General features: G+C 73.7%; 46 protein-coding genes (2 of these 46 running past the window's edge). 26 read left to right on the forward strand and 20 right to left on the reverse strand.

The features are described 5' to 3' along the window. The 4 genes in view from B9L22_RS02470 to B9L22_RS02485 are tightly spaced (at most 8 nt apart) and all read left to right on the forward strand, a layout consistent with a single transcriptional unit that may run on beyond the window. On the forward strand, positions 1-633 hold the 3' portion of the coding sequence (locus tag B9L22_RS02470; protein ID WP_232422954.1) for a carbohydrate ABC transporter permease. Its footprint begins 288 nt before the window's first position; only the last 633 of its 921 coding nucleotides appear in the window; its start codon lies off the left edge, out of view; it ends in the stop codon at positions 631-633. An 8-nt stretch (positions 634-641) separates the two neighbouring features. After that, positions 642-1,700 (forward strand): NAD(P)-dependent oxidoreductase, encoded by a 1,059-nt coding sequence (locus B9L22_RS02475; RefSeq protein WP_086149081.1) that lies wholly within the window; start codon positions 642-644, stop codon positions 1,698-1,700. Beyond that, positions 1,700-2,887: a dihydrodipicolinate synthase family protein gene (locus B9L22_RS02480; RefSeq protein ID WP_198947183.1), complete on the forward strand. Its 1,188-nt coding sequence runs from the start codon at positions 1,700-1,702 to the stop codon at positions 2,885-2,887. The genes B9L22_RS02475 and B9L22_RS02480 overlap by 1 nt, the downstream gene beginning before the upstream one ends. Continuing rightward, entirely contained in the window at positions 2,884-3,948 is a 1,065-nt protein-coding gene (locus tag B9L22_RS02485; RefSeq protein WP_086149082.1) for a hydroxyacid dehydrogenase, read from the forward strand. The genes B9L22_RS02480 and B9L22_RS02485 overlap by 4 nt, the downstream gene beginning before the upstream one ends. Positions 3,949-4,027: 79 nt before the next feature. On the opposite strand, the gene B9L22_RS02490 is transcribed toward B9L22_RS02485, so the two are convergent. Next, complete coding sequence (locus B9L22_RS02490; protein WP_086149083.1) at positions 4,028-5,026, reverse strand: DMT family transporter; 999 nt, start codon at positions 5,024-5,026, stop codon at positions 4,028-4,030. Between the two features lie 82 nt (positions 5,027-5,108). Here B9L22_RS02490 and B9L22_RS02495 point away from each other — a divergent pair, with 82 nt between their 5' ends. Then, positions 5,109-6,020, forward strand: a complete 912-nt coding sequence (locus tag B9L22_RS02495) for a LysR family transcriptional regulator (protein WP_086149084.1) — start codon at positions 5,109-5,111, stop codon at positions 6,018-6,020. Between the two features lie 16 nt (positions 6,021-6,036). Here the strand turns inward: B9L22_RS02495 and B9L22_RS02500 are convergent, their stop codons facing one another. Then, positions 6,037-6,423 (reverse strand): nuclear transport factor 2 family protein, encoded by a 387-nt coding sequence (locus B9L22_RS02500; protein WP_086149085.1) that lies wholly within the window; start codon positions 6,421-6,423, stop codon positions 6,037-6,039. A gap of 350 nt (positions 6,424-6,773) precedes the next feature. Here B9L22_RS02500 and B9L22_RS02505 point away from each other — a divergent pair, with 350 nt between their 5' ends. Next, the gene (locus B9L22_RS02505; protein WP_086149625.1) at positions 6,774-7,235 is read left to right on the forward strand and encodes a tRNA (cytidine(34)-2'-O)-methyltransferase; all 462 of its coding nucleotides are present in this window, start codon (positions 6,774-6,776) and stop codon (positions 7,233-7,235) included. Positions 7,236-7,356: 121 nt separating this feature from the next. Then, positions 7,357-7,689: a hypothetical protein gene (locus B9L22_RS02510; RefSeq protein WP_021483154.1), complete on the forward strand. Its 333-nt coding sequence runs from the start codon at positions 7,357-7,359 to the stop codon at positions 7,687-7,689. Between the two features lie 85 nt (positions 7,690-7,774). Here the strand turns inward: B9L22_RS02510 and B9L22_RS02515 are convergent, their stop codons facing one another. Both B9L22_RS02515 and xylA read right to left on the reverse strand, forming a co-directional pair. Then, positions 7,775-9,370, reverse strand: coding sequence for a xylulokinase (locus tag B9L22_RS02515; protein WP_233139610.1), 1,596 nt, complete (start codon positions 9,368-9,370; stop codon positions 7,775-7,777). A 1-nt stretch (position 9,371) separates the two neighbouring features. Next, positions 9,372-10,553 (reverse strand): xylose isomerase, encoded by a 1,182-nt coding sequence (gene xylA, locus B9L22_RS02520; RefSeq protein ID WP_021483358.1) that lies wholly within the window; start codon positions 10,551-10,553, stop codon positions 9,372-9,374. A 101-nt stretch (positions 10,554-10,654) separates the two neighbouring features. On the opposite strand from xylA, the gene B9L22_RS02525 reads away from it, so the two are divergent. Then, complete coding sequence (locus B9L22_RS02525; protein WP_086149086.1) at positions 10,655-11,884, forward strand: ROK family transcriptional regulator; 1,230 nt, start codon at positions 10,655-10,657, stop codon at positions 11,882-11,884. Positions 11,885-12,515: 631 nt separating this feature from the next. Here B9L22_RS02525 and B9L22_RS02530 read toward each other — a convergent pair. Further along, the gene (locus B9L22_RS02530) at positions 12,516-16,151 is read right to left on the reverse strand and encodes a hypothetical protein (protein WP_086149087.1); all 3,636 of its coding nucleotides are present in this window, start codon (positions 16,149-16,151) and stop codon (positions 12,516-12,518) included. A gap of 503 nt (positions 16,152-16,654) precedes the next feature. Then, positions 16,655-17,722 (reverse strand): LacI family DNA-binding transcriptional regulator, encoded by a 1,068-nt coding sequence (locus tag B9L22_RS02535; protein ID WP_369824783.1) that lies wholly within the window; start codon positions 17,720-17,722, stop codon positions 16,655-16,657. 174 nt (positions 17,723-17,896) lie between these two features. Here B9L22_RS02535 and B9L22_RS02540 point away from each other — a divergent pair, with 174 nt between their 5' ends. From B9L22_RS02540 to B9L22_RS02570, 7 genes are all read left to right on the forward strand, one after another. Further along, on the forward strand, positions 17,897-18,835 hold the full coding sequence (locus B9L22_RS02540; protein ID WP_031315702.1) for a carbohydrate ABC transporter permease: 939 nt from the start codon (positions 17,897-17,899) through the stop codon (positions 18,833-18,835). Between the two features lie 2 nt (positions 18,836-18,837). Further along, positions 18,838-19,794, forward strand: a complete 957-nt coding sequence (locus B9L22_RS02545; protein WP_086149088.1) for a carbohydrate ABC transporter permease — start codon at positions 18,838-18,840, stop codon at positions 19,792-19,794. Between the two features lie 84 nt (positions 19,795-19,878). Continuing rightward, positions 19,879-21,219: a sugar ABC transporter substrate-binding protein gene (locus tag B9L22_RS02550; protein ID WP_021481965.1), complete on the forward strand. Its 1,341-nt coding sequence runs from the start codon at positions 19,879-19,881 to the stop codon at positions 21,217-21,219. 140 nt (positions 21,220-21,359) lie between these two features. Then, positions 21,360-23,504, forward strand: coding sequence for a beta-galactosidase (locus tag B9L22_RS02555; protein ID WP_086149089.1), 2,145 nt, complete (start codon positions 21,360-21,362; stop codon positions 23,502-23,504). A 172-nt stretch (positions 23,505-23,676) separates the two neighbouring features. After that, positions 23,677-27,276 carry an Ig-like domain-containing protein gene (locus tag B9L22_RS02560; RefSeq protein ID WP_086149090.1) on the forward strand — a complete coding sequence of 1,200 codons (3,600 nt, stop codon included), beginning with the start codon at positions 23,677-23,679 and terminating at the stop codon, positions 27,274-27,276. Positions 27,277-27,503: 227 nt separating this feature from the next. Next, complete coding sequence (locus tag B9L22_RS02565; protein WP_228485224.1) at positions 27,504-27,839, forward strand: STAS domain-containing protein; 336 nt, start codon at positions 27,504-27,506, stop codon at positions 27,837-27,839. Beyond that, positions 27,836-28,309 (forward strand): ATP-binding protein, encoded by a 474-nt coding sequence (locus B9L22_RS02570; protein ID WP_086149091.1) that lies wholly within the window; start codon positions 27,836-27,838, stop codon positions 28,307-28,309. Before B9L22_RS02565 ends, B9L22_RS02570 begins: the two co-directional genes overlap by 4 nt. 68 nt (positions 28,310-28,377) lie before the next feature. Here the strand turns inward: B9L22_RS02570 and B9L22_RS02575 are convergent, their stop codons facing one another. After that, positions 28,378-30,663, reverse strand: a complete 2,286-nt coding sequence (locus B9L22_RS02575) for a SpoIIE family protein phosphatase (RefSeq protein WP_233139621.1) — start codon at positions 30,661-30,663, stop codon at positions 28,378-28,380. Between the two features lie 249 nt (positions 30,664-30,912). On the opposite strand from B9L22_RS02575, the gene B9L22_RS02580 reads away from it, so the two are divergent. Further along, on the forward strand, positions 30,913-31,710 hold the full coding sequence (locus B9L22_RS02580) for an ABC transporter ATP-binding protein (protein WP_086149093.1): 798 nt from the start codon (positions 30,913-30,915) through the stop codon (positions 31,708-31,710). Between the two features lie 65 nt (positions 31,711-31,775). On the opposite strand, the gene mgrA is transcribed toward B9L22_RS02580, so the two are convergent. The 3 genes from mgrA to B9L22_RS02595 all read right to left on the reverse strand — a co-directional run bounded on the left by mgrA (position 31,776) and on the right by B9L22_RS02595 (position 35,903). Then, complete coding sequence (gene mgrA / locus B9L22_RS02585; protein WP_086149094.1) at positions 31,776-32,825, reverse strand: L-glyceraldehyde 3-phosphate reductase; 1,050 nt, start codon at positions 32,823-32,825, stop codon at positions 31,776-31,778. A 104-nt stretch (positions 32,826-32,929) separates the two neighbouring features. Next, entirely contained in the window at positions 32,930-34,732 is a 1,803-nt protein-coding gene (locus B9L22_RS02590; protein ID WP_086149095.1) for an alkyl sulfatase dimerization domain-containing protein, read from the reverse strand. A 145-nt stretch (positions 34,733-34,877) separates the two neighbouring features. Then, positions 34,878-35,903, reverse strand: a complete 1,026-nt coding sequence (locus tag B9L22_RS02595; protein ID WP_031315156.1) for a beta-ketoacyl-ACP synthase III — start codon at positions 35,901-35,903, stop codon at positions 34,878-34,880. Positions 35,904-36,027: 124 nt separating this feature from the next. Here B9L22_RS02595 and B9L22_RS02600 point away from each other — a divergent pair, with 124 nt between their 5' ends. After that, positions 36,028-36,444 (forward strand): PPOX class F420-dependent oxidoreductase, encoded by a 417-nt coding sequence (locus B9L22_RS02600; RefSeq protein WP_086149096.1) that lies wholly within the window; start codon positions 36,028-36,030, stop codon positions 36,442-36,444. A gap of 26 nt (positions 36,445-36,470) precedes the next feature. On the opposite strand, the gene B9L22_RS02605 is transcribed toward B9L22_RS02600, so the two are convergent. From B9L22_RS02605 to B9L22_RS02640, 8 genes are all read right to left on the reverse strand, one after another. Further along, positions 36,471-37,586: a mannonate dehydratase gene (locus B9L22_RS02605; RefSeq protein WP_233139795.1), complete on the reverse strand. Its 1,116-nt coding sequence runs from the start codon at positions 37,584-37,586 to the stop codon at positions 36,471-36,473. Positions 37,587-37,588: 2 nt separating this feature from the next. Continuing rightward, positions 37,589-39,073 (reverse strand): mannitol dehydrogenase family protein, encoded by a 1,485-nt coding sequence (locus B9L22_RS02610; RefSeq protein ID WP_086149098.1) that lies wholly within the window; start codon positions 39,071-39,073, stop codon positions 37,589-37,591. After that, positions 39,070-40,131 (reverse strand): Gfo/Idh/MocA family protein, encoded by a 1,062-nt coding sequence (locus B9L22_RS02615; RefSeq protein ID WP_086149099.1) that lies wholly within the window; start codon positions 40,129-40,131, stop codon positions 39,070-39,072. Before B9L22_RS02615 ends, B9L22_RS02610 begins: the two co-directional genes overlap by 4 nt. An 8-nt stretch (positions 40,132-40,139) precedes the next feature. Next, entirely contained in the window at positions 40,140-40,958 is an 819-nt protein-coding gene (locus tag B9L22_RS02620; RefSeq protein WP_233139624.1) for an ABC transporter ATP-binding protein, read from the reverse strand. Next, the gene (locus B9L22_RS02625; RefSeq protein WP_233139627.1) at positions 40,955-41,959 is read right to left on the reverse strand and encodes an ABC transporter substrate-binding protein; all 1,005 of its coding nucleotides are present in this window, start codon (positions 41,957-41,959) and stop codon (positions 40,955-40,957) included. The genes B9L22_RS02620 and B9L22_RS02625 overlap by 4 nt, the downstream gene beginning before the upstream one ends. Before the next feature lie 110 nt (positions 41,960-42,069). Next, entirely contained in the window at positions 42,070-42,963 is an 894-nt protein-coding gene (locus B9L22_RS02630; protein ID WP_086149629.1) for an ABC transporter permease, read from the reverse strand. Between the two features lie 62 nt (positions 42,964-43,025). Then, positions 43,026-43,853 (reverse strand): sugar phosphate isomerase/epimerase, encoded by an 828-nt coding sequence (locus B9L22_RS02635; protein ID WP_086149101.1) that lies wholly within the window; start codon positions 43,851-43,853, stop codon positions 43,026-43,028. Positions 43,854-44,208: 355 nt separating this feature from the next. Continuing rightward, complete coding sequence (locus B9L22_RS02640) at positions 44,209-44,508, reverse strand: hypothetical protein (RefSeq protein WP_143317025.1); 300 nt, start codon at positions 44,506-44,508, stop codon at positions 44,209-44,211. A 273-nt stretch (positions 44,509-44,781) separates the two neighbouring features. Between B9L22_RS02640 and B9L22_RS02645 the strand changes: the two genes are divergently transcribed. The 6 genes from B9L22_RS02645 to B9L22_RS02665 all read left to right on the forward strand — a co-directional run bounded on the left by B9L22_RS02645 (position 44,782) and on the right by B9L22_RS02665 (position 52,944). Further along, positions 44,782-45,786: a LacI family DNA-binding transcriptional regulator gene (locus B9L22_RS02645; protein WP_086149103.1), complete on the forward strand. Its 1,005-nt coding sequence runs from the start codon at positions 44,782-44,784 to the stop codon at positions 45,784-45,786. Positions 45,787-45,945: 159 nt separating this feature from the next. After that, positions 45,946-49,317, forward strand: coding sequence for a family 16 glycoside hydrolase (locus B9L22_RS02650; RefSeq protein WP_233139630.1), 3,372 nt, complete (start codon positions 45,946-45,948; stop codon positions 49,315-49,317). Between the two features lie 175 nt (positions 49,318-49,492). Continuing rightward, complete coding sequence (gene uxaC / locus B9L22_RS02655) at positions 49,493-51,001, forward strand: glucuronate isomerase (protein WP_086149104.1); 1,509 nt, start codon at positions 49,493-49,495, stop codon at positions 50,999-51,001. A gap of 80 nt (positions 51,002-51,081) precedes the next feature. Continuing rightward, positions 51,082-51,255: a hypothetical protein gene (locus tag B9L22_RS19890; RefSeq protein WP_021479881.1), complete on the forward strand. Its 174-nt coding sequence runs from the start codon at positions 51,082-51,084 to the stop codon at positions 51,253-51,255. Further along, positions 51,255-51,611: a YciI family protein gene (locus B9L22_RS02660; protein ID WP_086149105.1), complete on the forward strand. Its 357-nt coding sequence runs from the start codon at positions 51,255-51,257 to the stop codon at positions 51,609-51,611. The genes B9L22_RS19890 and B9L22_RS02660 overlap by 1 nt, the downstream gene beginning before the upstream one ends. Before the next feature lies 1 nt (position 51,612). Next, a complete protein-coding gene (locus B9L22_RS02665; RefSeq protein ID WP_086149106.1) occupies positions 51,613-52,944 on the forward strand; it encodes an RNA polymerase sigma factor in 1,332 nt (443 codons plus the stop codon). A 40-nt stretch (positions 52,945-52,984) separates the two neighbouring features. Here the strand turns inward: B9L22_RS02665 and B9L22_RS02670 are convergent, their stop codons facing one another. Next, positions 52,985-53,689 carry a FadR/GntR family transcriptional regulator gene (locus B9L22_RS02670; RefSeq protein WP_086149107.1) on the reverse strand — a complete coding sequence of 235 codons (705 nt, stop codon included), beginning with the start codon at positions 53,687-53,689 and terminating at the stop codon, positions 52,985-52,987. Positions 53,690-53,863: 174 nt separating this feature from the next. Between B9L22_RS02670 and B9L22_RS02675 the strand changes: the two genes are divergently transcribed. From B9L22_RS02675 to B9L22_RS02685, 3 genes are read left to right on the forward strand one after another with little or no spacing between them, the layout of a single operon-like run. Then, positions 53,864-54,658 (forward strand): (Fe-S)-binding protein, encoded by a 795-nt coding sequence (locus B9L22_RS02675; RefSeq protein WP_086149108.1) that lies wholly within the window; start codon positions 53,864-53,866, stop codon positions 54,656-54,658. After that, positions 54,655-56,265, forward strand: coding sequence for a LutB/LldF family L-lactate oxidation iron-sulfur protein (locus B9L22_RS02680; RefSeq protein WP_198947184.1), 1,611 nt, complete (start codon positions 54,655-54,657; stop codon positions 56,263-56,265). The genes B9L22_RS02675 and B9L22_RS02680 overlap by 4 nt, the downstream gene beginning before the upstream one ends. Beyond that, positions 56,262-56,948, forward strand: coding sequence for an LUD domain-containing protein (locus tag B9L22_RS02685; RefSeq protein WP_086149109.1), 687 nt, complete (start codon positions 56,262-56,264; stop codon positions 56,946-56,948). The genes B9L22_RS02680 and B9L22_RS02685 overlap by 4 nt, the downstream gene beginning before the upstream one ends. A 64-nt stretch (positions 56,949-57,012) precedes the next feature. Here B9L22_RS02685 and B9L22_RS02690 read toward each other — a convergent pair whose 3' ends face one another. Continuing rightward, on the reverse strand, positions 57,013-57,671 hold the 3' portion of the coding sequence (locus B9L22_RS02690; RefSeq protein ID WP_086149110.1) for an NUDIX hydrolase. The gene runs 7 nt beyond the window's last position; the window shows 659 of its 666 coding nt (coding positions 8-666); its start codon lies beyond the right edge, outside the window; it ends in the stop codon at positions 57,013-57,015.

The raw sequence follows: 57,671 nt of genomic DNA on the forward strand, positions 1-57,671 counted from the left end.
GGCAACATCGGCACCTGGCTCGTCAACACGCTCGTGTACTCCGTCGTCTCCGTCGTCGCGGTGCTGCTGCTCGCGTCGATGGCCGGCTACGCGTTCGCGAAGAAGAAGTTCCCCGGGCGCGAGGCGATGTTCTGGTCGTTCCTCGCGATGGTCATGGTCCCGTACCACGTGACGCTCATCCCGACGTTCATCCTCATCGCGCAGGCGGGCGGGCTCGACACGTACTGGGGCCTGATCCTGCCGACGCTCGCGAACGCGCAGGCCGTGTTCCTCATGCGGCAGTTCATCCTCGACCTGCCCGACGAGCTGTTCGAGGCCGCGAAGCTCGACGGCGCGTCGGAGTGGCGTATCTTCCTGCGCATCGTGCTGCCGCTGTGCAAGCCGATCCTCGCGACGCTCGGCACGTTCGTCTTCCTGTGGCACTGGAACGACTTCCTGTGGCCGCTCATCATCGGCCAGGGCACCGACCACTGGACGCTGACCGTCGGCATCGCCTCGCTCCAGCAGCAGGACGTGCCGCTCAACATGGTGCTCGCGGGCGCCACCATCTCGTTCGTTCCGATCTTCGCCTCGTACCTCGTGGCCCAGCGCTTCTTCGTCGAGGGCGTCACCTCGTCCGGCATCAAGGGATGACTCACCACATGACCACGCAGACCAGCACCACCGCTCTGAAGGCCCCGACGTCCGTCGCGGAGCTCGAGGAGCTGCTCACGACGCCGTCGCCCGCCCTCGTGGAGGACCTGGCCGCCCGCTCGGGCGACCTCGTCATCCTCGGCGCGGGCGGCAAGATGGGCCCGAGCCTCACCGTCCTCGCCCGCCGGGCGCTCGACGCGGCCGGGCGCACGGGCGACGCCGTGCACGCCGTCTCGCGGTGGTCCGACCCCGAGCAGGCCGACCGTCTGCGCGACGCCGGGGTGAACGTCGTCGCGGCCGACCTGCTCACGCCGGACGCGGACCTCGCCGCGCTGCCCGACGGCGCGGACGTCGTCTACATGGTGGGCGCCAAGTTCGGCACGTCGTCCGCGCCGTCGCTCGCGTGGGCCGCGAACGCGGCCCTCGTGCACGACGTCGCGCGCCGCTACGCCGACTCGACCATCGCGGCGTTCTCCACCGGGAACGTCTACCCGCTCGTGCCCGTCGAGTCGGGCGGGTGCTCCGAGGAGCACCCCGTCGGGCCGGTCGGCGAGTACGCGATGAGCTGCCTCGGGCGCGAGCGCGTGCTCCAGCACGCCGCGCTCTCGCGCGGCACGAAGGTCGTGACGATCCGCCTCAACTACGCCGTCGACCTGCGCTACGGCGTCCTGTTCGACGTCGCGTCGCCGATCCTCGCGGGCGAGCCCGTCGACCTCACCACCGGGCACGTCAACGTCGTGTGGCAGGGGTACGCGAACGAGGTCGCGCTGCGCTCGCTCGCGCTCGCGTCGTCGCCCGCGACGGCGATCAACCTCACCGGACCGGAGACGGCGTCGGTGCGGCGCCTCGCGGAGCTCCTCGGCCGCGGCCTCGACCGTGAGGTGTCGTTCACGGGCGAGCCCGCCCCGACGGCGCTGCTCAACGACGCGACGCGCTGCCACGAGCTGTTCGGCTACCCGCAGGTGCCGCTGCGCACGCTCGTGGACTGGCAGGCGCAGTGGCTCGCGGCCGGGCTGCCGACGAGCGGCAAGCCGACGAAGTTCGCCGTGCGCGACGGGGCGTTCTGATGACGGCCCCCACCACCCCCTCCGCGGCGTCGGCCACCCCGCGCCTCGCCGACGACGTCGCCGCGCTCCTGCGCGCGGGGACCGTCATCCCGGCCCAGCCCCTCGCGCTCGACGCGGACCGCCGCCTCGACGAGCGCCGCCAGCGCGCGCTCACGCGGTACTACCACGCGGCGGGCGCGGGCGGCGTGGCCGTCGGGGTCCACACGACGCAGTTCGAGATCCGCGAGCACGGGCTCCTGCGGCCCGTGCTCGAGCTCGCGGCCGAGGTGTCGCGCGCGACGGTCGCGGGCGACGCGCCCGCGGGCTCGCTGCACACCGGGCCCCGCCCGCTCGTCCAGGTCGCGGGCGCGGCCGGCGACGTGCGGCAGGCCGTCGCGGAGGCGGAGCTCGCGGCATCGCTGGGCTACGACGCGGTGCTGCTCGCGCCGCGCGTGCCCGGTCTCGCCGGCTCGCGCGAGGAGGTCGAGCGCGTGCTGCTCGACCGCGCCCGCGCCGTCGGCGAGGTGCTGCCCGTCATCGGGTTCTACCTCCAGGAGGCGATCGGCGGCCCGCGCCTGTCCGTCGGCTTCTGGCGCGAGTACGCGTCGATCGAGGCGGTCGTCGCGATCAAGGCCGCGCCGTTCCACCGCTACCGGACGATCGACGTGCTGCGCGGCGTCGCCGCGTCGGGTCGCGGCGACGAGATCGCGCTGTACACGGGCAACGACGACGCGATCGTCGCCGACCTCACGCAGCGCCTCGACGTCCCGGTGACCGACGCCGAGGGCCGCGCCTCGACCTTCACGGCGCGGTTCGTGGGCGGCCTGCTCGGGCAGTGGGCGGTCTGGACCCGGGGCGCGGTCGAGACGCTGGCCCTCGCGCACGCCGCGCACGGCATCGGTCCCGACGGCGGGGCCACCGTGCCCGACGCCGCCGCCCTCGCGACGCTCACCGCGCGCGCGGCCGGCCTCACCGACGCGAACGCGGCCGTCTTCGACGCGGCGCACGACTTCGCGGGCGTCATCGCGGGCGTGCACGAGGTGCTGCGCCGCCAGGGCCTGCTCGACGGCATCTGGTGCCTCGACCCGGACGAGACCCTCTCCCCCGGGCAGGCCGACGAGCTGACGCGCGTGACGGCGTCGTACCCGTGGCTCGCCGCCGCGGACGACGCGCTCGTCGCGGAGCACCTCGAGGACTGGCTGCGATGACCGGCGCGCCCGGCCCGGAGACCGTCGCTGGCCCCGGCCCGGGAACCGGGGCGGCCCGGGCGGTCGTCGCGGTCGCGCCATGGCTGCGCACCGAGCTGTTCGCCCCTGACGTGTGGGAGCGCCTGGCGGGCGCGGGACCGTTCGACGTCGTCGACGACCCGCGCGCGCTCGGCGCCGCGCTCGACCGGCTGAGCCCCGCGGCGCGCGACCGCGTCGACGCACTCGTCGTCTCCTGGGGCACGCCGCCCCTGGACGCGGACCTCCTGGACCGGCTCCCCGGCCTGCGGCTCGTCGCGCACACGGGCGCCTCCGTCAAGCCGTTCGTCACGCCCGCGCTGTGGGAGCGCGGGGTCCGCGTGACGCAGGCGGGCCAGGCGATGGCACGCCCGGTGGCCGAGGTCTCGGTGACGTTCGCGCTCGCGCTGCTCCACCAGGTCCCCGCGTTCCACAACGCCCTGCACGACGGCGTCCCGTGGGCCGACGCCGAGGCCGCACCCCCGCGGTACGAGATCGCGGGCACGCGCGTCGGCGTCGTCGGGGCGTCGCGCACCGGGCGCGCGGCGATCGCGATGCTGCGCGCGCTCGGCGCGGAGGTCGTGGTCGCCGACCCGACCCTCTCCCCCGCCGACACCGCCGCGCTCGGCGCGACCCTCGTCGGGCTCGACGAGCTGCTCGCGACGAGCCGCGTGACGATGCTGCACGCACCCGTGCTGCCCGAGACCCACCACCTGCTCGGCGCACGCGAGCTCGCGCTCCTGCCTGACCACGCGGGCCTCGTCAACACCGCGCGGTCGTGGCTCACGGACGAGGACGCGCTCGTCCGGGAGCTCGCGAGCGGGCGGATCAGCGCTGCGCTCGACGTCTACGACGCCGAGCCGCTGCCCGAGGACCACCCGCTGCGCCGTCTGCGGAACGTGCTCCTCACGCCGCACCACGCCGCCGCGACCGTGCAGGGCCGGCTCGCGCAGGGCGCGATCGTCGTCGACGAGCTCGAGCGCTTCCGCGCCGGGGAGCCGCTGGTCCACGAGGTGCGCGAGGCCGACCTCGACCGCATGGGCTGAGCCCGCGGCGGGCCGGGTCGGAGCGCGTCGCACCGGGCGGGATCGGTACGTCGGGCCGGGTCTTACCGGCCGGAGCGGGTCAGGCTCGCGCGGCCGGCACCGGGGGCACCGGGGCGACCCGCCGCCGCGGGAGCGTCGCGATCGCGACCCCGGCGAGGCACAGCGCGCCGCCCGCGAAGGTTACCGGCGCGGGCACCTCCGCGAGCACGAGCCAGGAGAGCACCACCACGAGCGGCGGCACGAGGTACGTCGTCGCCGCGGCACGGCCCGCGCTGAGGCGCGAGAGCGCGTAGCCCCACGTCGTGAACGCGACGGCCGTCGGGCCGAGCCCGAGCAGCACGACCGCCCACGTCGACGACGGCGGCGCCGCGGCGGCGTCGGCCGCGAGCGCCGGGGCGAACGGCAGGAGCGCGACCGTGCCCGCGAGGCACCCGACCCACGTCATCGTCAGGGCGTCGAGGTGCGCGAGGAGGCGCTTCTGCGACGTCGCACCCGCGGCGTAGAGGACGGCGGCGGTGAGCCCGAGCGCCACGCCGACGACGTCGCGCTCGCCCGACGACGTCGCGGCCGCGATGATCGCGACCCCGGCGAACGCCGAGGCCATGCCGACGAGCAGGCGACGCGGGAAGCCCTCGCCGAGCAGGACGCCGGCGAGCACCGCGACGAGGACGGGCGCGACGTTGACGAGGAGCGCCGTCGTGCCGGCGTCGAGGTGCTGCTCGGCCGCGTTGAGCGCGAGGTTGTAGAGGCTGAACCAGCCCACGCCCCACGCGAGGACGCCCGCGAGCACCCGGCCGCGGGGCAGCACGGGCCGGTGGCCGCTGCGCAGCCACCGCACGGCGACGACGGCGGTGAGCCCGAGGCTGCCCGCGAGCTGGCGACCCAGGGCGAGCGACCCGGGCGCGTAGTCGTGCCCGGCGGCGCGCACGCCGATGAACGCCGACGCCCACAGCACGACGGTCACCGCCACCGCGAGGACGACGGGCAGCCCGGCGCGACCCGCCGGCCCGCGGGCGGAGGGCAGGCCCGGCCGGGCGGAGCCGACGGGTGTCGTCGTCGAGGTCTCGGGTGCGGTCACGGGTCGATCGTCGCCCCACCGCACCGTTCAGCACCAGCACGTGTTCCTACCGTTCGATGCAGTACGGCTGTAGCGTGAGGGGATGCTGGACGTGCACCGTCTCCGGATCTTCCGCTCCGTCGTCGCGAGCGGCTCGGTCCAGGCCGCCGCCGCCAACCTCGGGTACACGCCGTCGGCGGTGAGCCAGCACGTGGCCGCGCTCCAGCGCGAGACCGGGCTCGCGCTCCTGGAGCGCGCCGGGCGGGGCGTCCGGCCGACGTCCGCCGGGCTCGAGCTCGCCGCGCAGGCCGACCGCGTGCTCGCCCGGCTCGGCGAGGTCGAGGCCGTCGTCGCGGACCTGCGCGCCGGGCGGACCGGGTCCCTGTCGCTCATGTACTTCGCCTCCGCGGGCTCCGCGTGGCTGCCGCGCGTCGTCCGACGGCTCACGACCGAGTTCCCCGGGGTCCGGCTCGACCTCGCCCTCGGCGAGGCGATCCCCGACGACCCCGACGCCCGCGCCGACGTGCAGGTCGCCGTCGCGTCGCCCGCCTTCGTCCCCGGCACCGGGTTCCGGGCGCACCACCTGCTCGACGACCCGTACGTCGCCGTCCTCCCCGCCGACCACCCGCTCGCGGGGCGGGCCGAGGTGGAGATCGCCGCGCTCGCGACGGAGCGCTGGGTCGACAACGACTTCGCGCGCGGGTGGTGCCGCCGCAACCTCGTCGAGGCGTGCACCGCGGCGGGGTTCAGCCCGCCGTTCCACGTCGAGGCCCACGACTACCCGACGGCGGTCGCGTTCGTCGGCGCGGGCATCGGCATCACGGTGCTGCCACGGCTCGGCGCCGTGCACCTGCCGCCCGGCCTCGTCGCGGTCCCGGTCGTGCGGCCCGCGCCCGTCCGGTCGGTCTACGCCGTCGTGCGCGACGCCGCCGCCTCGACGCCGCCCGCCCGGGCGGTGCTCGACGAGCTGCGCGCGGTCGCGCGCGCGGGCGCCGCCGTGCCGGTCGCGCGCTGAGGCCCGACGCCGCCCGTCACCCGGCGCTGTACGACCGGCCGGGCCAGTAGGCCCACTCCTCGAAGTGCTCGACGCGGCCGTCGGGGGCGAACCGCAGGACCCACAGGTCGCGGTACTCCTGCTCGCGCGGGGCGAGGTAGCGGACCTCGAGGCGCACGACGGCGTCCGGGCCGTCCACCGCGACGGGCTCCGCCGTCACCGTGAAGCGCGCGTCCTCGTCCACGCGCCAGAACCCCCGGATCGCGTCGTGGCCGTGCAGGGGCTCGTCGTCGTAGGGCGAGCGCAGGTACGTCGCGTCCGGGGTGAAGAGCCGTTCGACGGCGTCGGTGTCGCTCGCGCGCCACGCCTCCTCGTACGCGGCGACCCACGCCATGACCTCCTCGCGGCCGCGCTCCTCGGTCATCGGTGGCCCGCCACGGGGCGAGCAGGAACGTTCTGGTGCACGAGAACCTCCAGGGTGGTCGTCGTCGACCCGTCGACGCTACCGAGGTAGAGCCGAGGTCCGCGAGGTAGAGCCCCGGTCCGCCGAGGTAAAACCCTGGTCCGCCGAGGTAGAGCCCAGGTCCGCCCTGGCTGGCTACCACGCCTCTACCTCGGCGAGACCAGCCCTCTCCCTCGGCAGGGCGCGCCCTGTGCCGCGGGGCGCACCTCCCTCGCAGCGCTGCGAGAATCGGGGGCGTGAGCGAGACCCCCGACCCCCGCGCCGACTGGCGGCCGCACATCGCCGACCCGGCCGCCCGACCGCCGTCCACCCTGCCGCACGTGGTGTTCTTCGAGCCGCGCATCCCGGGGAACACGGGCAACGCGATCCGCCTCGCCGCGGTGACCGGGGCGCGTCTGCACCTCGTCGAGCCGCTCGGGTTCGACCTGGACGAGCCCAAGCTGCGCCGCGCCGGCCTGGACTACCACGACCTCGCGAGCGTCGAGGTGCACGCGGACCTGGACGCCGCGCTGGCGACCCTCCCGGGCCGGGTGTTCGCGTTCACGACCCGCGCGACGACGTCGTTCACCGACGTGACGTACCGGCCCGACGACGTCCTGCTGTTCGGCCCCGAGCCGACGGGCCTGCCCGACGCCGCGCTGGCCCACGAGCGGATCACGGACCAGCTGAAGATCCCCATGCTGCCCGGTCGCCGGTCGCTCAACCTCACCAACGCGGCGTCGATCGCCGTCTACGAGGCGTGGCGCCAGACGGGCTTCGCGGGCGGCACATAAGGGAAAGCACGTACCTGGCGAGGGTCAAATTTACGTAGCCCTCGAGTTGCTGACAGAGCAGCGCCACGGTGAACTGTGGCCGGGCTGATCGCGGCCCCCCACACCTGAGCAAAGGAGCTCTATGCGAACTCTCCGACTGCGCGCCCTGGCCGTCTCCGCCCTCGTCGCCGCTGCCGTCGCGATCGCACCCTCGGCGAGCGCGGCCCCCTACGACGGCGGCGTGTGCACGTTCGACGTGACCCGGACCGGGAACGTCTTCACCGTCAGCGCGGGCACGTGCGACTGGGTGCTGCTCGAGGTCTACGGCAACGCGTACGGGACGAACCTCAACCGGTCGGTCTCGACGACGTCGGTCGCGTCGGTGGAGATCGCCGGACCGGTCTGGGGCGTGACCGGCGCCGCCGCGGTGGGCCGCAAGGCTGGCGTGACGGGCCCCGTCGTGCGCGTGCTCTGACCGCTCCTGCCCACCGTCGTGGGCGCACGAAGGGCCCGACCCCCTCACGGGGGGCCGGGCCCTTCCCTGCTGTCGCGAGGTCGTGTCAGACCAGGTCGCGGACCGCCGCGTACTGCTCGCGGATCGCCGGGACCGGGTCAGCCTCGACCAGCGTGGCCGACGACGCGGCCCACGTGGGCGGGGCGACGTCCGCCCCGGAGCCGCCCGCCTCGTGCGCGGCGAGGACCCACGCCGCCTGGCGCGCGGCGCCGTCGGCGACGTACTCGCCGGGCTCGGGGACCGTGACGGGCAGGCCGAGGACCTGCGGCGCGATGCGCCGGACCGCCTCCGACTGCGCGCCGCCGCCGATGAGCTGCACGCGCTCGACCCGGACGCCGAGCGCCCGCAGCGCGTCGAGCCCGTCCGCGAGGCCGCACAGCATGCCCTCGACGTACGCGCGCGCGAGGTGCTCCGGCGTCGACGTGCCGAGCCGGATCCCGTGCAGCGTGCCCGACGCGTCGGGGCGGTTGGGCATGCGCTCGCCCTCCAGGTACGGCACGAGCACGAGCCCGTCCGCGCCGGGGGGCGCCTGGAGCGCGAGCCGCGACAGCCCCGCGTGGTCGACGCCGAGGACGGCGCGCGCGGCGTCGAGCACCCGGCTCGCGTTGAGCGTCACCGCGAGCAGCAGGTACCGGCCGGTCGCGTCGGAGAACCCGTTGACGAGGCCGGAGCCGTCCGCCGTGCGGTCGTCGGTCACGGCGGACACGACGCCCGACGTCCCGATCGACACCGCGACGTCGCCCGCGACCATGCCGAGGCCGAGCGCGGCACCGGCGTTGTCGCCCGCGCCGGGGCCGAGCAGCGTGCCGCCCTCGACCGCGCTCCCGGCGACCGAGGCGTGCGCGACGCCCGCCGTCGCCGACGGCCCGACGACGCGCGGCAGCACGACGTCGGTCCGTCCGAGCGCGAGCTCCAGCAGGTCGAGGCGGTACGCGCCCCGACCGTCGGGACCGTCGTCCCTCGTCGCGTCGTAGTAGCCGGTGCCCGACGCGTCGGACGCGTCGGTGACGAGCGCGTCGAGGTCCGGCCCGAGCGGCGCGGACTCGTCGCCCGCGGGGCCGTACCCCGCGATGCGCCACGTGAGCCAGTCGTGCGGCAGCGCGACGGCGGCGACGCGCGCCGCGTTCTCCGGCTCGGCGTCGCGCAGCCAGCGCAGCTTCGTCACCGTGAGCGACGCGACCGGCACGGACCCGATCGCGTCGGCCCATGCCTGGGCGCCCGCCTCGGTCGCGGACTCGACCCGGTCGTGGGCGTCGGGGACGCCCTCGGCGAGGCGGGCCTCGCCGAGCTCGCGGATCAGGTCGCGCGCGGCCGGGGCCGAGCGCGTGTCGTTCCACAGGAGCGCGTCGCGCACGACGTTCCCGTCCGCGTCGAGCGCGACGAGCCCGTGCTGCTGGCCGCCGACGGCGAGCGCCGCGACGTCGTCGAGCCCGCCCGCCGCGGACGCGGCCTCGCGGAACGCGTCCCACCACGCGTCGGGGTGGACCTCGGTGCCGTCGGGGTGCTTGGCCGAGCCCGTGCGCACGAGAGCGCCCGTCGCGGCGTCGCGCACGACGACCTTGCAGGACTGCGTGGACGTGTCGACGCCGGCGACGAGCACGCGCTCGCCGCCGGCGTCGGACGTCCTGGCGTCGGTGGCCACCTCAGCCGATGAGGTGCTCGAGCGCGAGCTGGTTGAGGCGCACGAAGCCGAAGTCGCGGTTCGCCGCGGCGTCGACGTCGAACTCCTCGTACGCGCCGCGGTCCGCGAGCAGGTCGGCCACGGACTCGCCCTCGCCCAGCGTGGGCTGGCCGAGCTCGAACACGCCCGAGTGCGCGAACGCCTCCTGGACGCGGCTGTCGGCGCGGTACGCCGCGGCCTTGCGCGCGAGCAGGCGGTAGGTCTCCATGTTGGCGCGCGCGGAGTCCCACACGCCCACCTCGTTCTCGGTGCGCGACGGCTTGTAGTCGAAGTGGCGCGGGCCCGTGTACGTGGGGCCGCCGTTCGGGAAGCCGTTCTCCAGCAGGTCGACCGTGAAGAACGCGGAGAGCAGGTCGCCGTGACCGAACACGAGGTCCTGGTCGAACTTGATCGAGCGCTGGCCGTTGAGGTCGATGTGGAAGAGCTTGCCCGCCCACAGCGCCTGCGCGAGGCCGTGCGTGTAGTTGAGGCCCGCCATCTGCTCGTGGCCCGTCTCCGGGTTGAGGCCCACGATGTCGCCGTTGTCGAGCTTCGCGATGAGGCCGAGCGCGTGGCCGATGGTCGGCAGGAAGATGTCGCCGCGGGGCTCGTTCGGCTTGGGCTCGAGCGCGATCTTGAGGTCGTAGCCCTTCTCCTTGATGTACGCCGCGGTGAGGTCGAGGCCCTCCGCGTAGCGCTCGTGCGCGGAGTGCAGGTCCTTGGCGCCGTCGTACTCGGTGCCCTCGCGGCCGCCCCACATGACGAACGTCTTGGCGCCGAGCTCGGCGGTGAGGTCGACGTTGCGCAGCACCTTGCGCAGCGCGTAGCGGCGCACGCCGCGGTCGTTCGACGTGAGGCCGCCGTCCTTGAAGACGGGGTGGCTGAACAGGTTGGTCGTCACCATCTCGATGACGAGGCCCGTGTCCTCGGCGGCCTGGCGCACCGCGTCGAGGCGCTTGGTGCGCTCGGCGTCGTCCGCGCCGAAGGGGACGACGTCGTCGTCGTGGAACGTGAAGCCCCACGCGCCGAGGTCGGCCAGACGACGCACCGACTCGGCCGGGTCGAGCGCCGGGCGGCTCGCGCTGCCGAACTGGTCCTGCGCGGTCCAGCCCACGGTCCACAGACCGAAGGAGAAGTTGATGTCCTGGGTGGTCTCGTCGGCCACGGTGGTCTCCTCGTCGAGAGGGCCGGAGCGACGTCGGTCGACCCCGGCCTATTTATGTCGTACGGCTGAACTTATCCGTCCGGGTCGGTAAGGTCAAGACCGTGAACCGCAGCGTCGCGACCCGGACGGGTCCCCCAGCAGCCCGCCAGGCCACGCTGCGCGAGCACAACCTCGCGCTGGTCGCGCGGGCCGTGTTCGAGGCGTCGCACCCCTGCTCGCGCGCCGACATCGCCGGCGCGAGCGGGCTCACGCGCGCCACCGTCTCGACGCTCGTCGACCGCCTCGTCGCCGCCGGCATCGTGGCCGAGCTGCCGCCCGCCACCCCCCAGCGCGCCGGGCGGCCCGCCGTGCCGCTGGCCCCCGCGCCGCGCACCCTCGTGGGCCTCGGGCTCGAGGTGAACGTCGACTACCTCGGCGGGCGCGTGCTCGACCTCACCGGCGCCGTCGTCGCCGAGCAGGTCGACCCCGACGACCTCCACGACAGCGACCCGACCGAGGTGCTCGCCCGCCTCGGCCGCATCGCGCACGACCTCCTCGCCCAGGTCCGCGCCGACGGCATGACGGTCGCCGGCGCGCGCCTCGCCCTGCCCGGCCTGGTCGACCCGCGCGCCGGCCGGCTCGAGGTCGCACCGAACCTCGGCTGGTCCCACCTCGACCCCGTCCGCCTTCTCGGGCTCGGCCCCGACGTCGCCGTCGAGATCGGGAACGAGGCCAAGCTCGCCGCGCTCGCCCAGGCGAGCCACGGCGTCGTGCCCGACGACGCGACCGGGCCCGCGCCCTCGACCTACCTGTACGTGTCGGGCGACGTGGGCATCGGGTCCGCGATCGTCGTCGACCGCCGCCTGTTCCACGGCCGCCACGGCTGGACGGGCGAGGTCGGGCACGTCGTCGTCGACCCGCACGGCCCCCGGTGCCGCTGCGGCGCGACGGGCTGCCTGGAGCAGTACGCGGGCAAGGACGCGCTCCTGCGCGGCGCAGGCCTGCCCGTCGACGCGCCGACCGGGGCGCTCGTCGCCGCCCTCGACGCCGGCCAGCCGGACGCGCTCGCCGCGGTCGAGCGCGCCGGGACCGCGCTCGGCAGCGCCCTCGCCGACTACGTCAACCTCGTCGACATCGACACCGTCCTGCTCGGCGGCATCTACCCCGCGCTCCTGCCCTACCTGCGCCCCGCCGCCGAGGCCGAGCTCCGGGCCCGCGTCCTCGCCGCCCCCTGGACCGACGTCGTGCTGCTGCCCGCGCCCGTCGGCGACCACGCCGCGCTCACGGGCGGCGCGCGCGAGGTCCTGCGCGGCGTCGTCGAGGACCCGAGCGCCTGGGTCGCCGAGGACTGACCTCCGCTGAGGGAGAACCGTGGTCGAGGCGAGAACTCGACGGCTCCGATCTCGCCAGAGTCAATGGCGCCGCTACTGGAACGGGCGACAGCGGTCGTGGAGGGCGCCGGACCGGCGATCATCGCCGCGCATCGGGCCTGGTGCGGCTATCGCGATGTGATGCTCCCGCACTCAGCCAAGCTCAGGCGACCAACGTCACCCCAGTCCGCCTTCGCTGCGCCCGACCGCGCGTGAGTAGGTCGGAGCATAGGGAAATCCGTGGACGGCTCGTCGGGCGAACCGGAACGAACACCGAGGTGGCGCCGACAGCAACCGCGGCTCCGACGAACTGGGCTTGAGCCGCGCAGCAAGTCGGCGCACTTCGCCGTCGCGCCCGCCCGACGCCTGTAACACAGTCGGCGCCGACTTCGACCTCGCGCTCGCCCGGCAGTGAGCAGCGGCGGACGGGCGACACCCACCCAGCGACTGGCCGCGACCCGCGCTTGTCTGCGCGGCGGGGATCTACACGGAGGCCAGGTACACCAACCGTGTTGGTCTGGTTCGTAAACGGCGGACCGACCACAGAACGCCTAGCCAGATCGCGGGCGCTGCGCCGCAGTGAGCAGTCCTTGGGCTATGCGCGCGGCTCCCGCTAGCTCGTTTCGACGTGTCGCCACACGTTCAGGTTCCCCTTCCCGTCTCTCCGGACCCGCGAGACGATTGTGGCGGCCTTCAGCCGGTTGGCAATCTGCGCGTGAACTTCGTCCTCCGGCAGCTGTACTTTGCCACCGTCGTGCTCGACCAGGTCTGCGTATACCCCGCCCAGAGCACGCAGATGAGGGACAAGCTCGCCCCCCGAGAGGTCAGTTCTGGCAAGGAGCCGGACCATCAGGGGCGGGGGGACCCTGCCTTGCAGAGTCGCGAGTTCCGTCTCGTCCAGCACCAAGTCATGGCTCAGGCTGTACTCAGCTAGCGCGACACATGCACTGCTGGACGCTCCGGCGAGGTACGAGCGCAGGTCGGTCACGACTGCGCACTTGATCGTGTCGTCGACCTCGTCGTGACGCATGAGCGCTTCGACGCGGTCGACCGTCACCACAGCCGGTGACATGAAGGTGCGGAACTCCTCGGAGGCCGCGACGGCGGAGGCGAAGGCGTCGGGGTCAGAGATCGCGGTGGGCGCGAAGGTTGCTGGCGCGTCGTCAACGAGGTCGTGATCGAGGAGCATCCTCACAATGCTTGTCTGCTCGTCCGGGATCTCACTTCCGGCGAGGCGCCGTGCGACCCGGGCTTCCGACACTAGGTCGACTCGCTGTGCCGGGTCGGGCATCGCTTCGGAGGCTCCCACAACAGCGACCACGACGGCCCTTGAGGTCTCGGATTCATCCCAGTCAACGATCGGGCCCTTCGTCTCCATCAGACTTACCAGCGGGGCGTCGACCGACCGGCTCAAGATGTACGCGTTCAGGTTCGCGATGCTCGGCACGAAGCGTCCGTGTGATGCCAGCGCCGACCAAGTGCTCGGTGGCGAGGCAGTCAGATCGACAAGCACGCACTCCGGGTTCGCCCGTGCCACGACGGCACCGATAAGTGCCTCGTCGAGGTTCGCGAGGTCGCCCAGGACGTCGGCAAACGTGGCGGGGTCCTCGACGGTCGGCTCGCTCCCTGTCGCATGCAGATAGTCACTGAGGCGGTCCAGGACGGTCGCGTGCACGACGCCATCATTTGCTGCGAGGCGATCGAGACTGAACGATGAGAGCCCTGTGACGCGGGCAAGGTTGGAGGCGGTCACTGGGTAAGCCCGCGCCTCTTTAATTGGCGCAAGTGCCTCTTCCCCGACCGGGTCGAGGTCAGCGAAGATGACGCCCGCACTCACCGCGAGCTCAGCCGCCCTGCGGTTTGAACTGGCACCACGGAAGGATGTCAGCTGAAGGTAGTTAGCTTCAATGAATGAGCGCACGCTTGAGCCGAGGTCGTAGGTGACCTCGTCGCTCCAGGAGCTGAGCGCCGCGTCGACCATGCCCCGAAGACGCGAGACGTCAACGCGGGTGTCCTCGACCAGGTAGGCGAGAATCGAAGACCACAACGGCGTGAGTTGCTCGACAAACTTCCCGGGCATGCTTCCGTACTCGACGTATGCAGACAGCATCCCGATCTCCTCCGCGCCCATCCTCGCGACGTTCGTGATGACGGTGCGTGCATGGTGCGGCGCCTTTGTGAGCAGGTGGTCGAGCAGGGTGACGTTGTAGGCGCCAACGTCCTCGAGCGCGTTCGGGCGGTCGTTCAAGACCGCGCCGACGTCAGCGTCGGTCAGCTCGTACAGCAGGTCTGAAACGCCCCTGTCGATGTTCCTCTGGATGAAGTTCATTGCGTTGAGGGAGACCTGCTCGGCGTAGAACGGGGCGATGTTCAGGCTGAAGTACTCGTCCAGGTAGCCGTGCTGCACGAGGTCGGCGGCGAGTTCGGACCCGAGGATGCGCCGCGTTGCGTCCGTGAACGTCTTCCCGGACGCGGTAGGCGTGCTCGGGGACCCGAAGAGCACCTTCCAGGTCGCGCGGGAAAGCATGGCTACGGTTCGCTCGAGGTTCGCGAGTTCACGCTCCATCTGTGGACGCGCCTGCGTGTCCCAGCTCTCTGCTGTCAGCGGCTCGTTCAGCAACACCGCCGCGAGCTGGGGTGTTAATGGCCACGACCCGTGGCGCGTCGCAACTGATGCGTTGCTGACTCCTCCGGCTACGTCGCGCCAGAATTCTGTCGACGTGAGGACTTCCTGCGGCACGGCCTGGTTGTACGGCGGCAATGTGACCTGCGCGCTGAGGTCGCCCATCACGATATGAAGCCGGCGGCCGAGCATCTCGCTGCGGTACGCCGCGGCGTCTTGGTTGGCGAGTGCGGCGCGCAGGTCCTGGACGCGCTGCGTCCGCTCCTTGACGTTGTGGGTGACGAGGTCTCGGCCGAGCTCATAGAGAACGTCCAGGTTGCTCGTGCCGAATCGGATCTTCTCGAAGTCCTGCAGATGCACGTTCTTGTAGACGACCACCGCAAGCAGCTTGTCCGCGTCCATTTCGGGGACCGGGTGAGGACCGGCGATGAGATGGTGGTGGAAGACCTTGAACTCGTTGCGGATGTTGGTCACGAGCCGCATGTCCGCGATGTGCCGGGCGACGATGTTCAGTAGGCGATCGCTGACGCCGAAGCCATCGGCGCGAAAGGCCTTTGTCATGATGTCCCGGGCGTTCTCCCGAGTGATGAACGGGACGACTGGGATGACGACGTCGAAGAACTTCGTCCGGTTGGCTCGCTGGACGTCCTGACTTGCAATGTCATGCGGCTTTGTCGCCGTATATCCGCTCTGCGACTTGGCGGCCCCGTCCGGATCGGCCGTCAGTTCCTTCAGGTCGTCCTCGAGTTTTTGGAACAGTGAGTCGCGCATCGCGTACACGAACCGGACCGGCTTGCGGCGGAGTTGCGGCGCGGAGTTCAACAGCGTGTTCAACGAGCGCAGCGCCTCGAAGATCCCCGTGTCGTTGAACCGGTCGATGTCCTCGAAGATGACGAGGTCGTACTCGGTGACCTCGAAGAAGTAGACGATCTCGTCGAGGTACTGATCGAAGTAACTCGCGGTCGGGGCCCGCGAGAGCGAGATGCTCGCTGGTCCTGCCGCCACCTGGTCTACCGACACGCGGCCACCCATCATCCGGCGCACTAGGTATGCGATGGCGCCGAAGAGCAGGAACGTGACTACGAACGCGAGCGTAGGGTTCGAGAACCCGTGCACGACGCTCGAGCCAATACTCCGCCCGAGCGTGACAGCCGCGGCTACGGCAGCGCCGACGAGCGCCGCCAGGAGCAGGCCGTCTCGCTTCCGTCCGCGAGAGGTCCGGTCGAAGCGGGAGCGTGGCGCCTTCGCAGGCGCGACAGTGTAGAGAATCTGCTTGACGATCTCTTTCTGGATCTGGTTCGTCAGATCCGCGGTGGTGTCAAGACCCATGCTCGACAGCGAGATGTTCAGCGACTTGTGCTTCTTGGCCGTTGTGATCTTTGTGAGCCTGGCGAGGACACCGTGTTCCTTCTGGGAGTAGGCCTCGGTTAGCCCGACGAGGATGCTGCTCTTCCCAGTGCCGTAGGCCCCGGTGAGTGCCACATTCCGGACGTCCGGCTCCGCGAGCGCAGCGTCGAGCAGGCCCAGGTAGATCTCGTGGTGCGCCGGCTCGTACGCCGGCGTCAGCAGGTTGAACTCAAACGGGAGCGGACGGGCGCCGTTCGAACTGCGTTCGCGCTTTGGCATGCTGCGATGCTAGGGCGTCGGCGACGTTCCCACCCGTGCGCCCACTCGTGAACACGTGGGCTCGATGCACGCCGGTTGGCCCGCCTTGGTGTCTAGTTTCCGTTCCCGGCGAGCAGCACCCGTTCAGCGCCAACGTCATTGCACCCAACACGCATCGGATGGGCAGGGAAACGACGACGTCAGAGCAGCCCAACGCGATCGGGTCGTCCGCCGCGGCGTGGGCGAACGGGCACCGCGGGCGGTCGCCCGCGTGAGCAGAGAGCAGGGCGAGACGACGCCGGGCTGGGTGGGTGGTGGTGCCGCGTCGTGGTCGGGCCTGGCGGGAGCCGCGAGGAACGAGCGGCGGATGGTAGACGCGGCACCACCACCCACCCCGACCACCCAGGCGACCACACGCCGTCGAGCACAACAACCCCGGTTCTACCTCGGCGGACCACGGTTCCACCCCGCGCGACCACCGTTGTACGTCGGCCGACCAGGGTTCTACCTCGGCGGACTGGGGTCTACCTCGGGGGCGGGGCGGTGCTCGCTCGCTCGACGAGGCGGGTCGGGACGAGGCGGGTGCCGGCCTCGTGGACGCCCTCGCGGACCTGCCGGAGCACCTGCTCGACGAGCCGGCGCCCGACCTCGGCGAAGTCCTGGTGGACGGTCGTGAGCGGGGGCAGGAACTCGCTGGACTCGGGCAGGTCGTCGAACCCGACGACGCTCACGTCCTGCGGGACCCGTCGGCCGGAGTCGTGCAGGGCCCGGACGAGACCCAGGGCCATCTGGTCGTTGGCGACGAACACGGCGGTGAGGTCGTCGCGGCGCGCGAGGCGCAGCCCGGCCTCGTACCCGGACGACGGCGACCAGTCGCCCCGCTCGATCGGCGGGACCTCGCGGCCCGCGTCCTCGAGCGTGGCCCGCCACGCGGAGGTGCGGCGCTCGGCCGCGAACGAGAGCGCGGGCCCGGCGAGGTGGTGCACGGTCCGGTGCCCGAGGTCGAGCAGGTGCTGCACGGCCTGGCGGGTGCCGTCTGCCTGGTCCGTGTCGACGACGGCGTAGCTCTCGCCCGCGTCGGAGTCGGCGACGACGACCTGGACGCCGGGCGGCAGGCTGACCTGCGCGACGTCGAGGAGGTGCACCTCCATGAGCAGGATGATCGCGTCGACCGCGAGCTCGCCGAGGCGCGTGAAGGCGCCGTGGACGCCGTCCTGGGTGGGCGCCGCGACGGGGATGACCGTGATGGCGTAGCCCTCGGCGGCGGCCGAGGTCGCGATGGCCTCGAGCGTGCGGACGTTGCCCGTGGTCGCGAGCGAGAAGAGGATGACGCCGATCGTGCGGAACGACCCGCTCTTCAGCGCGCGGGCCGCGCTGTTGGGCCGGTAGCCGAGCTCGGTCATCGCCTCGAGGACGCGCGAGCGCGTGCTCTCGACGACGCCCGGGTGCCCGTTGGAGACGCGGGAGACGGTCTGCGCGGAGACCCCGGCGACGCGCGCGACGTCGGCCATCGAGACGCGCCGTGCCGTGCGGACGGCAGCCCCCCCGGTGCGCGTCAGGGCGGAGGTCTCGTCGTCGAGCCCGTCGGTCATGGCGTCCTCGTCCTCGTGGTGTCGGCACAGTACCCGTGCCGGACCGGTGTCGTGGCCGGTCAGGACCCACAGTAGGCGATGTTTGCGCAAACACCGAACCTCGTGCCATGCTCATGTTTACGCAAACAACGGCGACGACGGACGTCGCCGTCCCCCGATGACGAGGACCACAGCATGACGACGACGTCCCCACCCGTGGCAGCGCTCCGGCCACCGGTCGGCGCTCCTTCGTCCCTCCCGGCGCGGCGCCGACGGCGCTCGTGGACCGGCTGGGGCTTCGTGGGGCCGTTCATGGCGGTCTTCGCGCTCGTGTTCCTCGCACCGATCGCGTACTCGATCTACCTCAGCCTGTTCCGCACCCAGATGGTGGGCGGCACGCAGTTCGTCGGGTTCGAGAACTACGCCCGCGCGTTCTCCGACCCGCAGTTCTGGTCGGGCGTGTCTCGCGTCGGGCTGTTCCTCGTGGTCCAGGTCCCGATCATGCTCGGCATCGCGCTGCTCGTCGCGCTCGCGATCGACTCCGGACGCCTGTACGGGCGGAACTTCTTCCGGATCTCGATCTTCCTCCCCTACGCCGTCCCGGCCGTCGTCGCGACGCTCATGTGGGGCTTCATGTACGGGACGCGCTTCGGCCTCGTCGCGAACATCAACGACGCGCTCGGCACGACGATCCCCAACCCGCTCTCCCCCGACTGGGTGCTGCTGTCGATCGGCAACATCGTGACCTGGGAGTTCGTGGGCTACAACATGCTCATCTTCTACTCGGCGCTGCGCGTCGTGCCGACCTCGCTCTACGAGGCCGCCGAGCTCGACGGCGCGTCCCAGTGGCAGGTCGTCCGGGCGATCAAGATCCCCGCGATCCGCGGCTCGCTCGTCATCGCGACGATCTTCTCGATCATCGGCTCGTTCCAGCTCTTCAACGAGCCGAGCATCCTGCAGAGCCTCGCGCCGAACGCGATCACGACGTACTTCACCCCGAACCTGTACGCGTACTCGCTGTCGTTCTCCGGCCAGCAGTACAACTACTCGGCGACCGTCGCCATCATCATGGGCGTCCTCACGATGATCGTGGCCTACGTCGTCCAGCTGCGCGGCATGCGCAAGGAGGCCTGACGATGACCGCCACGACCCCCTCGACCCCGGCGGTCCCCGCCACGTCCCGCACGACGACGAGCGCCACGACGCGCAAGCCCGTGCGCCTGCGCTCGCGCGCCCCGCACAGCGTCGCCCGCCCGCGCCGCAGCGTCCTGCTGACCGTCCTCACCGGGATCGTCCTGCTCTACGCGCTCGTGCCGCTGTTCTGGCTCGTCGTCAACGCGTCCAAGACGCAGTCGAGCCTGTTCTCCTCGTTCGGCCTGTGGTTCAGCGGCGACTTCGCGCTCTTCGACAACATCGCCCGGACGCTCACCTACGACGGCGGCATCTTCGGCCGCTGGTTCGCGAACACGCTGCTGTACGTGGTGGTCGGGGCCGGCGGTGCGACGTTCCTCGCGGTGCTCGGCGGCTACGCGCTCGCGAAGTTCGACTTCCCCGGCAAGCGCGGCGTGTTCGCGACGGTCATCGGCGCGGTCGCGGTGCCGGGCACGGCCCTGGCCGTCCCGACGTTCCTCATGTTCAGCCAGATGGGGCTGACGAACACCCCGTGGGCGGTCATCATCCCGTCGCTCATCTCGCCGTTCGGCCTCTACCTCATGTGGGTGTTCGCCGCCGAGTCGATCCCGACCGAGCTGCTCGAGGCCGCGCGCGTGGACGGGTCGAGCGAAGGGCGCACGTTCTTCCAGGTGTCGCTGCCGCTGCTCGCGCCCGGGATCGTCACCGTCCTGCTCTTCACGATGGTCGCGACGTGGAACAACTACTTCCTGCCGCTGATCATGCTCAAGGACCCCGACTGGTACCCGCTGACGCTCGGCCTCAACGCGTGGAACGCGCAGGCCGCGACCGCCGGCGGCGAGGCGATCTTCGACCTCGTGATCACCGGCTCGCTCCTCACGATCCTGCCGCTCGTCGCGGCCTTCCTCCTGCTCCAGCGCTACTGGCAGTCCGGCCTCGCGGCCGGGTCCGTCAAGGAGTGACGCCCGCGCCGCCGCACGGGCCGGCCCACCACCCCCGCACCCACCCCGCCCGATCCGTCTGACGACGAAGTGAGAGGAACCCTCATGTCCATCCGCACCACCCGCGCCCTGCGCGCCGTCGCCGCCACCGGCGTCGTCGCGCTGGCCCTGGCCGCCTGCAGCTCGGGCGGCGGCAACGACTCCGGCGGGGACGCCGGCTCGGCCGACGACGTCGCCGCGGCCCTCGAGGAGGGCGGCAGCCTCACGGTGTGGGCCTGGGAGCCCACGCTCGAGCAGGTCGTCAGCGACTTCGAGGCCGAGTACCCGAACGTCGACGTCGAGCTCGTCAACGCGGGCACCGGCAACGACCAGTACACCGCCCTCCAGAACGCGATCGCCGCCGGCAAGGGCGTGCCCGACGTCGCGCAGGTCGAGTACTACGCGCTCCCGCAGTTCGCGCTGTCGGACGCCGTCGCCGACCTGTCGTCGTTCGGTGCCGACGAGCTCGACGGGACCTTCACCCCCGGGCCGTGGAACGCCGTCCAGCAGGGCGAGGGCATCTACGGCCTGCCCATGGACTCCGGCCCCATGGCCCTCTTCTACAACGAGGAGGTCTTCACGCAGCACGGCATCGAGGTGCCGACGACGTGGGACGGCTTCGTCGAGGCGGCGCGCGCCCTGCACGCGGCCGACCCGAACGTGTACATCACCAACGACACGGGCGACGCCGGGTTCACGACGTCGCTCATCTGGCAGGCCGGCGGCCAGCCGTTCCAGGTCGACGGTACGGACGTGACGATCGACCTCGCGGACGAGGGCAGCACGCAGTTCGCGCAGACCTGGCAGACGCTCATCGACGAGGACCTCCTCGCGCCCGTCAGCTCGTGGAGCGACGAGTGGTACCAGGGCCTCGGCAACGGCACGATCGCGACGCTCGCGATCGGCGCGTGGATGCCCGCGAACCTCGAGTCGGGCGTGCCCGACGGCGCGGGCAAGTGGCGGGTTGCCCCGCTCCCCCAGTGGGAGGAGGGCGCGTCCGCGAGCGCCGAGAACGGCGGCTCCGCGCTGTCCGTCCCGGCCGCGAGCTCGAACCAGGCGCTCGCGTACGGCTTCCTCGAGTACGCGAACGCGGGCGACGGCGTGCAGACGCGCGTGGACGGCGGCGCGTTCCCGGCCACGACGGCCGAGCTGGAGTCCGACGAGTTCCAGGGCTTCGAGTCCGAGTACTTCGGCGGCCAGAAGATCAACGAGGTCCTCGCGCAGTCGGCGTCCGACGTCGTCGAGGGCTGGTCGTACCTGCCGTTCCAGGTCTACGCGAACTCGATCTTCAACGACACCGTAGGCCAGGCCTACGTCTCGGGCACGACCCTCGCCGACGGCCTGAAGGCCTGGCAGGACGCGTCCGCGAAGTACGGCACCGAGCAGGGGTTCACCGTCACCGAGTGACCCGGCCCCGCCGGGCGCCCACCGGGGCGCCCGGCCCTGCCCCGTCGGCCGCGTGGTCGCGCTTCCCGGCGCGACCACGCGGCACCCCGCCGACGGCCCACCCCGCCGTCGACCGCTCTGCGAGCACCTGAGGAGCCTGCATGTCTTCCCCCACCCCGTTCCGCTGGCTGCGCCGTCCCGGGCCGCACACGCCGCCGGGCGAGCCCGGCGCGCACACGCCGTCGGGCCTGTCCTACGGCGCGGACTACAACCCGGACCAGTGGCCGCGCGAGGTCTGGGACGAGGACGTGCGCCTCATGCGCGAAGCCGGGGTGACGGTGGTCTCGCTCGCGATCTTCTCGTGGGCCCGCATCCAGCCGACCGAGGACACGTGGGACTTCGCGTGGCTGGACGACGCGATGGACCTGCTCCACGCGCACGGCATCACGGTCGACCTGGCGACGGCGACCGCCTCGCCGCCGCCGTGGCTGACGACGAAGCACCCGGAGGTCCTGCCGCAGACCCGCACGGGCGAGACCCTGTGGCCGGGCGCGCGGCAGCAGTGGCGCCCGACGTCGCCGGTCTTCCGGGAGCACGCGCTGCGCCTCGTCGAGCGCATGGCCGAGCGGTACGGCGACCACCCGGCGCTCGTCGCCTGGCACGTGTCGAACGAGCTCGGCTGCCACAACGTCTACGACTTCTCCGACGACGCGGCCGCGGCCTTCCGCGCGTGGCTGCGCGACCGCTACACGACGCTCGACGCGCTCAACGCCGCGTGGGGCACCGCGTTCTGGTCGCAGCGCTACAGCGCGTGGGAGCAGGTCCTCCCGCCGCGGCTCGCCGCGTCGCACCCGAACCCGACCCAGCAGCTCGACTTCAAGCGCTTCTCGTCCGACGCGCTCCGGCAGTACCTGCGCGCCGAGGCGGAGATCCTGCGCCGCGTCACGCCGGACGTGCCCGTGACGACGAACTTCATGGTCATGGGCGAGACGAAGGGCATGGACTACGCCGCGTGGGCGGACGAGCTCGACTTCGTCTCCAACGACCACTACGTGCTGCCCGGCCCGCAGGCGCTCGACGAGCTGTCGTTCTCCGCGAACCTCACGGGTGGCATCGCCCGGCACCGCCCGTGGTTCCTCATGGAGCACTCGACGAGCGCGGTGAACTGGCAGCCCGTCAACGTCGCGAAGAAGCCGGGCGAGCTCGCGCGCGACTCGCTCACCCACGTGGCCCACGGCGCCGACGCGGTCTGCTACTTCCAGTGGCGCCAGTCCGCGGCCGGCGCGGAGAAGTACCACTCGGGCATGGTCCCGCACGCGGGCGAGCGCTCGCGCCTGTTCCGCGACGTCGTCGCGCTCGGCGCGACGCTGCGCGACCTCGCGCCCGTCGCGGGCAGCACGCAGAAGCCCGCGCGCGCCGCGATCGTCTTCGACTGGGACTCGTGGTGGACGAGCGAGCTCGACTCCCACCCCACCGACCGGCTGCGCTACCGCCAGGAGGCGCTCGACTGGTACTCGGCGTTCCTCGCGCTCGGCGTGCGCGCGGACGTCGTGCCGTCCGCGACGGACCTCGCGACGTACGACGTCGTCGTGGCGCCGGTGCTGCACGTCGTCCCGGCCGGGCTGCGCGACCGCCTCACGGCGTTCGTCGAGGCGGGCGGCCACCTCGTCACGACCTACTTCTCGGGCGTCGTCGACCAGGACGACCACGCGTGGCTCGGCGGCTACCCGGGCGCGCTGCGCGACCTGCTCGGCATCCGGGTCGAGGAGTTCGCCCCGCTGCTGGACGGCGAGAGCGCGACGGTCGAGCTCGCGGGCGAGCAGCTCGAGGGCACGGTGTGGACCGAGCCGGTGGACGTCGTCGACCCCGACGTCGAGGTGCTGGGCTGGTACAAGACCGGCGAGCAGGCCGGCCGCGCCGCCGTGACGCGCCGGACGGTCCGGACCGGGGACGGCTCGGGCGCCCGCGAGGGCTCCGCCGCGTACGTCTCCACGCGCTTCGGCCGCCAGGGCCTCGTCCCCGTCCTCGCCCGCCTGCTCGACGACGCGGGCGTGCGCAGCGAGCTGCCCGCCGCCGTGCGCGGCGACGTCGAGCTCGCGGTGCGCACCGACGGCACGGACGACTTCTGGTTCCTCGTCAACCGCACCGCCCGTCCGGTCGAGGTGCCCGACGTCGCGGGCGACGTCCTCGCCGGGCGCCGCCTCGCGCCGTCGGGCACTGGCTCCCCGGAGACCGGCGCGCTCCTGCTCGAGCCGCGCGGCGTCGCCGTGGTACGACGCCCGGCCGAACCGACCCCGCCGAGGTAGAGCCCCGGTACCACGAGGTAGAGGCCTGGTAGGCCGAGGTAGAGGCGTGGTCACGACCAGGCCTCTACCTCGCGAGACCGCGCCTCTACCTCGGCAGAACAGTCCCCGCGGGAACGACCCGCACCCGGTGCACCCCGCCGGTTCGCAGCGACGCGAAGGAGGTGGCTCAGGGATGAGCCCGACCGAGACCGACACGACCACGCGGGGTGGACCACCCGGTCCTCGCCGCACGGGCCCGGGCGGCCCGGCCGCCCGCCGGACGGGGGCCCGCGTCGTCGCGGGCCTCGGTGCCGGGGCGCTCGTCGCGGGCTGCGCGCTCGCGGCCCTGCCCGCGCAGGCCTCGCCCGCGGGCGCGGTCGCCGCGACCGGCACGACGGCGGCCCCCGCCGACGTCGCGGGCGTCACCGTGACGCCCGACCCGTCGTACGCGGGCGCGCCGTTCGAGGGCTGGGGCACGAGCCTCGTGTGGTTCGCCAACGCCACGGGCGGCTACCCGGACGAGATCCGCGACCGGCTCGCGGACATGGTGTTCGGCGACGAGGGCCTCAACCTCAACATCGCGCGCTACAACGTCGGCGGCGGGAACGCCCCCGACGTGCCGGACTACCTGCGCGCCGGCGGCGCCGTCGACGGCTGGTGGAAGGCGCCCGAGGGCACGACGCGCACCGACGTGGACTGGTGGGACCCCGAGAACCCGGACCACTGGGACGAGGACGCGGACGCGACGCAGCGCTGGTGGGTCGACCGGATCAAGGACGACGTCACGCACTGGGAGACGTTCAGCAACTCGCCGCCGTGGTTCATGACCGTGAGCGGGTACGTCTCGGGCGGGTTCAGCTCGACCGCGGACCAGCTCAAGACGGAGAGCATCGACGACTTCGCGGCCTACCTGGTCGGCGTGACCGAGCGCCTCGAGGACGCGCACGGCATCGAGGTCGACACGATCGACCCGTTCAACGAGCCCAACACCAACTACTGGGGCACGCAGCTCGGTGCCGACGGCAACCCCACCGGGGGCCGTCAGGAGGGCGCCCACATGAGCCCCGCGCTCCAGGCGAAGGTCGTCCCGGCGCTCGCCGCGGCGCTCGAGGGCTCCTCGACCGACGCCGTGATCTCGGCGATGGACGAGACCAACCCCGGCACGTTCGCGACCAACTGGAACGCGTACCCGCAGGCGGTCCGCGACCAGGTGTCGCAGCTCAACGTCCACACCTACGGCACGGGCCAGCGCACGACGGTCCGCGACATCGCCAAGGGCGAGGACAAGCCGCTGTGGATGAGCGAGGTCGGCGGGAACTGGAGCTCGACGGGCCAGGACTTCGAGACCATGGAGTCCGGCCTCGGCAGCGCGCAGCACATCGTCGACGACCTGCGCGAGCTCGAGCCGAGCGCGTGGGTGTTCTGGCAGCCGGTCGAGGACTACGCGAACATGGCCCCCGGCGGCGAGAGCGCGAACGGCATGAACTGGGGCGAGATCCAGATCCCGTTCGACTGCACGGCCGAGGACACGCTCGAGACGTGCCCGATCTACACGAACACGAAGTACTGGGCGACCCAGAACTTCACGCACTACATCGAGCCGGGCGACTCGCTGATCCGCTCGGACGACGCGAGCAGCACGGCCGCGGTGTCGGCCGACGGCACGTCCGCGACGGTCGTCCACGTCAACGCCACGAAGGGCGAGCGCGCCGTGACGCTCGACCTGTCGAAGTTCGGTGCGGTCGGGTCCGATGCGACCGTCACCCCCGTGGTCACGAGCACGGCCGGCTACCTCGTCGAGGGCGAGCCGGTGGCGGTCACGACGGGTGCGGACGGCCCCGGCGCGACGCTCGTCGTGCCGGCCGAGTCCGTGACGACGTTCGTCGTCGACGGCGTCTCCGGCGTCGCGGACGACGCCGCGCTCGTCCAGGACGGGCACGCCTACCGTCTCGACGGCGTGCAGGCGGACCGCTCGCTCGCGCCGTCGGCGTCGGGCACGGGCGTCGTGATCCGCACCGACGCGCCCGTCGCGGAGCAGGCGTGGGAGCTCACGGCGCTCGGCGCCCCCGAGGGCTCCGGCACGCACCGCACGCGCTACGCCGTGACGAACGCGGCCACGGGCCGCCAGCTCGCCGTCGCGGCCGACACGTCCGCCGTCCTCCAGGACGCGCCCGCCGACGTCGCGGACACCCCGCTCGCCGCGCAGTGGATCCTCTCGACGACCGGCGACGGCACCTTCACGCTCGTCAACGCGTCCTCGAAGACCCTCCTCGAGGTCGGCGGCCAGGCGACGGCGGACGGCTCGCCCGTGGGCACGTACCTCGCGAACTCCGGCGTGAACCAGCGCTGGCGCGTGGTCGACGAGACGGTCCTCGGCACCGAGCCCGTCCAGGCGTTCACGACGCCGGGCACCGCGCCCGAGCTCCCTGCGACCGTCACCCCGGTCTACCGCGACGGGGCGCGCGGCGCCCTCCCGGTGACGTGGGACGTGCCGGACGACGACGCGTGGGCCGAGCCCGGCACCGTCGAGGTGACGGGCACCGTGGCCACGCCGACCGGCGGCGAGGTCGCCGCGACGGCGACCGTCGTCGTCGACGAGCTCACGTCCACGCTCCCCGCGCGCGCCAAGGCGTACGCGGGCGGCACCCCGACCCTGCCCGCGACCGTCACGGCGGTCGCCGCGGGCGGCGCGGAGGTCCAGCGCCCGGTGGTCTGGGACGACGCCCCCGCGGGCGCGTACGACGCCGTCGGGGTCGTCGAGCTCGCCGGCACGGCCGACGCCGGGGCGGGCGACACGCTCCCGGCCACCGTCCGCGTCCAGGTGACCGAGGCGGCGTCCGCCAACGGCGCGCTCGCCGCGGGCACGACCGCGAGCGCGACGTTCACCGAGCCGGGCTACGCCGTCGGCGGCGTCGTGAACGGCAACCTCACCGACAAGGCGTGGTCGAACTGGGTGTCGGGCACCAAGCGGACGTCCGACACGCTCACCGTCACGCTCCCCGCCGATCGCGACGTCACGGGCGTCGTGACGCGGTTCTGGAAGGACGGGTCCAGCGCGAGCTGGGCGCAGTCCGTCCGGCTCCAGGCCCTCGTGGGCGGCACGTGGACCGACGTCGGCGCGCCCGTCACGGTGGACGCCTCGCCCGACGGCCCCGCGCCCGCGGTCGAGATCCCCGCGGACGTCCGGACCTCGTCCGTGCGCGTCGTCCTCACAGCACGGGCGAACACCCACCTGGTCGTCTCCGAGATCGAGGTGCTCGCCAAGGTGCCCGGTACGGGGACCGACGCCGCGGCGTCGGGCATCACCGTGGCCGGCGAGCCCCTCCCCGGGTTCGACCCAGCCGTCACGGCGTACGACGTGCCCGTCGCGGGCGGGGTGCCCGCCGTCGAGGCGGTGGCGCACGACCCCTGGGCGACGGTCGCGGTCGAGGCCGCCGACGCCGTCCCCGGCACGACGACGGTGCGCGTGACGGCCGAGGACGGCACGAAGCGGGCGTACGCCCTGCGCTGGACGGCCGACGCCGGTGCGGCGCCCGTGACGGTCACCGCCGAGACGCGGTGCCTGGCCGGCAAGGTGTACGTCGCGGTCCGCGCCACGAACGACGGCGACGCGCCCCTCGACGTGACCCTCACGACGCCGTACGGCACGCGCACGGTCGCCGCGGTGGCGCCGGGCGCGAGCGCCTACCAGTCGTTCGCGTCGCGCGCGGCGTCCGTCCCGGGCGGGACGGCCGTCGTGACGGTCGACGGGTTCGCGCCGCTCGAGGTCGCGTTCGACGCGCGCTCCTGCTGAGCCGTCCGGCCGCCCGGCGGGCCGGGTCGGCGTCCTCCGCGACGCCGTCCCGGCCCGCCGGGCGGCCCTCGTCGTGCCTCTCCCGCGCTGCCCTCCGCGGCGCGGGAGAGGCACGTCACCCGATGATCGCGGCCACGCCGCGACACTGCCTCGCGTGCGTCGGCGGAGCCGCGTACCGTATCCCGGGTGCCCGGTACAGTGCCGGGACCGAGGAGGAGCCCACCACCGTGACCCCCACCACGAGCGGAGACGTCCTGACGACGGCCGGCGGCACGCGCTGGACCATGCGCGGCGAGATCGACGCCGCGGTCCAGGCCCGGCGCGAGGACGAGCTGCTGCGGCTCGCGCAGTCGGCGGACGGGCGCATCCACATCGACCTCGGCGCGGTCACCTTCATGGACTCGGGCGGCCTGCGCCTGCTCTACCACGCCGCCACGGCCGGCTCGGGGGCACCCGTGCTGGAGCGCGTCCCGCGCCGCGTCCGCGACCTGCTCGAGCTCAGCGGTGTCGCCGAGCTGTTCGAGCTCACCGACGACGCCGGACCTGCCGAGGACGAGGCGTGACCTTCGCCCACGCGGCGGTGCCGCCCGGCTTCGTCGAGATCGGTGCCTGGCCGCTGCGCACGCTGGCGGACCTCGCCACCCTGCGGGAGGGCCTGCACCGCATGCTCACCGGCGCCCCGCTGCCCGCGGACCGCGCGCTCGAGGCCACGCCCGAGCGCGTCGTCCTCGTCGCGAGCGAGCTCGCGACGAACGCGCTGCGCCACGGCCTCCCCCCGACGCAGGTGCGCCTGCTCAGCGACGGGCGCGAGCTCGTCATCGACGTCGTGGACCACTCGCCGGACGTCCCCGTCATCGCGGGCCGGCGCTCGCCGGGCGCGGGCGGGTTCGGCCTCGTGCTCGCGCAGCGCGCCTCGACGGCCGTCGGCTGGTTCCGCGCCGGGACCGGCGAGAAGCACGTCTGGGCGCGCTTCGACGTCCCCGTCTTCCGCGGCGGTGCGGGCGTGCGCAGCGCGCTCCTCCCCGTCGGCTGACCCTCCGCCGCACCGCTCCCCCGCCGAGTCGCTCGACCCCCGCACGCAGGCGCCCCGGCGCGCGCGCCTCAGGCGTCGCGCCGCACCAGGAGCAGGGTCGCGTCGTCCGCGGAGCGCGGGTCGCGCGCGGCGGCCACGACGCCGTCGACGTCGACCGTCCCCGGCTCCGCCGCGAAGAACGCCGCGAGCCGCCGCAGGCCGTCGAGGATCGACTCCTCGCGCCGCTCCACGAGCCCGTCGCTGTACAGCACGAGCGCGCCGCCGGGCGGCACCTGGACGTGCTGCGCGGGCGGCACGCGGTCCACGAGGCCGAGCGGCGGCACGATCGCGCTCTCCGTCCAGCTCGTCGTCCCGTCGGGCGCGACGACGAGCAGCGGCGGGTGCCCCAGGGACACGTGCTCGACGACGCCGGTCACCGGGTCCAGCACCGCGACGGCGATCGTCGCGACCTCGCCGGGGAGCGTCCAGCGCGCGACCTCCCCCAGCAGCGTCACCGCCTCGACCGCGGAGCCCGTGCTCACGAGCGCGGCACGCAGCGTCGTGCCGAGCTGGCCCATCGTCGCCGCGGCCTGGAGCCCGTGGCCCGTCACGTCGCCCACGACGAGCGCGAGCCGCCCGGACGGCAGCACGAGCGCGTCGTACCAGTCACCGCCCACGAGACCCGTGCCGGCCGACTCGTAGCGCGACTGCAGCGTCCAGCCCGGGACGTCGGGCAGGAGCGCGGGCAGGAGGCTCCGCTGGAGCTCCTCCGTCGCCCGCACCGCCTTGCGGCCGCGCAGGTAGAGGGCCTCGACGAGGTGGCCGCGCAGCGACGTCGCGACGTCCGTCTGGTCCGACGTCCACGGCACGCTGTGCCCGCGCACGACCTCGCGCCACCGCTCGAACGACTTGCGCGGGCTGAGCCGCACCGAGTCGTCCTCGCCGCGGGCGATCTCCTTGTTGTACGGGTCGCCGCCCCAGTCCACGTGCCGCAGGACCTCGTCGCGCACCCACAGCACGACCTGACCCTCGGGCAGCACGATCCCGAGGACGCCCGCGACGTCGGGCACGAGCGCCGCGACGTCCGGCGCGTCCCGGTGCAGGGCGTCGGACATGACCAGGTCCTCGCCGTGGCCGAGGACCCACCCGACGAGCGCACGGCACCCGTCCTCGTCGGGCACGTTGCCGACCGCGATGAGGCCGCCCTCCGCGACGACGACCGCGCCGTCGGCCCGCACGAGGCGGCGCAGCCACCCCGAGCGCGTCAGGGCGATGCCGATGGGGACGCTCTCGTCGCGGCTGTCCGCGGCCAGGTGGGCGAGGACGCCCTCCGCGCGCCGCACCTCGGTCTCGCGCTCGTCCTCCGCCTGGGAGACGAGCCGGACGGAGAGCGCGGACCCGAGGAACTCCGCGGCGGTGCGGACCTCGAAGGGCGGCTCGTGCGGGCCGGAGTAGTGGTGGCACGCGACGAGACCCCACAGCCGGCCGTCGCGCAGGAGCGAGATCGACATCGACGCCCGCACGCCCATGTTGCGCAGGTACTCGAGGTGGATCGGCGAGACGCTGCGCAGCGTCGAGTACGTGAGGTCGAGCGGCGCGCCGGTGGTGGGGAGCAGCGTCGGGACGATCGGCTGGGGCGCGTAGTCCACGTCCGCGATGAGCCGGATCCAGTTCTTCTCGTACAGCGCGCGCGCCTGCGGCGGGATGTCCGACGCCGGGTAGTGCAGCCCCAGGAACGCGTTGAGGTCGTCCCGGCGCGCCTCGGCCACGACCTCGCCGTTGTAGGCCGCGTCGAAGCGGTAGATCATCACGCGGTCGAAGCCCGTGAGCTCGCGCACGTGGCGGGCCGCGTCGTCGTACAGCTCGTCGAGCGTCGCGGCGCGCTCGAGGTCGCGCAGCGCCTGCCGGACGGCGAGGTAGGTGTTGGGGAACGTCAGCGGGCGCGCGCCCGACGCGGTCTCGATCTCGACGACGAGCACCGGCTCGGACCCCGGGCCCTGCTCGGGCAGCGGGGGCCGGTGGAGCACGGCGTCGACGTCGAGCGGCCTGCCGTCCCAGCGGTCGAGGTGCAGGGTCACGGGGTTGCGCGTCGCGAGGTCGCTCCCGTCCGCCGCGTGCGCGAGCAGGTCGCGCGCGGGCTCCTCGCCGAGCACGTCGGCGAGCGGCCGGCCCGCGAGCTCCTCTGCGGGGACGCCGAGGTGCCGTTCCACGTTCGCCGACGCCTGGAGCAGCACGCCGTCCGCCTCGCGGACCACCAGCAGGACCCCGCGCGGCTGGATCATGCCGGGGACGTGAATGGGTTCGCGGGCGCAGTTGTCGAGGTCCACCGCCTCGCCGGGCGCGAGAAGCTCCGGCTCGTCGACCGTCCTGGTCACGATCCTCCGTCCGGGCATCGCGTCCGGGGACGGTTGCCGTACTACGGTCGGCGGACCACCTTGGCTCGAGGATCCGGAGACGCGTGCCTCAGGCTACCGCGCTTCGCCGCCCGTTCGTGCGCCGGGCCTCCGGGGAGGTCGGTGGGTGAGCCCCGTGAGCGACGCCACGGAACTCCGCGGTAGCGTCGTTCGTCGGACGAGCGGGAGCCCGGACCGCCCGCCCGGACCCCGACGACCAGAAGGTGACCCATGAGCACGACGACGACCCCCCTCCTGCGCGCCAGAGGCCTCGCGGCCGGCTACGGAGGCCCCGACGTCGTGCACGGCATCGACCTCGACGTGACGCCCGGCACCGCGCCGGTCGGGATCGTCGGGGAGTCGGGCGCCGGGAAGTCGACGATCGTGCGCGCGCTCGTCGGGCTCGTGCGCCCCACGGCGGGCCACGTCACCTACGCCGAGCGGACGGTCGGCAAGCTCTCCCGCCGGGACAAGAAGCAGTTCACGGCGGACGTGCGCCGCGTCTCCCAGGACGGCCTCGCCGGCATCGGCATCGACCCCCGCTGGACGGTGGACCGCACGCTGTCCGCGGCGCTCAAGGACGCGCGGCGCGCCGGCCGCCCGAGCGGACGCTCCGTCGAGGACCTGCTCGGCGACGTCGCGCTCGAGCCCCGCTACGCGCCGCGCACCGTGCAGTCGCTCTCGGGCGGCGAGAAGCAGCGGGTCGCGCTCGCCGTCGCGCTCGCGACGCGCCCCCGGGCGCTCCTCCTCGACGAGCCGCTCACCGCCGTCGACCCCGCGATGCGCGGCGACGTCGTGCGCCGCCTCGCCGACGCGACGACCGCGCTGGGCACCGCCGTGCTGCTGGTCTCGCACGACCTCGAGCTCGTCGAGCGGATGTGCCCCACCGTGCACGTGCTCGCCGACGGGACGTTCGTGGCGTCGGGGTCGCTGCGCGACGTGTTCGCGGGCACCGCCCCGGGCGCCGACCACCCGGCCGTCCGCGGTCTCGCCGAGGCCGCCCCGCTCGCCGTCCAGCGCTTCCGCTGACCCGCGAGGTAGAACCTCCCGACGCGAGGTAGAACGCCGCGGGCTCTACCTCGCGACCGGTGCTGCTACCTCGCGAGGACGGACTCGATGGTGGCCGACTCCTCGGGGGTGAGCGGGGGCGCCGAGAGGGCCGCGACGTTGTTCTCGAGCTGGCGGACGCTGCTCGCCCCGACGAGGGCGGAGGTGACGCGGTCGTCGCGCAGGACCCAGGAGAGGGCGAGCTGCGCGAGGGTCTGGCCGCGGGCGCCCGCGATCTCGTTGAGCGCCCGGGCGCGCTCCAGGTACGTCTCGTCGATGTTCTTCTCCGACAGGAACGGCGAGTCCGTGCGGGCCGCGCGCGACCCCTCGGGCGCCGACCCGGAGAGGTAGCGGTCCGTGAGCAGGCCCTGCTGGAGCGGCGAGAACACGATGGTGCCGACGCCGAGGTCGCCCACGACGTCGAGCAGCGACTCGGTCTGCACGCCGTCGTACGCGTCCTCGTGCGTCGGGTCCTCGACGTGGCGGTTGAGCATCGAGTAGCTCGGCTGGTGGATGAGCAGCGGGGTGCCGAGGTCGGCGAGGATCGCCGCGGCCTCGCGCGTGCGCGCCGGCGAGTAGTTGGAGACGCCCACGTACAGCGCCTTGCCCTGCTGGACGGCGTCGTGCAGCGCGCGCATGGACTCCTCGAGCGGCGTGCTCGGGTCCGGACGGTGGTGGTAGAAGACGTCGACGTAGTCGAGACCCATCCGGCGGAGCGACTGGTCGAGCGAGGAGAGCAGGTACTTGCGCGAGCCGCCGTCGCCGTAGGGGCCGGGCCACATGTCGTAGCCGGCCTTCGACGAGATGACGAGCTCGTCGCGGTACGCGCCGAGGTCCTGCGCGAGGTGCCGGCCGAAGTTCTCCTCCGCCGAGCCGTACGGCGGGCCGTAGTTGTTCGCCAGGTCGAAGTGCGTGATCCCGAGGTCGAACGCGCGGCGCAGCACCGCGCGCTGCGTCTCGAACGGGTTCACGTCACCGAAGTTGTGCCACAGACCGAGCGAGATCGCGGGCAGGTCGAGGCCGCTGCGCCCCGTCCGCCGGTAGGTCATGGTGTCGTAGCGGTCGTCGGCGGCGAGGTAGCGCGGGGCGAGAGGCATGGGCCCATTCTGGCGCGCGCCGGCCGCGACGCCCAGCCCGGCCGCGCCGGACCGCCGGGCGCCCGGCCGCGCCGGGCGGCCGGGCGGCCGGGCGGAGCCGACGGTCAGCGCGCGAGCAGCGTCACCGGCGTCGTGGGCACGGGGTCGAAGCAGGAGAGGAAGCGCCGCACGACGTCGGCGTCCGTGACGGTGGTCGCCCGGGCCAGGACCTCGTCGGCGTCCGCGAGGTCCTTGCTGAGGCCACGCACCGCGGCGGCGTCGATCGTGAGGGTCGCGTCCACGTCGTCGGGCACCTCGCCGTGGACGACGGCGACCCCGCGGCGGACCTGGAGCGCCACGGATCCCCCGGTGTCGGGGAAGACCCACGCCACCGTGAGGTCGACGTCCGCCGCGACGTCCGGGTCGAGGCGCACACGCAGGCCCGCGACGACCTTCTCGGCCGGGATGGCGTTGAGGACGTCGGGCGGCTGGAACTCGTAGGTCTGCGAGTAGTCGACCGCGTCGTCGAGCTCGTTCGCCCCGCCGATGGCCATCGTCCGCCAGTACATGTTCTTCTGGAGGTAGCCCCACCGCCGCAGGGCCTCGGCCTTGGCGTGCCGGGCCGTCGTGTCGGCGGGGTCGGACCGGACGAGGTGCGTGAGCAGCTCGGCGGCCCAGCCGTAGTCCTCGGCCTCGTGCGCGACGCGAGCCTTGTCGAGGACGGCGTCGCGACCGCCGAGCGCCTCGACGTAGCGGCGGGCGCGGTCGGCGTGCAGGGGCGCCGCGAGCTCGGTCGCGTCGCCGGAGAACCAGCCGAGGGTGCCGTCGTAGATCGCGCGGACGCAGTGCTCGGGGCTGCCGTAGTAGGGCTGGAGCCAGGGGTCGTCGCGCAGGTGGTCGGGCAGCCGCTTCGCCACGAGCTCCACGAGCTCGGGACCGGTCGCGCCCTTGTTGATGTGGCGGATCGACTGGTCGTGCAGGAACTGGATCGCGTCCCGGTAGTTGGTGATCCGCTCGACGATGAACGCGTTGCCGACCCAGGGGCGCATGTGCGACCCGGAGTACGTCTCGGCCTGCCGTGCGTAGGAGAGCAGCGTGTCCACGCCTTCGCGCCACGCCTCGACGTCGCGGTAGGCCGTGCCGCGCAGGGTGTACAGGTTCGGGAAGGTCTCGCCCTGGATCGTCTCGGAACCGTGCACGTGCCGGTGCTCGGGGAGCCAGAGGTCGATCTCGTCCTGCGCGTCGCCGTACGCGTGGAACGCGACGATCCGGATCCCGGCGATCTCGAGCTCCTCGACGTCGCCGACCGTCCGGGTCGGCAGGTGAGTGCTCTTCGGCCCCGGCGCGGCCACGGGGCCGAGGGCGCCCTGGACGACGCCGGTCGGCCCGAACCCCGCGAACGTCACGAGGCTCGTGCGCGCGGTGAGGATCGGTCCGACGATGCCGGCGTCGTTGACGAGCCACTGCTCGAACGTCTCGTGCGCGACGATCTCGACGGCGCCGGACTCCACGTCCTCGGCCGTCACGCCGAGACCACCGAGCGCGTAGCAGTGGTCGGGGTGGCGGTGCGTGAAGATCACGGCCTTGACCGGCAGGTCGGAGAAGCGGCGGAAGTCGGCGAGCAGCTCGGCGGAGGCCACGTCCGACTCGCCGGGGTCGACGATCACGACGCCGTCCTCGCCCACGATCATCGTGGTCGAGCACAGCTGGTACCCGTGCGCCACGTACACCCGGCCCTCGACCGGCTCGTAGATCCGCCGCGGCATCTGGCGCGCCCACGCCGTCTGCTCCGGGTGCACCGTGTCGGCGGGCTCGGTCACCGAGATGCTCGGCCCCGCCTCGTGGGCCACGGGGGCGAGATGGTCCTTGAACGAGTCGAAGTAGCCTTCCCAGTCCTCCACCGTGCGCAGCGTGTCCACAACAGCCATGCTCACCCCTCCGTCGGTCGGCCCGGTGCGGCCACGACCAGGCTCCTCCCTGCCGCGCGGAGCGCAACCGGAGCGGACGAGCGCAGGGGCGAGAGGGGGATTCGGGTCGTGCCGCCGCTGCGGCGAGGTGGGGACGCGGGGGACGTCAGCGGGTCGGGGTCTCCACGACCTGGCCCGCCCACGCGAAGCCGCCGCCGAACCCGAAGAGCAGCGCGGGGACGCCCGCGGGAATCTTGCCCGCGTGCCACCACTTGGAGAGCCCGAGCGGGATGGACGCCGCGGACGTGTTGCCGGACTCGACGATGTCCGTGACGACGACCTTCGACTCCATCCCGAGCGCCTTCGCGAGCGGCTCGATGATGCGCAGGTTGGCCTGGTGCGCGACGAGCACCTCGATGTCGTCGAGCGAGACGCCGGAGCGCTCCACGACGGTGCGCGCGCGCTCGGCGGCGCGCGTGATGGCCCACTTGAAGACGGCGCGGCCGTCCTGGGCGAACTTCTCCTGCGGCGCCTCGATGAGCACGGCCGGGGTGAGGTCGGGCTCGGAGCCCCAGGTCACCGGGCCGACGCCGGGCTCGTCCGTCGCGCGCAGCACGGCCGCGCCCGCGCCGTCCGCGGTGAGGATGCAGGTGCTGCGGTCGGTCCAGTCGGTGAACGCGGTGAGCTTCTCTGCGCCGATCACGACGGCCGTGCGCGCCGAGCCGCCGCGGATCGCCTGGTCGGCGAGGCCGACGGAGTGGGCGAAGCCGGAGCACGCGACGTTCACGTCGAGCACCGCGGGCCCGACGACGCCCCGCAGGTCGAGCTCGGACGCCTCCTCGGGCGTCGACTGCCCGGGCATGACGCCGGTGCGCAGGTGGTACGCGACGCGGCCCGCCGTGTTGGGCGAGCGGTCCGTCGCGGTCGCCGTGGCGACGATGACGAGGTCGACCTCGGCCGGGTCGACGCCCGCGTCGTCGAGCGCGTGGCGGGCCGCCGCGGTCGCCATGTCGGCGACGGTCGTGTCGTCGTCCGCGACGTGCCGCGTGACGATGCCCGTCCGCGAGCGGATCCACTCGTCGTTGGTCTCGACGAGCTGCGCGATGTCGTCGTTCGTCAGCGTCTTCTCGGGCTGGAAGTGACCGAGGCCGACGATGCGCGACCCGGCCGCGCCGGTGGCGGGAGTGAGCATGAGGACGATCATGTCACGCGGCCGCTCGTCGTCAGAACGCTTCGGGCGGGGCTCCGGGAGGTCGTGCGCCACACCCGTGACGTACCGTCGGGAGGTCCGCCGTCGTGCCACCGAAGGAGCCGTCGTGTCCCGTCCGCCGCTGCCCTCCCGTCTCGTCGAGATGCTCCGCCGCCCGAACGCCGCCGTGATGGCGACGGTGCGCTCCGACGGCGCCCCCGTCACCGCCGCGACCTGGTACGTCTGGGAGGACGACGGCCGCGTGCTCGTCAACCTCGACGAGTCCCGCGTGCGGCTCAAGCACCTGCGGAACGATCCCCGCGTCTCGCTCACGGTGCTCGACGAGAACTGGTACACGCACGTGACGCTCATCGGTCGCGTCGTCGAGCTGCGCGCCGACGAGGGCCTGACCGACATCGACCGCATCTCGCGCCACTACACCGGCCACGAGTACGCGAACCGGACCGACCCGCGCGTCAGCGCCTGGGTCGAGGTCGAGCGCTGGTACGGCTGGGGCGAGGCGAAGGCCGGCGACGACGCGTAGCACCTGCCGCAGGGCCCGGGGGGCCGTCAGGAGCCGTGACGGAACGCGTCCCACGCGCCGAGCAGGTACTGGATCCCGAGCGCGCGGTCGTACAGGCCGTAGCCGGGGCGCGGCCTGTTGGTCGTGTTCTCGTCCCACAGGTGACGCCCGTGGTCGGGGCGGACGTAGCCCTGGTAGTCCGCCTCCGCGTAGGCGCGCATGATTCCGGTCGTGTCGACGCTGCCCTCGCACGCGCGGTGCGCGACCTCGGTGAAGTCCCCACCCCCCAGGTGCTTGATGTTGCGCACGTGCGTGAAGTGGATGCGGTCCATGAACGTGCGCACCGCGTCGACGGCGTCCTGCTCGGGGTTCGCGGAGAAGCTGCCGAGGCACAGCGTCAGACCGTGGTAAGGGCTGTCGTGGAGCGCGAGGACGCGGGCCAGGTCGTCCTTGGTCGAGACGACGCGCGGCCAGCCGAAGACGTCGAACGGCGGGTCGTCCGGGTGCACGCCGAGCCGCACCCCGGCCTCCTCGCACGCGGGGACCACGGCGTCGAGGAAGTACCGGTAGTGCGCGTACATGTCGTCGTGGGTCACGCCCTCGTAGGCGGCGTCGAGCTCGCTGAAGCTCGCGAGCCGCTCGGGCTCCCAGCCGGGCAGCGTCAGCCCGTGCGTGCTCGTCTCCATCTCGGCGATGAGCCGCTGCGGCGACCAGGCGTCGACCACGGCGCGCTCGAAGAAGAGGGCGGTCGAGCCGTCCGGCAGCGGGTGCCAAAGGTCGGTGCGCAGCCAGTCGAGGACGGGCATGAAGTTGTAGCAGACGACCTTGACGCCGGCCCGCCCGAGGCGCCGGACGGTCGTGACGTAGTTCTCGATCGCCTCGTCGCGGCCCATGCCGAGGACCGTCCTGCCGAGCTTGATCGACTCGTGCACGTTGACCGACTCGACGACCTCGGCGTCGAACGTCCGGGTGATCCCTCGTGCACGGGCCTCGGCGGACAGCCCGGTGATCCGCGCGACCTCCGCGTCGATCTCCGCCTGCTCCCAGACCTCGCCCGCCTGCTTGCCGTGGAGGCTCCACACGATCGTCTCCACCCCGGGGATCTGCCGGACGTGGTCGAGCGTGACCGTGTCGTTGCCCTCGCCGTACCACCGGAAACCCATCTTCACCGTGCACCCACCTCGTCCCTCGTCGTGATCGCGCCGACGACGGCGTCGGCGACCTCGTCCAGCCGGGGGTCCACCACGCCCGGGAGCAGTCCCGGGAGGCGGACGAGCGCGCGGGCCGCCGCCGCGTCGTCGGGCGCTCCCTCCACGACCGTGCGCAGCTCGTCGCCGCGCGGGTCGTCCAGCGGGCGCCCGGCCCGCACCTCTGCCACGACGAACGCGGCCCACGCGGCGAGGGCACCCACGACACCCGGCGCGGCCGCGTCGCCGGGCCGGCCCGCGAGGAGGTCCCCGAGCGTCGTGCCCCACCGCACCGGGATCTTCGACGTGCCGTCCATGGCGACCTGCCGGGTGGCGTGTCCCGTCGCGGGGTTCGCGAACCGGTCCAGCAGGGCCTCGGCGTAGGCGCGGAGGTCGACGCCGTCCGGCGCGACGAGCGTCGCCAGCGCGTCGGCCTGCAGCGCGCGTGCCCCTGCCGCGAGCACCGGGTCGGCGACGGCGTCGGCGATCGTGGCGTGGCCCGCGAGCGACCCGGCGTAGGCGAGGTACGAGTGGGCCCCGTTGAGCAGGCGCAGCTTGGCGCGCTCGTACGGCGCGACGTCGCGCGTGAGCGTCGCGCCGCCGAGCTCCCACGCCGGGCGGGGCCCGGCGAAGCGGTCCTCGACGACCCACTGGAGGAACGGCTCCGCGACGACGACGCCCTCGTCGCGCGCGCCGAGGAGCGCCTCGACCTCGTCGCGCTGCGCCGAGGTGGTGGCGGGCACGATCCGGTCGACCATGCTGCACGGGAACGTCACCGCCGTCGCGAGCCAGCCGCGCAGGGCGTCGCCCGCGGGCCCGGGGAGCGCGGCGTCGACCGCCTGGCGCACGAGGCGCGCGAGCACGCGGCCGTTGTCGGCGAGGTTGTCGCAGCTCAGCACGGTGAGCGGCGCTGCGCCGGCCCGACGACGCGCGGCGAGCCCGCGCACCAGCAGCCCGACGGCGGTCGTCGCCGCCCCGGTGTCCTCGTCGGCGACCTCCCGCGTCTCCTCGGCGGCGAGCAGGTCGAGGTCGGCGCGCACCGCGATCGTGTCCAGGTGCCCGTCGGCGCGGCGCGCGTAGCCCTTCTCGGTGACGGTGAGCGTCACCACGTGCGTCGTGGGCGCGGCGAGCGCCGCGAGGATCCGCGGCGTCTCCTCGGCCGGCCACGCCACGTCCGTCACCGAGCCCACGACGCGTGCGGACGCCCCGCGGGCGCCAACCGTCAGCACGGTGTAGACGCCACCCTGCGGACGGAGCTGGTCCCGCACGGTCGCGGAGCGTTGCGTCACGCCGAGGATCCCCCAGCGGTCCTCGCCCGTGGCGAGCGCGGCGTCCTCCGTGACGACCGCCTGGTGCGCCCGGTGGAACGCGCCGATCCCGAGATGGACGATGCCGACGTGCGCCGGGTCGACCGGCGCGGGCCGGAGCGAGGGCGGCCCTCCCCGGTGCAGCCGCGCGGTCACGCGGCCTCCCGGGGTCCGACGCGACCGAGGTCGGCGGGACGGACGGTGCACCCGGTCGCGGCCGCCTGCCGGATCGCGCACAGGAGCCGGACGGTCTCCACGGCGTCGGCGGCCCCCACCGGCGGCGGTGCCGTCCCGTCGAGCGCCGCGAGCACCCGCTCCCACTGCGCGCGGTGACCGGCGTGGCCGATCGCGAGCGGGTCCGCCGCCCCGCCCGCCGCGCTGCCGGAGGCGGGGGCGGGGACGCCGGGCACCTCCCACCGGACCACCTCGTCCTGCGCGAGCTCGACGGAGCCGAGCGACCCGTGGAGCGTCAGCGTCGCGGGGAAGCCGGGCGGGGTCGCCGTCGTCGTCGTGACGACGCCGAGCGCGCCGGACGCGAGGCGGAGGGTCGCGACCGTGGTGTCCTCGGCGCCCGCCGGGCGCGCGAGCGTCGCGGCCTGGGCGGTCACCGACTCGACCGGCCCGCAGAGCCACCGCAGGAGGTCGACGTTGTGGACGCCCTGGTTGACGAGCGACCCGCCGCCCTCGCGCTCGTCCGACCGCCACGGCGCTGCCGCGTAGTAGTCGTCGTCGCGGAACCACGGGACGTGCGTCGCGACGAGCCGCAGCTCGCCCAGCGCGCCGCGGTCGAGCGCGCGCCGCAGCTCCTGGTGCTGCGGCTCGAAGCGGCGCTGCGAGACCATCGAGACGACGCGCCCCCGCTCGCGCGCGACCCGTTCGACGAGCAGCGCGTCCTCCACGGTGAGCGCGAGCGGCTTCTCCACGACCACGTGCTTGCCGGCCTCGAGCGCGGCGAGCGCGAGCCGCGCGTGGCTCCCGCTCGGCGTGCAGACCGCGACGACGTCGACGTCCGGGCGACGGACCACGTCGTCCGGCGTGGTGCGCACCGCGGGGCCGCCGCTCGCCGCGTCGTCGGGCAGGCCGCGCCCGCTGTAGGCGACGAGGCGCGCCCGTGGGTGCAGGTCGAGCAACGCCCGGGCGTGCAGCGCGCCGATGCTCCCCGTCCCGACGATGCCGACCCCGACGACGCCCGCGGCACCCGGCCCCCCGGCCACGGCCCTGCTCACTCGACCACGTGGCTGGCGCCGAGCAGGTCGCGCAGCCGCTCGGCGGCACCCGTGAACCGCGGGTCGACGAGGGTCGTCCCGTAGTCGCGCTCGGCGGGCAGCCCCGGTTCGAGCGTCTCGACGATCCGGCCCGGGCGAGGGCTCATGACGACGATCCGGCTGCCCAGGAAGACGGCCTCCGGCACGGAGTGGGTGACGAGGACGATCGTCGTCCCGGTCTCCCGCCAGATGCGGTTCATCTCGATGTTCATCTGCTCGCGCGTGAGGGCGTCGAGGGCGCCGAAGGGCTCGTCCATGAGGAGCACCCGCGGTTCGTGCAGGAGCGCCCGGCACAGGGCGACGCGTTGCTGCATGCCGCCGGACAGCTCGTGCGGCAGCGCCTTCTCGAACCCGGTGAGCCCCGTGAGCTCGATGAGCACGTCGGCGCGCTCCTGGGCGCGGCGCCGGTCCATCCCGCGCATCTCCGCCTGGAGCAGGATGTTCTTGCGCACCCCACGCCACTCGAGCAGCGCCGAGCGCTGGAACGCGAAGCCGATGTCGCGCTGGGGGCGCGTCACGACCTGCCCGTTGAGGCGCACCTCGCCCTCGGTGTACGCGGTGAGACCTGCGACGATCTTGAGCAGCGTCGACTTGCCGCAGCCGGACGGCCCGACGATCGTCACGAGCTCCCCCGCGCGGACGGTCAGCGAGACGTCGTCGAGCGCCACCGTCTCGGACCGCTTCGAGCTGAACCGCATCGTGAGGTCGCGGACCTCGATGACCGGTTCGGCGCGGGCGTCCGCGGCCGGAGCGGCGAGCTCCGGGGCCGCCGTCACAGGTCCGCCCCGAACGAGCCGTCCCAGAAGTCCGCCGGGGTCGTGCCGCCGTCGAAGTCGGTGTTCTCGGAGAGGAACGTCAGGGTGCTCGTCCACTGCTCCTCGGTGTTGACGCCCGGTGCCGGGGCGTCGTCGAGCCCGAGCAGCTCGACCGTCGCCGCGAGCTGCGCCGCCAGCACCGCGTCGTCGGGCGCCTGCTCGGCGCCGGCCGCCATCGCCGTGACCGCGCCCTCCGGGTCCTCGGACGCCGCGAGGAAGGCGCGCGAGGTCGCGCGCACCATCGCCTCGACGAGCTCCGGGTCGTCGGCGATGAGCTGCTCGTGGGCCACGAGTCCGGTGCCGAGCAGGTTCATCCCGAAGTCGGCGAAGGGCAGCGCGTCGACCTCCTCGCCCGTCTGGTTCTCGATGGTCGGCGCCTGGTCGTGGTGGAAGCCCTGGATGGCGTCGACCTTGCCCTCGATGAGGGCGGCGATCTTGCCCGCGGCGTCGACGTTGACGACCGTCACGTCCGCCGGGTCGACGCCGTTGAGCTCGAGCCACGCGGGGAACGTGCCGTACATCGCGTCGCCGGGCGTGCCGCCGACCGTCTTGCCGACGAGGTCGGCCGGCTCGGCGATGCCCTGGTCGGCGAAGAACTCGACGGAGCTCGGTCCCGTCTGCAGGAAGACGCCCACGCTGCGCACGGGCATCCCCGAGCTGATCGCGTTGGCCAGCGGAGGCGTGTCCGCCCACCCGAAGTCGGTGTTGCGCTGCGCCACCTGCTGGACCGTGTTCCCCGACCCGTTGCCCGGCTGGATGGTGAGGTCGATGCCCTCCTCCTCGAAGATCCCCTGGTCGACGCCGTAGTAGAACGGCGCGTGCTCGCCGTACGGGACCCAGTTGAGGGTGACGGTGACCTCGGTGAGACCGTCGCTCCCCTCGCCGCCACCGGCCTCCGACGGGTCGGACTGCCCGCAGGCCGCCGTCCCTGCCACCACGACGCCGGCCACCGCCAGCGTCACTGCGAACTGTCCACCGCGCATGGGAAGAGCCCTTCTGCTCGTGCCGCCTCGTCGTCGAGGGGCGGGGTGTGCTGGACCCGGACGCCGGCGGGCGCCGGCGGCCCGGGAGGTCATGACGCCGCGAGGACGAGGTTCCCGCGCCGCGACGCGTGCCACGGGATGAGGAGCCGCTCGAGCAGCTCGACCAGGAGGAAGAGCACCACGCCGATGAGCGACATGAGGATGAGGTCGGCGAACAGCAGAGGTGCGTCGAGGTTGCCGCTCGCCAGGAGGAGCACGTACCCGAGGCCACGGTCGGCACCGACGAACTCGCCGACGACCGCCCCGACGACCGCGAGCGTCACGGCGACCTTGAGCCCGGACATGAGCTGGGGCAGCGACCCGGGGAAGCGGATCTTGCGGAACGTCCTCCAGCGCGACGCGCCCATGGTCGCGGACATCTCCAGCAGCTCGGGGTCGATCGACCGCAGCCCGGCGACGGCCGAGACGACGACCGGGAAGAACGCGATGAGCACCGCGAGCACGATCTTGGGCGTCGCGCCGAACCCGAACCACACGACGAGGATCGGGGCGATCGCGATCTTGGGGATGACCTGCGCGAACAGGATGAGCGGGTAGAGCGACTTCTCGGCGGTCGGCGAGTACACGAGCAGCACCGCGGTCGCGACGCCGATCACGGCGGCGAGGACGAACCCGACGACCGTCTCCATCGTCGTGACCCACGTGTGCTCGAGCAGCATGGGCCAGTCGGCGACCATCGTGTCCCAGACCGCGCCGGGCGAGGGGACGAGGTACGCGGGGACGAGCTCCCGCCACGCGACGAACCACCACGCCGCGAGGAGGGCGAGGAGCACGAGCGCCGGCCGCCACGCCGCCGACACGACGGCGAGCGAGCGCGCGCCGAGCGACGTCGTGGGCCGTCCGCCCGTACCCGCACGTCGGGGTGCCGTGACGGGCGGGCCCGCCGCGGGGCGGACCGGTCGCACTTCCTGGGCTGTCGTCATCGTGCGGTCCTCCATGGTCGTGGTGCGGGTGCTGCGCGGGACGTCCGGGGGCGGCGCGCTCGTCATCGGTACGGCACCCCCTCGGCGTCGAGGATCGTGGTGAAGGCCTCCCACGCCTCCGTGAACAGCTCAGGACCGGAGAACCCGCCGAGGCTGTGGGCGTCGCTCAGGTGCGGCTCGAGCGAGAAGAACCCGTCGAAGCCGTCGTCGCGCAGGGCCCGGACCGTCTCCACGAGCTCACCGTCGCCCCGGCCCGCGGGCACGACGGCCCCCGTCGCCGCGACGGCGTCCTTCACCTGCACGTACACCAGGTGCGGGCGCAGCAGCGCGTACCCGTCGGTGAAGGGCCGGACGCCCACCTGGACGAAGTTCGCCGAGTCCCACGCGAGCGCGAGGTGCTCGGACCCCACCGACTCGACGACGTCGAGGCACCGCTCGGGCGTGTCGCCGTAGATGCCCTTCTCGTTCTCGTGGACCAGCACGACGCCTGCCGTGCGCGCGACCTCCGCGAGCGCCCGCATGCGCCGCACGACGACGTCGCGCACGGTCGCCGGGTCCGTCCCCGGGCGCACGAAGAACGAGAACACCCGCACGTACGGCGCGTCGAGCTCCTGCGCGAGCCGCGCGGCGTGCCGCATCCGGTCGACATGCGGGTCGAAGTCCTCGTCGACCGCGATCTTGCCCACGGGCGAGCCGATGCTCGAGACCCGGAGGTCGTGGCGGTGCAGCAGGCGCACGACCTCCCCGCGCTGGTCGTCGTCGAGGTCGAGCACGTTCGTGCCCCACGCGCTGCGGAGCTCGACGAAGCGCAGCCCGAGCTCGGAGGCGACGACGCACTGCGTCTCCACCTCGGGCGAGATCTCGTCCGCGAAGCCCGAGAGCGTCCACATCGTGCGTCCTCCCTTCTGGTCGTCTCCCGGCGACGGCGCGGCGGCCACCGTCCGGCGGCCGCCGACGCGGGGAGGCGCCGGACGGGCGGTGCACGGAGGTGGGGGGCGGGTCGACGAGACGGTGTCGAGGTCCTGCGCACGGAGCTCGTTCTCGGTGCGCCTGGCATGGACAGTAGGGGCGCGCCTGCGGGTGGACAACGAGTTGCCACTTGTTGCCCCCCGACGGCCGCGGCCCCTCCCGCGCGCGACGGCCCCCGGGTTCCGCGGGTGCTCGCCGGGGCGTGCGCCCGACCGGGTGCCCCGGACGCCGGTTGCCACCGGTTGCCACCGTCGGCACCGTCGGCACCGGCCGTCGTCAGGCGCCGGGGTCGGGCGGTCCGGCGAGGTCGAGCGCGACGAGGCGGAAGCCCGCCGAACGGACCGCCCGGAGCACCTCGCCACGGAGCGGCTCGCTCGTCACCGCGAGCAGGTCGGTAGAGGGCGCCTCGATGCGGGCCAGGTCGCCGTGGTGGTGGACCCGCAGATCGTCGAGCCCGAGCCGCCGCAGCTCGCTCTCGGCCGTCTCCACCTGCACGGCCTCCTCGACCGCGCCCCGGGGGTCGACCGGGGCCAGGGCCGGGCCGGTCACGTCCGGCGACGGCGCGGTGCGCCTCATCGACGGCACCCGTGGGACCCGACCTCCGGAGCGGCCACGGGCGCGGTCCCCGCCACGGGCGCGGTCGCGGCCGGCGCTCGGCCGCCGGGTCTGCGCCGAGCCGTGGGCAGGGTCGAGGACGGGGTCGGTCGCGGCTCCACGGAGCCATTGGACGGCGCCCTCCGGTGGTCGTCAAGGAGTTGCCGTCGGTTGCCTCCGGCACCCTCCACGCGCGACACGGCAACGACAACCGGTTGTTGTCCATCGCTGTCAGCGACGTTACAGTCCGACCGCATGACCCCCGCCGGCAATGGTGCCAGCCCGACGATCTACGACGTCGCCCAGGCGGCCGGCGTCGCGCCCTCGACCGTCTCGCGCGCGTTCTCACGGCCCGGCCGCGTCAACGCCCAGACCGCGGAACGTATCCGTCAGGTCGCCAGCGAGCTCGGCTACCGGACGAACCCGCTCGCCCGCGGGCTGCCGACCGGCCGGACGTCCCTGCTCGGGATCGTCGTCGCCGACGTGACCAACCCGTTCTTCTTCGAGATCCTCCGCGGCGCCGAGAAGACGGCCCAGGACGCCGGGTACACCCTGCTCATGGTCGACGCGCACGAGTCCGACGAGGCGGAGCGCCGGGCCCTGGACCGCACCCTGCCCCTCGTGGAGGGCATGATCCTCGCGACGTCGCGGCTCTCGGACTCCTCGATCCGCGTCGCGGCGAAGCAGCGACCGACGATCGTCATGAACCGCCACGTCACCGACGTCCCCAGCGTGCTGACGGACAACGCCCAGGGCATGCGCAGCGCCGTCGAGCACCTCGCCGGACTCGGGCACACGAGCCTCGCCTACGTCGCCGGGCCGGAGGCGTCCTGGGCCGACGGCATGCGCTGGCGCGCGTTCCGCGAGGCGACGCGCGAGGTCGACGTGCAGGCCCGCCGGGTCGGCCCGTACCCGCCCACGCTCGCGGGCGGGCTCTCCGCGGCGAAGGCGCTCGTCGCGCACGCCGCGACGGCGGTCGTCGCCTACAACGACCTCATCGCGATCGGTGCCATGCGCGGCATGCGCCGGCTCGGCGTCGAGGTGCCGCGGGACATGAGCGTCGTCGGCTTCGACAACATCTTCGGCTCGGACTTCTGCACTCCCCCGCTCACGACCGTCGCAGCACCCCTGCGTCACTTCGGGTCGTTCGCCGTCCAGCGTCTCCTGGCCCAGCTGCGCTCGTCGCCCCCGGCCGCCGTCGGGCCGACGCTCCTGCCCGCCAAGCTCGTGGAACGGGGCTCGACCGCCCGTCCCGCCTGAGCGGCGCTCGGCGCACCGCGCCGGTCGGGCAGGGGCAACAAGTGGCAACTCGTTGCCCCGGTCCCGCGCGTCCCCGGATAGTGACCGCACGGCGCGCACCGATGCGCGCCGCGCGCACCGTCCCGGACACGCAAGGCCCTCGATGGAGAGGCAAGGCTGATGGACCACCCCTCGAACCTGGCACCACCTCCGCACGGCGCGGCACGGCGTCGACGACGGCGCGCCGTCGTCGCGGCGCTCGCCGCGCTCGCCGTCCCCTCCGGCGTCCTGACCGCCCAGGCAGCGGCACTGGTCGCCGTCCCCGCCGCGACCCAGGCCGACATCCGTCCCCAGGAGCCCGGCGTGACCCTGCGCGTCTTCGACGTGCAGGTCATCCTCGACGACTACTGCACGCTCAAGCCCGGGCAGACGCCCAACGTCGACAAGATCATGCCGACCGTCGACTGGACCACGGCCGCCGACTTCGGTCTCACGGACAAGTTCGTCACCGAGGTGACGGGGTACCTGAACGTCCCCGAAGCCGGCACGTACGACTTCCGGATCACGAACGACGACGGCGCACGGCTGCTGCTCGACGACGAGCTCGTGGTCGACCACCCGGGACGCCACGGCGCGACGTCCAAGGAGGGGTCGATCGAGCTCGAGGCGGGCTACCGCGCGCTGCGCATCGACCACTTCGACGGCGAGTTCGACCAGCGGCTCAAGCTCGAGTGGCGCCCGCCGGGCGCGTCGGGCTACGTCGTCGTCCCGAGCTCCGTGCTGAGCACCGACGCCGACGTCACGCGCGTCACGTCGCCCGGTCGCAAGGAGTGCGAGGGCGTCACCGAGGCCCCGGGCGACGGGCTGCCGCTCACCGAGGTGCACCCCGACTACACGCTCACGGACCTGCGCCCCGAGGGCTTCCAGCCCCAGGTGACGGGCATGGACTGGCTGCCCGACGGCCGTCTGGCCATCTCCACCTGGGGCGGCGACCGGCTCACGCAGCGCGGCGAGGTCTACCTCGTCGACCACGTCCAGGGTGACACCGGCGCCGACGACGTGACCTACACGAAGGTCGCCGAGGGCCTCACGGAGCCGATGGGCCTGAAGTACGTCGACGGCACGATCTACGTGTCCGAGAAGGACGGACTGACCGCGCTCGTCGACACCGACGGCGACGAGGTCGCCGACGAGCACGACACGATCGCGACCTGGCCGTTCGGCGGCAACTACCACGAGTTCGCGTTCGGCCTCCTCTACGAGGACGGCTACTTCTACGTCACCACCGGCATCGCGATGGTGCCCGGCGGCAACTCGCTCGACCCGCAGCTCGCGGAGAACCGCGGCTCGGTCATGAAAATCAGCAAGGACACCGGGGAGGTCGAGTACGTCGCGGGCGGCCTGCGCACGCCGAACGGGCTCGGCTGGGGCGCCGACGGCGGCATGTACGTCACCGACAACCAGGGCGTCCGCATCCCCACCTCCAAGCTCGTGCGCGTCGAGGAGGGCGCGTTCTACAACCACTTCACCAACCCCGACGGCCCGTACGACGACCAGCCCGTCACCGAGCCGGTCCTGTGGATGCCGCACAGCGAGATCTCGAACTCGCCGAGCAACCCCGTCGTGCTCACCGAGGGCGTGTTCGCCGGTCAGCTGGCGATCGGGGACGTCACGTACGGTGGTCTCCAGCGTGCGTACCTCGAGGACGTCGCGGGCCAGGAGCAGGGCGCCGTCTTCCGCATGACGCAGGGCCTCGAGTCGGGAGTGAGCCGGACGAGCGTCGGCCCGGACGGCGCGATCTACGTCGGCGGCATCGGCTGGTCGGGCAACTGGGGCCAGGCGGGCAAGCTCTCGTACGGTCTCCAGAAGCTCACGTACGACGGCAACCACGCCTTCGACATGCTCGCGATGCGCGCCGTCGAGGGCGGCTTCGAGATCGAGTACACGCAGCCGCTCTCCGAGGAGACGGCGCAGGACCTCGCGTCGAAGTACACGGCCGCGCAGTGGCGCTACGTCGCGACCCCGCAGTACGGCGGCCCCAAGGTGGACGAGGAGGTCCTGGACGTCGCCGCCGCGACCGTGTCGGAGGACCGGAGGACCGTCACGCTGCAGATCGACGGGCTGAAGCCCGGGCGTGTCGTGAACGTCCACTCCCCGCGCCCGTTCGCGTCCGAGAGCGGGCAGGAGCTGTGGAGCACCGAGGCGTGGTACACCCTCACGCGCCTGCCGGACGGCTCCGTCGCGCCGCCCGTCTACGAGGCCGAGGCCGCCGACATCTCCGGCGGCGCCGGCTGGAACAGCAACCACGCCGGCTACTCGGGCAGCGGGTTCGTGGACCGCAACTGGGAGCCGGGCGCGCAGACGACCTTCGCGGTCCGCGCGGAGAAGGCCGGACCCCACGACCTCGCGATCCGCTACGCCAACGGGCAGAACAGCGACCCGCGGCCGACGCCACGGAACCTGAGCCTGTACGTCAACGGCGAGAAGCTCAAGCAGGTCTGGTTCGACAGCACCGTGAGCTGGTCGACGTGGGCGACGCAGGTCGAGACCGTGCCGCTGCGCGAGGGTGCGAACACCGTGACGATCCGGCACGACGACGACGACCTCGGGCACGTCAACCTCGACAGCCTCACCGTCACCCCGAGCGAGCGCATCACGCTCTTCGACGGCGACGACCTCGACGCGTGGGCCGCGGTCAACGGCGGCGGCCCGGCCACGTGGCCGATCGCGGACGGCTCGTTCGAGTCCTTCGGCGGTGACATCCGCACGAAGGAGAAGTTCGACGACTTCCGGATGCACGTCGAGTGGTACCAGCCCGAGCACGCGCCCGAGGTCACGGGCCAGGCCCGCGGCAACAGCGGCGTCTACATCCAGGAGCGCTACGAGGTCCAGGTGCTCGAGTCGTTCGGGATCGACCCCCCGAAGAACAACGACGCCGGGGCCATCTACCTGAAGAAGGCGCCCGACGTGAACGCGGCGACCCCGATGGGCACGTGGCAGACGTACGACCTCGAGTTCCGGGCCGCGCGGTTCGGCCCCGACGGCGCCAAGACCGAGGACGCCCGCATCACGCTCGTGTGGAACGGGCAGCTCGTGCACGACGACGTCGCCGTCGACGGGAAGACCGGCAACGGCAAGGACGAGGGCCCGACGTCGGGGTACATCAAGCTCCAGGACCACGGCGACCCCGGCCTCAACCCGCGGTTCCGCAACGTCTGGATCGAGCGCCTCCCGAGCGTGGAGGAGCCCGCCCCGTCGGAGGTGGCGGTCACCGCGACCGCCGAGGTCCGCTGCCTCGCGGGCACGCCGTACGTCGCGGTCCGCGCGCTCAACGACGACACCGTCCCGTTGGACGTCGTCCTCGACACGCCGTTCGGTTCCAAGGCGTTCACCGGCGTCGCCCCCGGCAAGAACGCCTACCAGGCGTTCGCCGTCCGGGGCGACGAGACCCCGGCGGCAGGGTCCGTGACCGTCACCGCTCGCCCGTCCGACACCTCTGACGAGCGGGAGACCGTCGCGACACCGGAGCACGGCCTGCCCACCTGCGGCTGACGCTCCACCGTCGGGCCCGGATGCCGCCCACCCGTCCGCGGGCGGCGGCACCGGGCCCGACGCGTCGGTGGGCGCGCCGCGCACCCACCCCGAGACCGACCACCGCGCGCACGACCACGCCCTCCGGTCACCACCGGAGGAAGGGACGACGACCGCGCACCACTGGAGGACACCCGTGACGAGCACGACGCACCACGAGACCGGGACCACGACGGCACCGTGGGTCCTGCACCCCGACCGCGCGCTGCCCGCGGACCCTGCCCTGCGGCGCGTCGCACGGGAGGTGTACGACGCCACGCGCGGCCTGCCGATCGTCTCGATGCACGGGCACGTGGACGCGGCGCTCCTGGCTGACGACGCGGCGTTCGGCGACCCCGCCGCGCTCCTCGTGACCCCGGACCACTACCTCGTGCGCCTGCTCGTCGCGCAGGGCACCTCGCCGCACGGCGCCCCCGGGGTGCGCGGTGTGCAGGACCTCGGTGCGGCGCCCCTCGCGTCGGCGCCCGCGGGCACGGCACCGGCGGAGACCGACCCCCGCACGATCTGGCGGCGGTTCTGCGCCGGGTGGCGGATCTATCGCGGCACTCCGACGCGCTACTGGCTCGAGCACGTGTTGGTCGAGGTCTTCGAGGCTCCCGTCCGGCCGTCCGCCGCCACGGCGGACGAGCTGTTCGACCATCTCGTCGACCGGCTCTCACGACCGCAGTTCCGCCCTCGGGCGCTGTTCGAGCGGTTCGGCATCGAGACCCTCGCGACCACAGACCCCGCCCAGTCCGCGCTCGCCGACCACGCCCGCCTGGCGGCCGACGGCTGGGGCGAGCGCGTCGTGCCCACCTTCCGGCCCGACCCGCTCCTGCACGTCGACCGGGCCGACTGGGGCGCGCAGGTGGCCGAGCTCGGCTCCGCGGCGGGGACGGACGTCGTCGACTACGGGACGTACCTCGACGCCCTCCGCGAGCGTCGCGCCGCGTTCGTCGCCGCGGGCGCGCGCGCGACCGACCACGGTCATCTCACGGCCGACACGACGCCGATGGACGAGACCGACGCCGCCCGGGTGCTCGACCGCGCCCTGCGCGGGGTCGTGACGGCGCCGGAGGCGCGGGCGTTCGCGGCGCACATGCTCTTCCAGATGGCGGCGATGTCCGCCGAGGACGGCTTGGTGATGCAGCTCCACCCCGGGGTGCTGCGCGACCACTGCGCCGGCGTGGCGCGGGCGTACGGACCCGACCGGGGGTACGACGTCCCGGAGCGCACCGAGTACGTGCGCGCGCTGCGACCGGTCCTCGACGCGTTCGGCCATCACCCGGGGTTCCGCATGATCGCGTTCACGGTCGACGAGACCGCGTACTCCCGCGAGCTCGCGCCTCTCGCCGGCGTGTACCCCGCGCTGCGTCTCGGGGCCCCCTGGTGGTTCCTCGACAGCCCCGACGGCATGCGCCGGTTCCGTGAGGCCGTCACCGACACCGCCGGCTTCTACAACACGAGCGGGTTCGTCGACGACACCCGGGCGTTCTGCTCCGTCCCGGCGCGCCACGATCTGGCGCGCCGCATCGACGCCGGGTTCCTCGCGCGCCTCGTCGCCGAGCACCGGCTCGACCTGGACGAGGCGGTCGAGACCGCCGTCGACCTCGCGTACCACCTGCCCCGCGCTTCCTATCCCTCGCCGCGCGGTCCGGTCCGGTAGCGCCGCGATGTCGATCCCGGCGGCCGGGCTTCGTCGTCCTCCCGTACGGCCGCCCGGGCCGTACGAGAGGAGGAGGCCCGATGACGACGTTCCTGGAGACGATCCTCGCGGCGGACCGCGAGCACCCGCCGGACCGTGCGCGGTACCGTGACGGGCGACGCTGCGCCGGGGACGGGACGTCCGCCGCCGACGTCGCGTCCTCCGGGCCGACGGTGCTCCGCCGGCCCGCGGCGACGAGGGCGGAGGACCTCTGATGCGCTACCTCATGCTCGTGCTCGGCACCCCGGACGACCCGGGGCTGCCGCCCGAGGAGGCCGAGGCCGCGGCCCCGATCGGGGAGTGGGTCGGGCGGCACTACGGCAGCGGCGCCGGGGTGGTCGGCGACCGGCTGCGCCCCCCGGAGGACGCCGTGGGCGTGCGGGTCCGGGGCGGCAAGGTGCTCGTCACGGACGGGCCGTTCTCCGAGACGAAGGAGTCGATCGCGGGCTTCGACGTCCTCGAGGCGCCGGATCTGGACACCGCGATCGCCATCGCGTCCGAGCACCCCATGGCGTACGGCGGCGCGATCGAGCTGCACCCGGCGTGGCCGCTGGACCTCGACGGGTCCTGAGCTGCCGGCCGCGACGGGCCCCGTCGAGGACGCGTTCCGCACCGAGTGGGGACGCGTCCTCGGCGCCGTCGCGCGCAGCACGGGCGACCTCGACCTGGCCGAGGAGTCCGCGCAGGAGGCGTTCGCCGCGGCGCTGCGGACGTGGGGCCGCGACGGCGTGCCCGAACGTCCCGGCGCGTGGCTGACGACGACCGCGCGCCGCCACGCGATCGACGTCCTGCGCCGCCGTCGGGTCGAGGCGGAGCGGGTCGCGGCCGCGGGCCGCCTGGGCGAGCGCGTCGACCCGGGTCCCCGGGGCGGGAGCCGAGCCGCGGACCCGGTCGTCGAGCAGGTCGCGCGCGGCCTCGACGACGACCCCTGGGAGGCCGACGACCCGGACGGCGACATCGTCCGCCTGCTCTTCACGTGCTGCCACCCGGTGCTGCCCGCCGAGGCGCGGGTCGCGCTCACCCTCCGGTCGCTGACCGGCATGACGACCGCCCAGGTCGCGCGCGCCTTCCTCGTCCCCGAGGCGACGATGGCGCAGCGCCTGGTCCGGGCCAAGCGCCGCATCCGCGCGACCGGCATGACCTTCCGCGTGCCGCCGGCCGCGCTGCGGGCCGAGCGCGTCGAGGGCGTCCTCGCGGTGCTGTACGTGCTGTTCACCGAGGGGTACGACGCCTGGGCGGAGCCCGTCGACGCCGTCGAGGGCTCGACCGAGCGGCGCGCGCTCGCCGACGTCGCCGTCCGGCTCGCGCGGCTCACCGCGCGCCTGCTCGACGACGAGCCCGAGGCCCGCGGGCTGCTCGCCCTGCTGCTGCTCCAGCACGCGCGCCGCGACGAGCGCGTGGGCCCCGACGGCGTCACGCGGACACTTGCCGAGCAGGACCGCGCACGCTGGCGGCACGGCGAGATCGCCGAAGGGCTGGCCGAGCTGGACGCGGCGCTCGCCGTCGGGCGGCCCGGGCCGTACCAGGTGCAGGCCGCCGTCGCGGCGCTCCACGACGAGGCGACCGACGCGGCCGCGACCGACTGGCCGCAGATCCTCGGTCTCTACGACGTGCTGCTCGACCTCACCGGCTCGCCCGTCGTCGCGCTCAACCGCGCGGTCGCGGTCGCGGAGGTGCACGGCGCGGACGCGGGGCTGGCCGCGGTCGACGCCGTCGCGGACGAGCCGGCGCTCGCGGGCTACCACCTGCTGCCCGCCGTCCGCGCCGAGCTGCTCGTGCGGGCCGGGCTCCCCGCGGACGCCGCCGTCGACCTGCGCCGCGCGCTCGAGCTCGTCGACCGCGAGGGCGACCGCCGGCTCCTGGAGCGCCGCCTGTCCGGCCTGCCTCGCGCCAGATCGACCTAGCCGCCGCGAGACCCCTCGCGGGACGCGCGCGACGGTCCGCTCAGAGGCCCGTCTCGGCGTAGAAGCCCTCGATGTGGGCGCGCACCGCGCGGGCCGCGCGCTCGCCGTCGCCGCCCGCGACGGCGCCGAGCACCGCGCGGTGCTCGGCGCGCAGGCGCGTGGCGGTCCGCTCCCAGGACGGGAGCGCAGCGCTGCCCGCCGCGACGTACGACTCGATCGCGCCGCGCAGGCCCGTCATGACGGCCTCGACGAGCGCGTTGCCCGCGAGCCGCACGAGCAGCACGTGGAACGTCGCGTCGAGCTCGCGGAAGTCGGCCGCGAGCAGCGTCGGGTCGTCCATGCGGTCGAGCAGGGCGCCGGCCTCCGCGAGCGTCGCCGCGGCCTCGTCGTCTCTCGCGCCGACCCGCTCCCCCGCGGCCCGGACCGCCCACGTCTCCAGCAGCACGCGCGTCTCGACGACGTCGCGCACCGCGAGCGTCCCGGACGCGACGTGCAGGCGCACGGCCGCCCCCAGCCCGGCGGCGGGCCGGTCGACGACGGTGGCGCCGGCGTCGGGCCCGGAGCCCACGGCCGTGCGCACGATGCCCATGGCCTCGAGCACGCGGAGCGCCTCGCGCACGGAGGGGCGCGAGACGCCGAGCTCCTCGGCGAGCGCGCGCTCGGCCGGGAGGCGCTCGCCGAGCGCCCAGCGGCCCGCGGCGAGGTCCGCCTCGATGCGGGCGAGGACGCGTTCGTGGGTGCGCACCCGCTCAGGGTAGGCGACCCCGGCACGCTGTGGTCAGACCACGCCGACCGCGTGGTCTACAGTGGACGGACTGTGGTCAGACCACAGCCGCGGCGCCTCACCGCGGCGGTCTCGGCAGGCGGCACGGACGCGGCCCGGCGAGACTGGACCGACTCGCCCTCCCCCGGAGCAACGATGCGCATAGCCCTCACCGCGACCTGCATCGGCGACGTGATGTTCCCCCAGGCACCGCGCGCCACCGCCCAACTCCTCGAGCGCCTCGGCCACGAGGTGTTCTTCCCCGAGCGCCAGGCCTGCTGCGGCCAGATGCACGTCAACACGGGGTACCTCGACGAGGCGGTCCCCGTGGTGCGCAACCACGTCGAGGCGTTCTCCCCCGTGCTCGACGGCGAGTGGGACGCGATCGTCGTCCCGTCCGGGTCGTGCACCGGGTCCGTGCGGCACCAGCAGGGCATGGTCTGCCGGCGCGCCGGTCTCGACGACCTCGCGCGCACCGCCGACGCGGTCGCCGCGAAGACGTACGAGCTGTCCGAGCTGCTCGTCGACGTGCTCGGCGTGACCGACGTCGGCGCCTACTTCCCCCACCGGGTCACCTACCACCCGACGTGCCACTCGCTGCGCATGCTCCACGTCGGCGACAAGCCGCTGCGCCTCCTGCGCGCGGTCGAGGGCATCGACCTCGTCGAGCTGCCCGCGGCGGAGGAGTGCTGCGGGTTCGGCGGCACCTTCGCGCTGAAGAACGCCGAGACCTCGACGGCGATGCTCGCCGACAAGATGACGCACGTGAAGGCGACGGGCGCCGAGGTCCTCACCGCGGGCGACGCGTCGTGCCTCATGCACATCGGCGGCGGCCTGTCGCGCATCCGCGCGGGCGTCCGCACGCTGCACCTCGCCGAGATCCTCGCGTCCACCAAGGACACGCCCGCCCCCGCCGGGGTCGGCCCGTCGACGCGCGGGGGTGCCCGGTGAGCCGCACGTTCCTCGGCCTGCCCGTCCGGCGCGGCGCGCGCACCCTGCCCGACGACGTCGCCCACCCGGGCGGGCACGGCACCTCGGCGGGCGCGGGGGCGGCGTCGGACGCGTTCGGCGACGTGCCGCACCCGGACGCCCCGCTGCGCTGGGGCGGGTCGTTCCCCGACGCGGCGCGCGAGGCGCTCCAGAACACGCAGCTGCGGCGCAACCTCGCGCACGCGACGTCGACCATCCGGGCCAAGCGCGCCGCCGTCGTCGGCGAGGTGCCGGACTGGGAGGCGCTGCGCGACGCGGGCTCCGCGATCAAGACCGACGTCATGGCGCGCCTGCCCGAGCTCCTCGAGGAGCTGGAGCGCAACGTCGTGGCGCGGGGCGGCGTCGTGCACTGGGCGCGCGACGCGGACGAGGCCAACCGGATCGTCGCGGAGCTCGTCAAGGCCAAGGGGGTCGACGAGGTCGTCAAGGTGAAGTCCATGGCGACGCAGGAGACCGGGCTCAACGAGGCGCTCGCCGCCGAGGGGATCGCGGCGTACGAGACGGACCTCGCGGAGCTCATCGTGCAGCTCGCCGACGACATGCCGTCGCACATCCTCGTGCCCGCGATCCACCGCAACCGCGCGGAGATCCGCGAGATCTTCCTCGCCCGCATGGGCGACGCCCCGCCGGACCTGTCGGACGTCCCGCGCGAGCTCGCGATGGCCGCGCGCGCCCACCTGCGCCGCAAGTTCCTCTCGGCGAAGGTCGCGATCAGCGGCGCGAACTTCGGCGTCGCGGACACGGGGACGCTGACCGTCGTCGAGTCCGAGGGCAACGGCCGCATGTGCCTCACGCTCCCGGAGACGCTCATCACGGTCATGGGGATCGAGAAGGTCGTGCCCACGTACACCGACCTGGAGGTGTTCCTCCAGCTCCTGCCGCGCTCGTCGACGGGCGAGCGCATGAACCCGTACACGTCCCTGTGGACGGGCGTCACGCCCGGCGACGGCCCGCAGGAGTTCCACCTCGTGCTGCTCGACAACGGGCGGACCGACGTCCTCGCCGACGAGGTCGGGCGGGCCGCGCTGCACTGCATCCGCTGCTCCGCGTGCCTCAACGTGTGCCCGGTGTACGAGCGGGTGGGCGGCCACGCGTACGGGTCGGTGTACCCCGGCCCGATCGGCGCGATCCTCACGCCGCAGCTCACGAAGTCCTCCGGCGGTCTCTCCGGCCACCACGACCCCAACGCGTCGCTCCCCTACGCCTCGACGCTGTGCGGCGCGTGCTACGAGGTGTGCCCCGTGAAGATCGACATCCCGTCGATCCTCGTCGAGCTCCGGGCGCGCGAGGTCGACGCCGACCGCGGCCGCCCCACCGGGTGGGGCGCCGCGATGAAGGCGGCCTCGTTCGTCATGTCCGACGCGCGCCGGTTCGAGCTCGCGGAGAAGGCGGCGGAGGTCGGGCGCCTGGTCGCCGGTCCGAAGGGCCGGATCTCGACCCTCCCGCCGCCCGCGTCCGCGTGGACCCGCTCGCGCGACCTCCCGGCGCCCGCGAAGCAGACCTTCCGCGACTGGTGGCGCGACCGCCCGGCCGACGAGCCCCGCACCGAGGGAGGCGAGGACCGGTGAGCGCGCGCGACGACGTCCTCGCCCGCGTGCGCACCGCGCTCGGCGGGTCGACGGCGACGGGCGGCCCCGCGGCGTCGGGCAGCGTGCCGCGCGCCTACCGCGAGCACGGCGAGCTCGCCCCGGGCTCGCCCGAGGTCGTGGACGTGCTCGTCGACCGGCTCGTCGACTACCGGGCGCACGTGCACCGTGCCGAGACGGCAGCGGACGTGGCCACGGTCGTCGGCGACCTGCTCGCCGACGCGACGTCCGTCGTCGTGCCGGCCGGTCTCGACGAGGCGTGGCTCGCGGGCCTGGGCGCCGGGACCGCCGTCGTGCGGGACGCGCGCGACGACCCGCGCACGCCCGACGAGCTCGACCGCACGGACGCCGTCGTCACCGCGGCGCGCGTCGCGGTCGGCGACACCGGCACGATCGTGCTCGACGGCGAGCCCGACCAGGGCCGCCGGGCGATCACGCTCGTGCCCGACCTGCACGTGTGCGTGGTGCGCACGGACCAGGTGGTGCAGACCGTGCCCGAGGCCGTGCGCCTGCTCGCCGCGCACCCCGGGCGCCCGCAGACGTGGATCAGCGGCCCCAGCGCGACGAGCGACATCGAGCTCTCCCGCGTCGAGGGCGTGCACGGCCCCCGCACCCTCCACGTCGTCCTCGCCCCGCCGAGGGAGAGCCCCGGTCCGCCGAGGTAGAGCCCTGGTTGGCCGAGGTAGAGCCCTGGTCGTGACCAGGGCTCTACCTCGCGCGACCGGGGCTCTACCTCGTGGGGAGTCCTGCCCGACGGCGGTGGCGCACCTCCGCGAGGACCGTCGCCAGGCGGACGGGGAAGTCGGCGGGCGTGCCGGGCGGCAGCGCGTCCACCGGGAACCACGCGACGTCCTCGCTCTCGTCGCTGACGACCGTGCGCGCGTCCGGGTCGGCGAACGCGACGAACCCGACGTCCCAGTGCGTGCGGCAGGTGCCGAACGCCGCGGCGAGGTCGTGCCGGTGCACGTCCACCGGGGCGGACGGCGCGGCGACGGCCCGGGACCCGACCACGGACGGCACGCCCGGCTCGGGGTCCGGGTCGAACGGGACGAGGTCCTCGATGCCGCTCTCCTCGCGCGCCTCGCGGTAGGCGGCACCGGCGAGCGTCGTGTCCTCCGGCTCGGTGTGGCCGCCCACCTGGACCCAGAACCGGCCCTTGCGGTGGAAGCACAGCAGCACGCGGTCGAGACCGGGACTGAGCACGAAGCAGCTCGCCGTGAGGTGCTGCGGACCGCCGTCGCGCCGCACCGCCTCGGCGCGCGGGCCGGCGTCGCCGCGGACGAACGCGCGGTACTCCGACGCGAGCGCCTCCTGACGGGGATCCACGGGCTCCCACCGGTCGAGGCGGTCGAGGGCGTCGCGGGCGAGCAGGGCGGCGGGGTCCGGAG

It is taken from the genome of Cellulosimicrobium sp. KWT-B, from assembly GCF_002127155.1.
GTDB classification, from domain to species: domain Bacteria; phylum Actinomycetota; class Actinomycetes; order Actinomycetales; family Cellulomonadaceae; genus Cellulosimicrobium; species Cellulosimicrobium funkei.

Excerpts from the sequence above, each read along its gene's own strand:
- B9L22_RS02475 (WP_086149081.1), top strand. The coding sequence starts at position 642 with ATGACCACGCAGACCAGCACCACCGCTCTGAAGGCCCCGACGTCCGTC.
- B9L22_RS02480 (WP_198947183.1), top strand. The coding sequence starts at position 1,700 with ATGACGGCCCCCACCACCCCCTCCGCGGCGTCGGCCACCCCGCGCCTC.
- B9L22_RS02485 (WP_086149082.1), top strand. The coding sequence starts at position 2,884 with ATGACCGGCGCGCCCGGCCCGGAGACCGTCGCTGGCCCCGGCCCGGGA.
- B9L22_RS02495 (WP_086149084.1), top strand. The coding sequence starts at position 5,109 with ATGCTGGACGTGCACCGTCTCCGGATCTTCCGCTCCGTCGTCGCGAGC.
- B9L22_RS02500 (WP_086149085.1), bottom strand. The coding sequence starts at position 6,423 with ATGACCGAGGAGCGCGGCCGCGAGGAGGTCATGGCGTGGGTCGCCGCG.
- B9L22_RS02510 (WP_021483154.1), top strand. The coding sequence starts at position 7,357 with ATGCGAACTCTCCGACTGCGCGCCCTGGCCGTCTCCGCCCTCGTCGCC.
- B9L22_RS02530 (WP_086149087.1), bottom strand. The coding sequence starts at position 16,151 with ATGCCAAAGCGCGAACGCAGTTCGAACGGCGCCCGTCCGCTCCCGTTT.
- B9L22_RS02535 (WP_369824783.1), bottom strand. The coding sequence starts at position 17,722 with ATGACCGACGGGCTCGACGACGAGACCTCCGCCCTGACGCGCACCGGG.
- B9L22_RS02540 (WP_031315702.1), top strand. The coding sequence starts at position 17,897 with ATGACGACGACGTCCCCACCCGTGGCAGCGCTCCGGCCACCGGTCGGC.
- B9L22_RS02545 (WP_086149088.1), top strand. The coding sequence starts at position 18,838 with ATGACCGCCACGACCCCCTCGACCCCGGCGGTCCCCGCCACGTCCCGC.
- B9L22_RS02550 (WP_021481965.1), top strand. The coding sequence starts at position 19,879 with ATGTCCATCCGCACCACCCGCGCCCTGCGCGCCGTCGCCGCCACCGGC.
- B9L22_RS02555 (WP_086149089.1), top strand. The coding sequence starts at position 21,360 with ATGTCTTCCCCCACCCCGTTCCGCTGGCTGCGCCGTCCCGGGCCGCAC.
- B9L22_RS02560 (WP_086149090.1), top strand. The coding sequence starts at position 23,677 with ATGAGCCCGACCGAGACCGACACGACCACGCGGGGTGGACCACCCGGT.
- B9L22_RS02580 (WP_086149093.1), top strand. The coding sequence starts at position 30,913 with ATGAGCACGACGACGACCCCCCTCCTGCGCGCCAGAGGCCTCGCGGCC.
- mgrA (WP_086149094.1), bottom strand. The coding sequence starts at position 32,825 with ATGCCTCTCGCCCCGCGCTACCTCGCCGCCGACGACCGCTACGACACC.
- B9L22_RS02590 (WP_086149095.1), bottom strand. The coding sequence starts at position 34,732 with ATGGCTGTTGTGGACACGCTGCGCACGGTGGAGGACTGGGAAGGCTAC.
- B9L22_RS02595 (WP_031315156.1), bottom strand. The coding sequence starts at position 35,903 with ATGCTCACTCCCGCCACCGGCGCGGCCGGGTCGCGCATCGTCGGCCTC.
- B9L22_RS02605 (WP_233139795.1), bottom strand. The coding sequence starts at position 37,586 with ATGGGTTTCCGGTGGTACGGCGAGGGCAACGACACGGTCACGCTCGAC.
- B9L22_RS02630 (WP_086149629.1), bottom strand. The coding sequence starts at position 42,963 with ATGACGACAGCCCAGGAAGTGCGACCGGTCCGCCCCGCGGCGGGCCCG.
- B9L22_RS02635 (WP_086149101.1), bottom strand. The coding sequence starts at position 43,853 with ATGTGGACGCTCTCGGGCTTCGCGGACGAGATCTCGCCCGAGGTGGAG.
- B9L22_RS02640 (WP_143317025.1), bottom strand. The coding sequence starts at position 44,508 with ATGAGGCGCACCGCGCCGTCGCCGGACGTGACCGGCCCGGCCCTGGCC.
- B9L22_RS02645 (WP_086149103.1), top strand. The coding sequence starts at position 44,782 with ATGACCCCCGCCGGCAATGGTGCCAGCCCGACGATCTACGACGTCGCC.
- B9L22_RS02650 (WP_233139630.1), top strand. The coding sequence starts at position 45,946 with ATGGACCACCCCTCGAACCTGGCACCACCTCCGCACGGCGCGGCACGG.
- B9L22_RS19890 (WP_021479881.1), top strand. The coding sequence starts at position 51,082 with ATGACGACGTTCCTGGAGACGATCCTCGCGGCGGACCGCGAGCACCCG.
- B9L22_RS02660 (WP_086149105.1), top strand. The coding sequence starts at position 51,255 with ATGCGCTACCTCATGCTCGTGCTCGGCACCCCGGACGACCCGGGGCTG.
- B9L22_RS02675 (WP_086149108.1), top strand. The coding sequence starts at position 53,864 with ATGCGCATAGCCCTCACCGCGACCTGCATCGGCGACGTGATGTTCCCC.